The sequence below is a fragment of the Pseudoalteromonas sp. SG45-1 genome, from assembly GCF_014164135.1.
Taxonomy (GTDB): domain Bacteria; phylum Pseudomonadota; class Gammaproteobacteria; order Enterobacterales; family Alteromonadaceae; genus Pseudoalteromonas; species Pseudoalteromonas distincta.
The window spans coordinates 1-57,671 of record NZ_JACJEP010000021.1; the positions used below are offsets into that span (position 1 = coordinate 1).

The window sequence follows — 57,671 nt, forward strand, 5'->3', positions numbered from 1 at the left end:
CTTATCTTGTTTATTGCCCTACATGTTCCTGTGAGATGTCTGTTAATGCCAATGTTTGCCCGCGTTGTGGTGAGACCCAGTTCCACTTACTAAAAGATGTTCCTAGTGGGCAATATGAAGAGTCATCGAAATGTGGCAGCTGTACTGGTGGTTATCACACGGTTAATAAGTCTGGTGGAAGTATGAAAGGTGCGGGGTATCTTCCTTCTGCATTTACAAAAAAAGCGTGTAGTGTTTGTCACGGTTCCGGGAAAAATCCGCTTGCAGGAAGAATTGTTACTATGTATAAAAAAAAGAGTGTAGATATTCGAAAGAGGGTAATACAAAGTTAACACGATTATAATTAAATTTATCACTCCAAAATTAGGCAAAGTAGTTATATATACCACTACATATTGACTAGATGTGAAAGCTTAAATTATTACAATGATGGTATAGCCTGTAATGCCATTGGAAAAACCCAAAGCCTCCAAAATTCACTCCTCCTCGCCTTCCGCTTTCGTGCAAAAAACGCGTCAAATTGACAATCCCAGTGACACGCCATTGATCGCCAGCCAGCTCAGTAGAAGGATCTGTGAGCAATTTTTAAAAAGATCGCGTTGTCAAAAAGTGACAACATTTAGCAGTAAAGTGACAATAAAAAGATCAAACAGCTGGTGATTTACCTAATATTGAAATATCATTAATTTATTATCATTTAAGTGATAAATAAATTATGAAATATTTACACAAAGGCACACAAAGTCAAGAGCGGTTAGATGCACTTTTATCGTTTGGTAAAAGCACTAGTAAAGATATAAAAGCAGCACTCAGTGATTACTTAGTTCGCGGTATTAGCAAGACGAATGCAGCAACGCTTAATGGTGTACCTGGGCCAAATTTTACAAGAGCACTTAAGCGCCTTGAAGTTGTTGCTGTTAAATTTGAAAACGCATTAGAAATTGAATGGTACTCAAAAAGGCAGGATATGAAATTAGAATTAATAAAAGAAAGAGTCAACGCTTTATTGGTTGAGTTAAATTCGTTACTAACCAGTCTTGAATACTCAGACGATGATTTAGAAAAGCATACCAGCAGAATAATTAGCAGACTTGAATTAGAGATTGACCATATTGGTACTAGTAGGCGAGCTACTGAAAACGAGCATAGCTATATGGCGCGAATTTATGATGATGTGCTAACGCCATTAATGGACGAAAATTATATAGTTACCGATAGAATAGAAAATTGTATTCTTGATTTAGAAGAATGGAAGAGCAAATTACCTAATAGATAAGATTGTAAAGTAATTTTTTGATACAGGTAGAAAATGTTTACTTTTGGAGAGTATGGTGGGAAAACTGAAAGACTTGGCCCAGTTCGTATTAAAACAAAATTTTGTTATTCGTAATTTGATTATTATCTTTCTAGGCTCATTGGGAGGAGCAACTTATTTAGGAAAAGTTAGCGAAGTTGCGACATACTACTATGCTTGGAACTCTGGATTTAGATTACCGGCGGAAGGTGTACCTTACCTAGCATTAACAGTTTTTGCTTTGAGCTTTTTCGTATTTATCTCTGCATTTTTAGTTTTTATAGCTATTTACACTTTTGGGAAAGTATTTCTTAGCTATATTAAAAACGATAGTGTATTAAGTATGGTCAACTCAATTTTGAAGCTTAACTTAAAAAGTAGAGGTTTAATTGAAATTATAGCTTTAGGCATAGCAGCCTCCACTTTACTTTCCATTTTCGTATTTATCATTTCTTATCTAGATAAAGGCACTGAAGTAAATCATTGGGTACTGTTACCTTGTACCTTTATTTTATCCTTTATTGCTTTTTCAAGTTTGTTGGATAAAGGGCTGCTAAAAGTTTTAGCTACGATAATTGCTTTGATCTGTGCTTTAGGTGTACCTATAGCTATGTTTAACCAAACTAATTATGTATATATTCTTAAAGCACTTCAATATGGCGGAGGTATTAGCGTCGATGTTACTACTAGTAAAGCGCAATATTTTGGTTCAAAACTCCTTCTTAGAACTTCACAATCATTAATTTTGAAAGGCTCAGAAGACAATCGAATTATTGAAATTCCTTTTAGCAAAGTAGAAGCCATTTCATATAATTGAAAATATATAACGCTAGCTCATAACTAGCGCTTTCTCTTTTTCTCTCGACTCCCCCAAAACGCTCTAAACAATCTCATTAATCCAAGCGTTGAAACGGCAATCCCCACTATCACAAATTCAAAGTACCAGGGCGCGCCGTTATAGCCCATGGCTTGCCAGCCTTTGTGCATATACGGTTGCATAGACGGTATAAAATGGCACACGAACAAACCCAAAAAGAATAGAATGATCACTTCATCCATTAAGGTTTTGTCGCGGTTCTTAAGTACCAATAGGTCGTAATCAGCGTCGTTTTGCTCGGCCTGCATACAGCGTTTTGCTTTGGCATTAAACTGGGCAATTTTAAAGTTGTTTTCTGCCCGTGCTACATCAGCGGCCATTTCTGCCGCTATGCGTTTACGCTCAACATAGCCGCCGGTTAAATCGGCTATTGGGTCTGTGATAAATGATAATACTGATTTAATCCATCCCATTATTTAATCCCCCGTATAAATTTAAGAAAGCTTTTAGGGTCTTTGCTAAACGATTTAATTAGCTTGTCGAACCCTTCAAGTAAATGCGGGGCCGCGTAGGCGGTTACCCCAATCACGCCCGTTTTTAGATTTTCGTCAAACCCGCGCCATTCACAAAACATGGCTGATAGGTAGGCTGCAAATATGGCAATGAGCACACTCATAAAATAATGAAAAAACGTAAACTGCCGTTTGCTTAAATACATTTGAATAGCGGCTGCTAAAAAGCTCAACATAAATAAACGCCCCCATTGTTTAATAAACTCTGTTACATCTATCCAGCTCATGCGGCTTCCTTAGGTGTTGGGTTTAAGTCTGAATACTCAGGCTCTTTAAATTCAATATGCTGTGCGGCAGGTAAGTAGTTATTAATGCCTAATACGTCTTGCTGCAGGGGCACAACTTCGTTGTTGTAATAGGCACGGGTAATTTTGTCTAAGTCGCCAAAGCCGGGGCTGTCGCCAGATGATTGACCGCTCAGTGCTTCTTGCGCACGGTGCATGCTGAGCATGTCGTTAAGCGTAATTTTTTTAATGCGCTCAAATTCATCTTTTGTTGATATGTCGCCCACCGGTGTAATGTTTATCGCTTTTTCAGCATCGGCTTTATTACTACGAAAATTAAAAAATAAACTTCTAAAGTTACCCACACCTTTGCTGTCACGTATGGCATTTTTAAGGGCGGTTTCATCATCAGCGCTTAAATTAGGGTCAGCCATTGAGAATATAAAACCCATGTGCGCACCGTTCTTGTAATAGCGGCGACGAAATAGCGTGGCATCTTCATTTAATAATGCTGATTGAATACCGCCGTAATATTGCGGTATGCCATAAATGCCTTGCCCGGGGTCGTATTCTTTTACGTGTATTATTTCGCCTTCATTAAAGTAAATAGGTTCATAACTTTGATTACTTAATTGTGCGTACACACCGCGTTTATCGGTATAGCGCATAGTGAGTGCAGGCAAATGGCGCAGTTTAATAACTTGCCCAAACGAATTTTTAATAATTTGCAAATAGGCGTTACCGCTCCACAGCAAATCAAACGCAAATTTGCTAAGGGCTTGATGGCTTAAAAGTGGGTTAGGCTTATACCACTTTAAAATCATGTTGCGCTTAAAGTAGAGTATTGGCCCATGCTGGGCATTTACGCGCAGTAGTTTAACCAAGCCTTGCAAATTAATGGGCGGGGCGTAAATGCCGTTACTGTCACTAAACACCCCAACGTAATCTGTTAGCCGGTTGTCTAAACAGGGCTCAGGATCGCCAAAGCTAAACGTATCGGTTACCGCTGTGCGTTGGTTGTAGTTTGGCGCTTGGCCGTTACTTACTTGTAATCGTGGTTTACTCATTAAGCTGCAATTCCTACAGATGTTTGACGGCTATGGGCGTTACCGTCGAGTGGTTCAAATAACATAGCGTGCATAATTGCCCACGCAATATCGGCATGGCCTGTTGTGGCTGTGCGGTTTGTGGCATAGGTGATTTGGTCGCCCACCACTTTACGGCGAATATTAATGAACGAGCTGGCAATATTTACCGCGTCCTGGTCAAACTCAAAGCGGCGGTTTTGAATAACGTTAATGGCTTTAATGACCATGCGGTTTTTAATAATGGGGTTGTAATGAATCGGCTCAGCATTGGGGTAAAACTTAGTAATAAGCTCCCACACGCCATAACCAATACCGGTGGTATCTACGCCAATATGCACAACGTTGTATTTATCGGTGAGGTGTTTTATCTCGTTTGCCATGGCTTCAAAGTCGTTGCCACTTAAATCAAGTGCTTCTAGCAGTAAAAACTTTTCGCCTGGCTGCATTGGCGCACTTAAAATGGCAACACTGGCTTTATCGCCAAAGCGGGCAGGGTCAAAACCAATTACAACAGGGCGCAGGCCAAATGGGCGCTCGTAGGCTAAATCAAAGTCAGTCCATTTGGTTGAGTCGCCCACGCAGTTCATCAATTGTTTAAGGTTAAACGCACTGTGCGCATCATCAATAAACTTACACATAAACAAGTTATTAAACTCATCTACGCTGTATTCGTTTTCAAGTACGCCAATATCTATACGGTCAAAGCCACTGGTTACTACATCGTAAACCGTGAGCATTTGACGCCAAATACCGTCGTCACATAACTGGCCGTTCTTCAGGTTTTTATGGCTTACATCAATAGCAAATTCAGGATCGTTACACGCTTTTGTTTTGCGGTACCATTTACCGTTCCAATGGTCGTAGGCTTCGTGGCTGGTAACCGATGGCGTACTAAAATACGTTATTCGTAAATGTTTGTGGGTTGCCATGGCCTGCGCCAAACCGCGCAGCGACTTATATTTAGGTATCCAAAATACTTCATCAATATATAAATCGCCGGATTCTGATTGTGCAGTACGGGCATTGGTTGACTTAAATATTAGTTTAACCGTTTTACCGCCGGCTAAATTAAGCACCATAGGCGAGCCGCTAAGCTCAACATTAAAATGCTCACGCACCAACGCCACAATATTGGCTTTAAATACTTCGGCCTGATCACGGCTCGCCGATATAAATATTTTATTACGGCCATTTACCACAGCATCGTAAAACGCTTCGAATGCAAAATAAAATGTAGCGCCAATCTGGCGCGGTTTTAATATAAAACGGGTGCGATGGTCTTGGTTATCAAACCAATGTTTTTGGTGAGGATAAAGTAATGTGTCTTTAAGCTCGTTGAGCATTTCAAGGGTAATGCCAGAGCAATCGTTTTTCTTTTTCTTCTTCGATTTTTTGTCATTGCCGTTATGACTGTTGCCGCTGTTATTGTTGGCGGGGTTGTCATTACTTGCGCGCTGTTTTGGGGCTGGGGCTAATTTACTTTTATTAAGTGCGCACAACTGGCGCGTGCAAAAGTCGAGCTCTTTATAGTCAGCATCGGTTTTATCGTCTTTATCGGCCAGTACATTAATGCGTTTGCTAAAGGCCATTTCGGCGTTATAGCTTGGGCACATGTCCTCCCACTTGCCAGCCTCCGACCAACGGCGAATACTACGCGCACTGGGCATGTCGTCAAGCTCGGCTATTTCGTCCACCGTGTAGCCCTCAACAACATACAAATCTTGTGCTTTTTTGCGTATCTCTGGTCCGTAGTTCGCCATCTATTGCGCCGCTTTTATTAATCCATAGCGGCAGTGTATTCGTTATAAAACGCTTAATCTGTCAGTCAAAAACCTAGCCATACCTAAAAGTTAAATATAGGAATTTCAAAAAGTTAAACCGTTGGAAAGGAATAAAAAGAGGGTGCAAACTGCAATCACTTTAAAGCAATACGCTTAATTTGCACATATTTAAAAAGGGTTGTTTATGCCAGGTCAACTACGTACTAAACCGTTATCGATTGCCGCTGTAGGTATGACCGTTGACGGTCGCGAAATATCAGAGCAAGACGTAGCCGATATTGTAGAAACCTATAACCCGCGTAAATATGGCGCCCGCATTAATGTTGATCACGAATTTAATTGGTCAGGTTGGGCCGCTAAAAACCTACATAACGTGGACATTCCCGGCATGTTGGGAGATGTAGAAAGCGTACAAGCCTATGAAAACGAAGAGGGCGTTGTGTGCTTATACGCAGTGCTTGCGCCCAATCAAGGGTTTGTAGAGCTGAACAAAGCAGATCAAGCTGTTTATTTTAGTATCGAAATTAGCCGCGATTTTATGGGCACAGGCAAAACCTACCTAACCGGTTTAGCAGTGACCGACTACCCAGCGAGTTGCTATACCGACCGTATCCATTTCAGTAGTAAGAGTAAGCCGGATGACACGGACGTCTCTTTATTAAAAGTTGATTTAGGATCATGTGAGCCTATCGACGCCGCACCTAAAAAACCATTTTTTAAACGACTATTCGCAAAGGAAGAACCCGACATGAACGAAACACAATTAGCCACAGCATTAAAAGATGCGCTGGGCACACCGCTTAGTGAGTTTGGTAAAAAACTAGATGGGCTTGCCACAAAGCTTGATTCGTTTTCAACCACAAAAGTGGAAGGTGAAGAAACGCCGCCAGCTGATGATGAAAACACTGAATTAGCTCAAGTAAAAGAAGAGCTATTAAAAACAAAAACAGCATTGGACGAACTAAACGACAAGTTTACCAAAGCGTTGAAAACACCTGCGGGTGATACCACTGACGCCGACGAAGAACCCGAAGGCGATGAGGGTAAATACAGTAATTTGTACTAATTACACTCACCCTAACTTAACTTAGCTAAACGCAGGAAAGAATATGAAAACCAGAACTAGAGAATTATTTGTTGCCATTATGGCAGGCATGGCTGTTAATTACGGCGTTACATCAATGAGTGAACAGTTCAACGTTGAGCCTACAACTGAGCAGCATTTATATGATGCTGTTTATGAATCGGCTGAATTTTTACAGATGATCAACACCGTACCGGTTGACGACTTAGTTGGTCAATCGGTGATCATGAGTGTAGACGGTGGCGTTACAGGTCGTGCAGGCGTTGAAACTGACGACACCAAAGAGCGTAAAACTCGCGACGTATCAAAGCTCGCTAAACGTGAATACCGTTGTTACCCCGTTGAATGCGACATTCATATCACATGGGTAAAAATGGATCAGTGGTCTAAGTTCCCTGATTTTCATAATCGTTATCGTAATCACGTACGCCAGGCTATTGCGCTCGACATTATTAAAATTGGTTGGAATGGTACGCACGTAGCTGATACCACAGATATTACAGCCTATCCAATGATGAACGATGTAAACATTGGCTGGCTACAACTAATTCGCCGCGATGCACCCGAGCGCGCAATTAGTGAAGGCGCAACCGCTGGCGAAATTCGTATTGGTGCTGGCGGCGATTACGAAAACCTAGACCAAGCGGTGCACGATGCATTGCAAGGTATTCCAGAGCACAAACGTGCAAACATGGTAGCTATTATTGGCGACGAGCTTTTAGCGCAAGACAAAAACAAGCTGTACGCCAAGCAAGCACATACCCCAAGTGAAAAAACCAAGATTGAGCTGCAACAGGTGATTGATACCTATGGCGGTTTAATGACATACAAAATTCCGTTTTTCCCCGCTCGTGGCATTTTAGTCACCAGCTTTGACAACTTAAGTCACTACGTACAAACAGGATCAACGCGTACCAGTGTAGAAAACAACGCTAAGAAAAAACGCGTTGAAGACTACCTATCACGAAACGATTGCTACTACGTAGAAGACCTTGAAAAAGTAATGTATTTCGAATCAACCAGTATCAAGTTACCAAATTCAGACGGTAGCGCCTGGGTTTAAATTTTCGGTAAATTCCCATTTGGCCGGCTTGTTTAATCCAATTTTCAAGTCGGTCTTTTTAACCACATTAAAGAGTGTTTTTAAATGAGCTTAGTCAAAAAATCATTAGCCAAAGCAGCAAGCAGCGTACCAACAAGCACTGACGAAAAAGCGCCAACGGTCGCGGCAACAGCCACGAGTACCCATGCGCCAACCACTATCACTACGCAAACCGAGTACCAGCTTTATGCAGCAGCCATCGAATCTGACTTAGCTCAATTAAAAACATTTACTGATATAGCCGACAAAGCAACTTACAAGTCTGAAGCGTTAGAACGCCAAGATTATTTAGGGTATATCAATAAATATCGACTAAGCGGCCAGTGCCATCCGAACACGGTTTTAGCATGGGTGTTTATTTGGTTGGTTGATCTTAAACGCTGGGATGCGGCGCTAGAACTCCTGCCGTTTATGATTGAGCAAAAGCAACCGCTACCCACGGTATTTAATACCAAGCATTGGCCTGCGTTCGTTATCGACCAACTCTATGACGATGCAAATTACTACCTATCAGAATCAAAGCAGCAAGGCTTATTTGATATTAGCTATGTACTGCGTGGCTTAATTAATACCGTTAAAAACCAAGATTGGAACGGGCTTGAAGTGGTAGGCGGCAAGTTGTACGCCATTGCGGCAAAGGTTGATGCCGCATTACACAATTATGGTAATGCACTGTTATTTGCAGAGCACGCACAAGCCATTAACGACAAAGCTGGGGTTAAAGGTTTAGTCGATAAGTTAACAAAGCAATTAAAAGCAACGGTTAACGAGTAACAGCTCCAACGCCGGTGGGCAACTTAGCACTTCGTCAGCATTCGTTGTTTGACGCCCTGTGACTAAGTGGCGCCCACACCCAATTTAATGTGTGTTTTTACAGGTGCAATATGAATTTAAGCGGTATGCCACAAGCAGATTTACAAAGCATTAATGTTGATGTGCCAGGCAATGGCTATTACCCGACATTAAGCACGGCTTATTTTATAGAGCATTACGCCGTTGCCCAAGAATACGCCAGCAAAAGTGAGCTGCTTGTTGAAAAGCTAAAGCGCGCACAGACCGAGGTAAACCAAGAACTAGTAAGCGCTGTGCTTACTAACGGCACACCATTAAACGCACAACAAATAATTTTTTATAAAGATGCAGTGTATAGCAAAGCCAAAGCTAATTTATTGGTATCCAAGCTTGGCAGTACACACCGTGAAAACGCAACAGCACAGTCGCAATCAGCCATTGATAACTTTGAACACTGGCAACGCGAAAGCATAAACGCCATGCGCTTACTGCAAGCACTAAGCCCTAATTTATCGGTAGAGCTGTTATGAGCAAAAGCAAAATTGAAAAGCTTAAACAGCATTTAGTGAGTGTTGAGTACCAAGGGCATAAGTTGGCGCTTAATACCCAGTTTGATAGCTGGATAGAAGGCGGGCGCATAGAGCCAAGTAGTAAAACAATGAATGGTAACGGGTTATTGGTAGCGCGGTTTTATTACTCAGGTGTGATCAGCATTAATCCATGCTTTGCGCCGGCTGCGTTAATTTGTGCCTTTGCATCGTTTTGGTTGCAAAACAATGGCGGGCGTTATGACAGCACCGATATTGAATTTAGCGCCGATGTAAACGACGACAACAGCAATGAAGTAGAGCTGACTATTAACCAGCTGTGCGAAGACATAGAGCTAATACAAACAGACAATGGCCCCTTTGAATTAAACGGTAACCGTTACGACTTTGGCGAGCAAAGTCTATGGGTTGCTGAATCATTTTTACTGCAAGGCACTGTAAGCCGTGCTTAACGTTAAATTTGACGAAGGGCGAAGCAAAGACCAATTAGCGTTTTTACAACTTAAGCCTAATAAACGGCGCAATATATTACGTCGTGTTATTCGAACAACGAATAAAAGCAGTAAAGAGCGGATCACCAAGCAAACGGATTTAGCAGGTAAAACATGGCAAGGCAGAGCAAACGGTAAAAAAAAGAAAATGCTCACCAAGCTTAAAAAGTTTATGAAGGTTCGCCACAGTGCAAACGACGCCAGTGTTTATTTTTCAGGGGGCAACAGCGGAAAAATTGCCCGTGCCCACCAAGAGGGCATAAGCCTAGATGCAGGCAAGCCAAAAGGTAAAGCGGCTCAAAATAAAGAAGGGCCAGCCACGCGAAATTTAGCCAGGGCATTAATAGCCGAGGGTTACAAAATACCGCGTCGTAAAGGCAAGGGCAGTAAACGCCCAAGCATTAAATGGATAACAGAGAATTTAAGCATTAACCAAGCAGGGTTTTTACTTCGTGATTTAAAGGGCAGCTCAAGTAAGAGTACATGGCAAATTGACTTGCCGGCCCGCTCATTTTTAGGGCAAACGCAGGGCGAAGAAAAGCAGCAAATGAATTTTATTTTAAACCAGGCTATGCACGTTGCGTAGCGCAAAGCAAAAGGAACGATCATGGCACAAGGTAAAGTAACCGTTGCCGCCATACAAACAGGCAGTGGCGCTACGAAACAGATTGAACGCAGTGTGTTGTTTATCGGTCAAGCGAGTGAGAACAACGGCAAAATTTTATCTATTAATGCACAAAGTGATTTTGATGTTGAGTTTGGCGCCGCCGACTCCCCACTAAAAACACAAGTAAAAGCATGGCAACGCAACGGTGATGACTTAGTGAGTGGTTATGCCATCCCGCATGGCGCAGGCGATAACGTAATGGCCCTTATTGATAAAGCAATGGATCAGGATGTTAGCCCTGAAATTATTGTTATTTGTACGCCAGTTACAGGCAAAGCCGACATTGAAAGCTACCAAGCCAAAGCGCTTGAAATTTTATCGAGCCTTGCTCGTCGTGTTCGCTTTTTACTTGCAGCACCTGGCTTAACGGCTGAGCAAAACTGGCCTGATTTAGTGACTTCATTGCAACCGTTAACCGATGGCGTAGTAGGCGACCGTGTGGCTGTTATACCGCTTTTATTCGGTGACGAACTAGGCGCAGTAACAGGGCGTTTATGTAAAAGCGCAGTCACTATTGCTGATAGCCCAATGCGTGTGCTTACGGGTGCAATGTCATTGATGCCACACCCAGAAGATGCCGCCGGCAACCCCTTAACCAACTCAACCACGGCGGCACTTGATGCGCTGCGTTTTAGTTGTACACAGTTTTATGCTGATTTTGATGGTACGTATTTTGGCGATGTAAACATGCTGGACGCTGAAGGCGGTGATTTTCAAAAAATTGAAATTGGCCGCATTGTTGATATGGCTGCACGTGCTGTGCGCATTATTGGAATTCAAAATGTTAAGAATCGTCGCTTAAACAACAGCAGCACCGGGATTGAATTTGGTAAACGCATTATGGGTAAACCGCTGCGCGACATGGCACGCTCTATCAATATTGGTGCCGATAAGTTCCCTGGTTTAATTCGTGCACCAAAAGACGACAGTATCAACCTAACGTTTATGAATGCGACCACCTTACAAGTCGTACTTAAAGTTAAACCAATCGATTCACCCAACACCATCATTGTTGGGATCATGTTAGATAACGCAGAGTAGGAGCGCAAACATGCAAAAAGTACTAGGCGGTAAAGACTTCGATATCTTCATTGGTGATTCGATGGTTCATGTTATAGAAGCGACTTGCAAAATTACGGATGGGCGCACCGTTAAAAAAGTGCGCGGTATTCCAAAGGGCTTTATTGATGGCGATGTTGAAGGCGAAGTAACACTAAAGCTTGATCATGAAAATTGGTTAATCGTGCAAGCGCAAGCTGAAAAAGCAGGCAGTTGGAAAGGTATTGAACCGTTTGATATTGCATTTAATGCAGAAGTAGCTGCAGGTAAAAAGAACGTTGAAGCGTTTGGTTGTCTGCCGCAGCTGGACGAAATTTTAAACATTAAAGCCGATGGTGGCGAAGAAGACACCACATCAATCAAGTGTCCAATTACTAGCCCTGATTTTGTCAAAATTAACGGTGTGCCATACCTAACTGACGATGAAGTGAGAGATTTGTAATGACTAAAGCTATTCGCACACTAACTGCCACAACATTACTAAGCACCCTGCAAGCATGTGGGCATAAAGTATTTGAGGGTGAATTAAACCTAAACATTATAGGTATTCGCCATACAAACACCCGCGCCAACACGTTTAACGATGCAATTTGTGTGTTGTATCAGCAAAACAGCGAATGGCAGTTAAAGCAGTATAAAGCCACAACAGATGCCGGTATTTACTGGCGTAAAAACCCAATGAACATAGACGGCACAGCGGTGCTAGTTGCAGGGCAGCATAGAAGCTTATGGACGTTGGGTTATCACCAGGGCAAGTATCGCGCACTTGTACAGCATAAACCGGTTGTTGTTCTACGTGACAACAACAAAGACACCGAGTTAGACACGGACGTCACACCCCAAGCAGAGCTACAACAAGGTTACTTTGGTATTAATTGCCACCGTGCAAACAGCAAAACCACATCAACCCAAGTTGATAAGTGGTCAGCCGGTTGCCAGGTGTTTGCAAATCCCAATGACTTTGATGAATTTATTGCTTTGTGTGAGCAATCAGCAGCCAAGTACGGCCCTTATTTTACCTACACACTGCTAGAACAAGCAGATTTAAAAGAGAGTATTGATCATGGCGTTTGAGAAAAAAATCACATTAGAAACACCCGTTGGCGAAATCACATTTAATGTAAATGGCGCCGACTACAACAAATACATTAACTCGACTCAGCCAAATAACAAAGTGCAGCCGGCAACTAACTTTTTATTAAACACAGTGGTTGAAGCCGACGCTAAAAAGCTCAAAGAGCTGGTACAGCAACCGGGTGCCGCGTTGTTTTTAGTGGGTGCCATTGTTGAAGAATACCAACCTGAGTTTAATTTTACGGTAAAAAAATCGAAAGCCGAGCCAAGCAAATAGGCAAAAGCAGGCTCGATCAGTTACTGGCATACCACGCTAAATACTTTGGCAATGTACCAGTCACTGACGAGAGCTTGGCACAGGCGCTTTACCTTGAAACATCACAGCAAGAAAACTTTGTAACAGCCGTAAATAACGGTATTTGCACAGCATTAGGCGGCGAGTAATTAATGGCAACACTCAGCAAATTAGACAAGCTTACTTATTCAATCGGGATCATCGATAAGGTGACGGGTCCGGTTAATAAAGTGATGGCTAAAATAAATCAGCTGAGTCAGCAAACTGCCGCTGCACAAGATCAAATGATGCGTGGAGCAACCACGGCCGTGGGTGGCGGTTACGCCCTTGCTAAATCGCTCGCGCCTGCAATTGACCACGTTGCTGCTTTGGGCGAGGTGCAATCACTGGGCGTTACCGACGACGCCTTGCAACAACTGACTAAAACATCTTATAAGTTTGGTTTTCAATTTGGGGGGAACTCGGCCGAGTTCGTCCGCAGTGCTTACGATATTCAATCAGCTATTGCCGGCTTAAATGGGTTTGAGCTATCTGAATTTACCAAAACGTCAAACATACTAGCGGTAGCAACCAAAGCCGACGCAGCCACTATTACCAGCTATATGGGCACCATGTATGGCATCTTCGAAAAGACCGCCAATAAAATGGGCAAAGCGAATTGGGTAAACCAAATCGCAGGGCAAACCGCCACCGCGGTACAGCTTTACAAAACCACCGGTGCAGAAATGCAAGCCGCGTTTTCAAACCTTGGGGCGACCGCGACAAACATTGGCTTAAGCTCAGCTCAACAATTCGCGTTAGTGGGTGAACTGCAATTGGTTGCTAAATCAGGATCAGTGGCTGGCACGCAAGCGGCCTCATTATTACAAGGCATTGGTAAAGCACAAGATGCATTGGGCATAAAATTAACCGCAGATAACGGCGACATGCTAGCAATAGACGTAGTGCTAGGGCGTATTAATAACCGCTTATCCTCACTGGGTTCTGTAGCGCGTGGCGATGTACTTACTCAAATATTTGGTAAGCAAGGTGCAAAAGCCGTTGATGTATTGAGTACCAAAGTCGATAAGCTAAAAGACGGCATCACCGTTTTTGAAAACGTGCAAGATAGCTCCAAAGCAATCGAAATGGCTAATATTATTGCCAGCCCTTGGGATAGATTAGGCGGTTCGTTTAATGCGGCCGCTACGGCAATGGGCAGTCGTTTATTACCCGTTGTTGAACCCTTTATAGAATTACTCGCTGCAGGCTTTGCGGGTATTGTCTCGTTAACTGAGCGCTTTCCGATTTTATCCAGTGTGATTGCAACACTTGTAGTGGGCATTGTGGCGCTTATCTCTATTTATGGCGTGGTCATGTTCATGATGGGCCTGTACAAAATGGCGCTGATAACAAGTAGTGCGCTCACAATGGGTTTAACAGTGATAACTAAATTATGGCAAGGCGCACTTATTGCGTTGCGTGTATTGGGCTTTTTATCACTCATTGCAACGATGGGCGCGGCGGCCATTGCCATGGGTACATTTAAAGCGGTTATGCTTGCAGGCCAAGCGGCTACATGGTTATTCAATGCAGCGCTTTGGGCAAACCCAATTACGTGGATAGTGGCGGGTGTTATTGCGCTCATCGCGGCGGTTGGTGCGCTTATCTATTACTGGGATGACTTAGTGGCTGCGTTTCAAAATACCGCATGGGGGAAAGTATTAATGGCGGTGTTTGATAGTGTGAAAGCGGCCTTTAATGGGGTGATTGATAGCGTAAAATGGGTGCTCGAAAAGCTCGGCCTGATTGACGATACCGAGGCAAAAATAAAAACAGAAGCGACCTCAACACACGAAAACATTAACCGTGCTCAGCCTAGCAATTTAGTCATGCAAAATGCAGATCAAGCGTTCAGCCGCGACTACGGCCAAGCTGTGATCAACAAAGCCGCCCAAGTACCAGGCAATAAAGCCAGCACTAACTATGGTGCGGTGAATGATGTTACGTATTTGAGTCGAACGCAGTTAAACGAAGGTCAAACTAACAATGCTATTAACTCAACATTGCAAAGCAGTAATGCCATTGAGCAAACAAATAGCGCGTTGGCACAAACGAACACATTAAATAACCGCTATGTAAGTTCAACTGTGGCGAATAGATTAACCAATATCGCGCCTGTAAATACTGCTATTAATAACGATGTTTCAGCAAACGATGCTGCTTTTTTTACTAGCGCAACAACGCATAGTGTAGTTAACCCTGCATTACAAAATAGTATTGCTACAAACCAAACAAATAAGGTTTTGGCACAAACCAGCGCAGTAACCATGGCTGCAAACGATGCTGCTTATTCAACAACGGGCAGCATCAATAACAGCGCTACTAACTCATCATTACAAAGCAGCCCAGCTACACATAGCGATGTTGGCCACAATGCACAATCAACACAGTTCGTAACACAATCAGCGATAGAAAATGGCAATACACGCACAGCTAATCATTTTACTAACGCGGCCAATTCATCTGTTTATAGTCAAAAATATGAACAACTCGCCCGCTTTAATCAAGGTGCAGCGCCATTACAACGATTGCCAATGGTCAAAACAGATCAGGCAATTACTAACACAGCGAACGCGTACAGCGTTGAGCAGTTAAATACTGAGCAACAACACACGAATAGCTATAAAGCCAAAGTACAAAAATCAGCGTTTTTACAAAGCCTAACGAGCAGCACCAGCCAGAGCAGTTCAAGCGAGAGCGATAACAGCAAGCGTGTGCACATAGACAACTTAACGATTAAATCTGACGACTTAGCGCAAAGCTTTGAACAAATGATGGAGCTAGCAAGCTGATGAACTTTGATATTGCACTGCACATAGATTTAGCCGTTGAGGATAATGATTTTGTACTTAATGACTCGCTGACACCCAGTACATTAAGTAAATCGAATGTGGTGGCGCAAGATATAAAGCATCGAATTTTAGAAAGCGGTTTACTCATAAAGCTGATTGGTCTGCGCAATAAAAACGGCATAGCGCCCATTTTAACCGAGCTCGAATTACTAACCGAGCAAGACAATCGGATTAAGCCTGGCACTATAAAAGTGTACCGAAATGACGAAGGCACATTAAGTATCACCGCGCAAACGCGCCAATACGGGAGCCTACAAAGTGGACTTTAAAACCCTAATGCAAAATGCAGGTTTGCCAATGGATGAGCAAACAGCGCAAGCGCAGTGGCAAGCACAGTTAAAAGAGCAAAACATACAAGTTGCCAACAATTCACCCTTTGGCCCATTTTGGCGAACCGTTGAAGCGTTGCTAACAAAGCCCGTCGTGCAGCTGTTTAATTGGCTAGCAACGCAGCTAATGCCTGACTTATTCATTATGACAGCAAGCCGAGCTGCACTGATTGAACGCCATGGCCCTGCACGTAATGTGTTTATTCAAGCGGGCGTAAAAGCACAGGGATTATTAACGTTTACACGCGAAAGCGACGAGGGCGAAAGTTCCATTGTGGCAGGAACCGCAGTGGTAACCGATGTGCTAGGCGATAAAGTGTATAAGCTTATACTTTTACAAGATGTGTATTTTGAACAAGGGCAACGCACTGCGTATGCATTGGCTGAAGCCTATGAAACCGGTGCAGCTTATAACTTACCCGAAGAGGCTTACCGATACTTTACTGAGCAACAAGAAGGGGTCACCGTAACCAACAATGATGATTGGTTAATTAAGCCAGGCTCTGATGACGAAGACACTGAGCATTATCGACTACGCATTCGTAACGTATTTGGTACTGCATCCCGCTGGCATATCAATGCTGTATACAAACAAATTATTGCTAGCTTTGCTGTACCAATAGATAACATTGAAATACTAACCAATGCACCACGTGGACCAGGCACGGCTGATGCGTATATTTACTTAGATATTGGCCCTGTACCAACAGCACTATTGAGTGCCATTAACCAACATATTCGTACCGCAGGTCACCATGGTTTAGGGGATGACTTTATGGTTTACGCTATGGCAACCAACGGGTTTGATATCAACGCAACCTATAAGTTACATGACAACAGCCACGCTATTCAAGACGACTTAACCACGTTTATAAAAGCCGCATTTCGTCAAAATGCAGCGTATGCACCCACACGCGTAACGCATCAAACTGTGTTCAGCATTAGCCAATTAATAACACAGTGCCATGAACAATTTAGTGAACTGCAGTCAATCAAGTTTGATATTGACGACATAACTGCAGCCAACTGGTTACCGGTACTTACATCATTAACCGTTAATGAGGTTGCAAATGGCTAATGAAATCGCGACCTGGCTCAATAAAGGTTACGCCGAAAAACTTGTAAAAGCGGCCACAGGTTACTGGGAGCAATCGCGCGACTATGTTATGTGGGCAGTGAACCAAAAAGACGAGTTAAAAAATGAAGAGCCTGTATTAGGGTTCCTGGCATGGGAGCGGCTAACTACCCGACTAGATGATGAACCCATAGAGCTATACAGAAAACGCGTACAGCATGCATTAGTTAATACTATTGACGCTGGCGAAATGGCATCCGTAAGAAGTATTTTCGACCGCTTAGGGTTAGAAGTACTCAATGTGCGTGAGCGCATTGATGGGCGGGATTGGGACATTATTGCCATTGATATGTCTGACTCAACGCTTGCAGGCAACAACGATTTATTACCCGAACTTATTCAGCTGTATGGGCGAACGTGTAGGCGCTATGAATTAACCGTGCATAACAAAGCTGATGTATCACTGAGCTTAGGATTAACGCACGTACAGTGGGATAGCTGTCACATTGATCACCCACTGCATTTAGCCGCACAAAATAAAGCGCTGCAACAATACAGTTACGGTTTTACTGATTTGCAAAATGAAAGTTGCGAAGCGCCACTGTGTGCAGTTACGCACGATGTAAAACACGTATTGCCATTCGAGCAGTTATATCAATTTCTAGGGTGTGACAACCTTGTAAGTAATACACATCCCCAAGCAATCACCACCGATGTACAGCATGTTATTGCCGCACATCATCACTATGGATTTTTAAGTAAAGAGGGCGGTGTAAGTATCGCCAAGGAGCCACTATGACCCAAGCGATCACCGGCATTATGACCAACGCCGGCAAAAGTTACATCACAACCCGCGCGCTGCAAAACTCAGGGCTCGATGTTAAAGAATTAGTGTTAGCAAACATTCCTAATTTAAATGAAAGCGCAGAGCGTAACCCCAATGAAAGCATGCCTAGCACACTGCAAATTGTGTATAGGCGCAATATTGATACGTCAGGCTATGTTGATTCAAATACCGTGGCATGGGCCGTCATACTTGAGCAGGACGTTGGCGACTTCGACTACAACTGGATTGGATTAGTAACACAAGACGGTACATTGCTAGCGATTGATTACTTGCCATTACAACGCAAGCGCCAGGGCGTAAACAATGTACACAACCGCTCGTTTGTATTGAAGTTTGCAGCGGCTGCGGCATTAGCGCGGATCACCATCCCTGCACAATCGTGGATGTTTGATTACAGCCCACAAATTGATGCAATTAACACACATTTAGCCAGTATTGTGACAAGCCAAGTTAAATCCATGACACGTCATGTAAAACAAGTACTTAAGGAAAATAGCATATGAATGAATCAGATTTAGGTCGCGTTGTTGACGCATGTGAACAACTAACCGATGCCGTAGAAAAACACTCTGCGACTATAAGTGAAAGAGTAAGCACTGTGTCGCAGTCGATTTTAAATAATTTGTCAGGCGATAGAGATGTTACTTTTTACGTTGATGTTAATGGCAGTAATGCAAATTCAGGCTCGAGTACGGAGCCATTTCAAACGTTATTGCATGCTTTAAACATAATTCCTGCCGGGAAGTCTGCAACGATAAAATTATCAAGATCACAAAAGCATGTGGTTGATGGCAATGTAAATTGTTATGCAAGTAAGGTAATTATCGTACCTGATAGCAAAAATATTGATCAGTCTAAAAGCATAGATATTGACGAGACGACACCTGAAATTATCTTCCTCAGTGGAAGTGTCTTTTTTTATGGGAACTTGTTATTGGGATATTTTAAACAGTCTTTAGTTATTAATGCAAAGTTCGACAAGTATGGAGGCATCAGTTTTTGGGGTGGCGGGGCTGTGATCATTGCACGAAGTAAGGTTATTGTAGATTTAGAAAGTGCAGAGCAAGGGGTATTCGGTGGTGACTTAAATTACCTACTCCCAACTAAAATTGGTCTAAGAGAAGTCGAATTTGAGCTATTAAATGGTTATTTATCTTTGAATGGGACCTCAGTACTGGCTAATACGTTATGGGGGGTGAATTACATTAATGAACTCGTCAATGAGCCTACGGTTCAAAATACAATTACCAATATTCCTTATGCACCGGAGTAATTATTTATGTTATTAAGCGGAACGTTAAACGGTAAAAAAGTCTGTAATATTGAAGCAAGCTCAGATTTAATTACAGAAGTTCAGAAGGTTGAGCTTCAAAAATCTGTCGATAGATTATGTCTCCGTAAAAAGAGAAATGCACTTATCTCGAAATATGACTGGACACAAATGCCGGATGCGCCTTTAACCCAAGAGCAGAAAGTTGCGTGGTCAGAGTATCGCCAAGCATTACGAGATTTACCTCAAAAGTTCGAAAATATACACGATGCGGTATGGCCTGTTACACCTAATGCATAACATTGTACTTTGTTATCACCAAACAGCCGCCCCTTGCTCAATGCAAGCGGGCGCGCAGTTACTTGCATTAGCGATCGAGGACGTGTCGCGAACTGATAAACCCACACGCTTTAATGGTTTGCTGCTATCAGTGAGCGCAAATGACCCAGCATCATTAGCTAGCAAATTAAAAACAATAAACGAATACTGCCCAATACCTGAGTTTATTAGCTGTGCTCAATACGGCCAAAGTCAAAGCGCATTAGAGCAAACTCAGCTCATAGCCTATGACGGCCAAAGTATCGAATGGCAAATAAACACATTGCAAAACTTAACGCCAATACGTGAGCAACAAATAGCGGACGAAATTGCTACTGTAAACGACAGTGGCAAGCAATTAATAAACACCATTGACGATGCATTGACTCAAACCATTGAGCTAAAAACAGCACGCGACGAGCGATTAAATCAGGCGAAATTTACTGCCCAAAGTAGTGGGGTCGATATGCAATTAATTACAGCCGGTACAGCAAAGCAGCTAGCCGACTCAGTTGCTAGCAAAGGCAATGAGCATAACTATTGGGCAATGTGTTTGTTTGTTGGCGAACCAAGCGAGCTTAATCATATTGAAGAGGTGTTATGAGCATATCGTTAGATGGCTGGAATATCCCCGGGTATGAAACGCGGGTCAATGCTGGTATTAAATTAGCCGGTGGCGATATGTCAGGCATGGGGAGTTTTGCGCTCATTAGCGATCAAGGTGTTAAGCCTGGCATGTTAACTGTGAGCACTAAAATACCGCTTAATGAAGAGGGGGCTTTAGCATTGCTTATTAGCAAAGCGAAAGCACTTGATGAAAACGGTGCCCGTATTATTTACACAATTAATAATGCATTGGCAGAGGCTTATAAAATACGTAAAGCCAAATTTGATGGCGAGGTAAAGGCTGTAGAACTTGAAGAAAAGCGCGCATGGCAAATCACCTTTAAACTTATTGAAGTACAGTCCGTATCAGAGCGTGAGCAACAACAGCTAGATGGTACAGCAAACCAAAATGCACAGTCGCAAGCGGTCACTTCAAATAACGATGTACAAAGTAAATTTGCAGCGGTGGAGGGGCCATGAATACTCGCCTATCTGATACGCTAACCATTGGAGGTAAACCAGTAACGAGCGTCGTTACTAAAAGTGTACAACTTGATATAGCCAGCACTGGTCGCGCAAAGTTTGAAATAGTGACAGAGCAAGTGCCAAGCGGATTAGTCGAGCTGCATTTAGGTTACACGCTAGATAATATGATCCCGTACTTTCTCGGCGTTATCGAATCAAAACACCAGGCAAACGGCCGTTGGTATTTAACTTGTCGCGAATTACTCGGCGCATTAAGTTTCACTGCCCCCCTTGCAGTTCGCCATGCAACAATCAAAGCTGTGCTTGATGAATTGGCAAAGCTCGGTGTTGAATTTGTGACACCTGAAAACGTCGGCTATTTAAATAAAACAATACCCGCGTTTTATCATAGCGGCGCAGGTATTGAAGCGCTAAAGCAAATAGGCAAAGCATGGGGCATTAGTGATTTTATATTTCAACAACGCCCCGATGGCAAAATATTTGTAGGCAGTTGGCACGACTCCCGCTGGCCGCTTGCAGCAATAAACGATTTTCCAGAGCATACAATAACAGCCCAAAGCTCAACTACCGGTGAGTTGATCGCCATTCCAAAATTAAGACCAGGCATACAGCTAAACGGGCGTCATATTACCGAAGTAACCTTAATTAATAACAGGATGCACATACGATGGTCAAACAAGCCATTAAACGCCTAATACAGCGCTACTTTCCAGAGTTAAACGAGCGTAAACACCTGCCGCAACTTGCACGTATCGAAAAAATATACGACCTACCAAGTGACGCCGCAGCAATCAGCACCGCGTTTAGGCCTCTAAAAGCGGCCGACGTACAGCTATTAAACCCGCTCACAAATGAGCCATTAGCCGTGCCTGTATTTGAGCAAGTAACACTCGGGACAGGGCAAGCATCCGATCACGGTTTGTTGAACGAACCTATGCCAGGCATGCAGTGTTTAATACAATACATTGATGGCCTAAACAGCCATCCCGTCATCACCAGTTTATTACCATGGCAAAGTTTAGTGCCAGAGCACAAACGCACCGATGTTACGCTACAGCAAAACGGCTGCAGCAAAATACAAGGCCGCGACGGCAACTGGCACACCACAACTGATGGCGATATAACCCAAACCAGCGATATCACAAAAAGAAAATCGCGCAACTGTTTAGAAAATCATCATGAACGCAATACCAATATAGCCATGCACGACACATTAAAAATAGACGGCAACCAAATAACCGAAGTCATGGGTGCCCTGAAAACAGTAGTAGGTGAAAAAGCATTAATTGTAGCTTTAGAAGGGCTGTTACTTGGTAGTAAAAAACAGGTAGATATTGAAGCCACCGAAAACATGAACCTAACCACACTAAAAACCCTCCACGCTAAATCCACAGAACTAGCAAAGGTCGAAGGAAAAACAGTTTGGTTGGGTGACAGTTCAGTAAACGTGGCTAAAGTACTTCTTGATTTAATAAGTCTGGTTAAAGACATAAACCAAAGTTTAGAAACTCACGGCCATAAAGATCAGGGAGCAGGGCCTCCAATAACAAAGGGTGCATTTACAGGCCACAAATCAACAGCAAGTGATTTGAAAAGTATATTAAAGCCAATTGTGGAGTAGTTTAGTTACCTGCGGTGAAATCCATTCAAAGGTATTTATTCCATGGTAAGTATCCAGCTTTCGAAGCATTTGTATGTAAATCATCTATTTTAGAAATTAAACTTTCAAGAGAATCGAAATCGTTATGTATCTTAAATTTGAGATTCGAAAATATCTCTTTATTTCTATCTTCTAACTTTTTAATACTCTTTTTGCTGGGTAAATTAGTTGACTTCTCAGAGTTACATTCTCTGCATGCAGCGACTAGGTTCCAAATTTTGTGCTCGAGTACGTACTCCCAAGGAATAAAATGATCTTTATCATATTTTTCTAACTTAGTTTCACAATAAAAGCATGTGTAACGGCCTAATAATTGCGTTTCTTCTTTAAATAAGTCATTTATAAATTTACTGAATGGAGGTCTTTTTATGTTGAATTTGGACTTATCAATCAAGTTAGGTTGTACATTATATTTTTCAAGAAAACTTGCTAAACCTAGCTGTACAATTTTAGTGAATATTTTATTTTCTTTTTTTATCGTTAAAAATGCATCTTTATTTAAAATTATTATTTCTTTCTTTCTATTCCATTCATAGAAGTAACCTTTGCCAGCTTTATGATCACTTCCTTTGTTATCAAAATTAAATCTAGAGATAGGATTCCCTAAAATTGATATGATAATTTTTTTATTTGACAACAACTGTTGCACAACCTCCTTGTGATCCTTTTTAAGTTTGCGATATGAAATAGAATAAAGTGAGCTTCTTAAATTTTCATCTATATCTAAATCGAGAAATATTTTATTTAAAAGAGGTTTTTTTTCATGGCTAATCGAATGATTTAGTTTATATCTATTAAGGTGGTTCCAATAAAATTCGACGAAAATATTGATTAGATAGTCGTAACTAATCACGTTTGTTTTTTCTAAATCTGTATTTTTTGAGAATTCAAGTAATGCAATTGCTAGCACAAATTTATAGCTATTATTGTTACCTTTTAATGAACGGTCCCACTTATTTAAAACATCAAAGCTTGTATCCATTTTTTTAACCTAATTTTATGTAAAACCTTACGAAATTATAAATTAATTTAATTACTGTGCGTCAAAAGTTTGAATTGTGTATATATATGTGTATAAAAAATTTAAATTTTATTTTTTATTTCTTTATAAACAGATAGTTGAAGTTATTATATCGTAGTCGTGCCAATAGATTGTTGCTTGATTTTGCTCTTGATATGCCATGCTGAAAACCCTGAGTAGTTAACTTAAAAGCGCTTAAATACGCGCCAAGTTACTAAAATAATGAATTATTTAGATTATGGCATATGGGCGAGGGAGTTTATAGGTTTGGGTGATAAATGAGGTTACGTATATTCCTAGTCGAAAGTAATTTTTTTACAATTTTAATCTGAGGTAAGATATGAAGTAAGAATATTCAAAAAGATACTTAAGGAAGATTGCATCTTTTGAGGTTTAGAGCATTGTGAAAGTTGCGTGATCAAATATTTGTTTCAAGTAATGGTGAAGTTTAATTAAATTATGACTTATAAAACAACAATACAAATCCTTTTCTTACTTTTATTATCTAATAATGCATTAGCTAAATTGACTGTCGTCAAAGTAAATGGCTTTGACGTTGAATACGAGCTAGGTGGTAAAGGTAAACATACTATTTTACTCGAAGCGGGTGGTTCTGCTGGTTTAAGTGATTGGGACCCGATTTTTGAATCACTTACCAAGCACGCTAAAGTTATACGGTATTCTCGTATTGGTAATGGCGGCTCTGCACAAATAAAGAAAAACTATAGCTCAGAAGAATATGCAGCTGAGGCTGCGTTATTACTCAAAACACTGAAAATAGAAGAGCCTGTTGTGTATGTTGCGCACTCTTATGGTGCTTATATTGCGCGTGTATTTGCTGCGACATACCCTAATCAGATTAAAGCGTTGATTTAATTGAGCCTGCATCAGAACACGATGTAGATATTATGCGCGCGATTGATTTGCCACGCGCTGAAAAAGAAATTGCAGCAATAAAGCTCGACGATATAAAAAATGGAATGTCGAATCAGTATTTAGATTTTTGGGCAAAACGTCCACTGCCCGATTATCCACAAATTGCTGACATACCCGTGACAGTAATTGCCTCAGTTAAAAAGTATAAAAAGCCATCTGTATTATTTTTTACCGACAAAGCGCGTGAAATGTGGGGCGACTTACATTCAAAGTGGGCTAATGCATTTCCTCAAGGTGAAATAGTAATAACAAATAAGAGCTATCACTATCCGCAAAATGATGAGCCAGAAATGGTTGTAGCCCAAGTAGTTAAGTTGCTTGAACGTACTAAATAAGGTGTGGGTTTGGTTGCTGATTGTATAAATACCAATTGCCGTAAATTAGTAATTTGGCATTAGACTAAAGTCTATAGGTTAGATTTATTCACTTATTAGGTTTGTTTTAATCGTTTGTCGGTTTTGTGTTAATTCTCTAAAGTTCAGTTGTCGGCAACAAGTACGACTTAACCAACAGGACTACGACCATGAAACTTACTCTTATCAAAACTATCGCTCTTAGCTCACTACTTACATGTTCAGCTGCTGCAATGGCTGAGCAAAGTGATTACAAATTAATGGTTATTGAAACTGCAACAGCGCCACAGCCACTTGAGCAATCATTTAATAGCTGCGCACTGAATGTTAAGTCAAAAAATTACGCTGAAGCTGAAGCAATTTGTACTAAAGCAATTGCACTTTTAAAAGACGCAGATGGCCCTAAATTTAAAGTGCGCCAACTTACATCGTTTGCATTAAGCAACCGTGGTGTTGCACGTTTAAAAGCGAATAACGACACTGCTGGCCTTGCTGATTTATACGAAGCAAATGAAATGTCTAAAAGTGCAATGGTATCGCATAACTTAACTCGCGCTAAAGAAGACTTATCTTTGATAAGCGCTTTATAAAATACTTATAAAAGTATGATATAAAATAGCGAGAGTAAAAAAGCCCATGTTAGGTTAATTCCTAACATGGGCTTTTTTGTTTTATTTTACGCGTGAGTTAATACTTTAAATACGTTAACAGAGTAGGGTGTGTATTTATAATTAATATTTTGGGTATGCTTGTTTAGGCTACACGAATATAATACGAGATAACCGTATAAAAAATAATAACCCTTTTGCTTTACTTGTTTTGAGCAAGGCATCATTAAATAAATATTGAGATTTAAACCATGGCACCAGGAACCAGCCTAAGCGTACTTGAAATAAGTGCGATATTTTTATCGATTACCGCGTTACTCACCTATGTAAACCATCGCTTTATTGGCTTGCCAACAACCATTGGCGTTATGGTTATTTCGATGCTTTTGTCTATCGGCGCTATATTTTTGGGTTTTTTAGGGTTTGATGATCTTATAGATTACGAAGTGAGCTTGCTCGATCAGTTAGATTTTACTGAAGTTTTGCTCGATGGCATGCTCTCTATGCTGCTGTTTGCTGGGGCGCTGCATGTAAATGTTAGCGATTTAAGGCGCTATAAATTACCAATAGGTATTTTGGCCTGTGTTGGTACGTTGCTATCTACGGTTATTATTGCTGAGGCGCTTTATTTAGTACTACCTTTGCTTGGTTTTGATTTAGCGTTTATTTGGTGTTTACTGTTTGGTGCATTAATTTCGCCAACCGATCCGATTGCGGTAATGGGAATTTTACAATCTGCGGGTGCGCCTAAAAGTATTGAAACCGTGATTGCGGGTGAATCGTTGTTTAACGACGGTATTGGCGTGGTTATTTTTGTGCTTTTATTGGGTGTTTTATCAAGTGGTGATATTCCTACAACTTATTATGTAGCACACACGCTGGCGGTTGAAGCCGGTGGCGGTATTGTTTTTGGTTTGGTATTAGGTGGTATTTTATATTACTTACTTAAAAGTATTGATAGTTACCAAGAAGAAGTACTACTTACTTTAGCGGGCGTTATTGGTGGCTATGCACTGGCTAGCCATTGGCATTTGTCGGGCCCGCTTGCAATGGTAATGATGGGGCTAATGGTGGGCAATCATGGTCGTAGTATGGCTATGAGCGATAAAACACGCCATTACGTTGATTTGTTTTGGGAGCTAATTGACGAAATTTTAAATGCCATTTTATTTGTACTCATAGGGCTTGAAGTCGTCATGATTGCATTTTCGAGTAATTTGTTTATTGCTGGTGGCTTAACTATTTTAATAGCATTACTCGCACGTTTAATCGTTGTGGGTATAACAACCACTACATTTAATAAGCAATTAGAGTTGCCATCTGGCGCATGGAAAGTTTTAACCTGGGGTGGCTTGCGTGGTGGTATTTCGGTTGCATTGGTATTGCAATTACCTGATGGGAACGAGCGCGATATTTTATTGGCTCTCACTTATGCGGTTGTGGTGTTTTCTATTTTAATTCAGGGTTTGAGTATTGGTAAAGTAGCCAAAACTATCCGTTAAATATAATTTTTTAAAAAGCGTGTGAAATAGCTGTATTTCACACGCTTTTTATTTTTCTTATAAGAAAAGGGCAATTAAAACGTAAAACTGAGCTGCACACCGCTGTAAATATGTTCTTGTGCTTCCCAGTAGTCGCCATCTATTTGGCGTGCTCGGGTAAATACTTCTATTTTAAATGGCTTAAAGTGATAACCCGCACCTATACCTGCGTAGCCGTCTATGTCGTTGTTCGATTTTTCTATTTGGTAGGTGTTATCGCCTCTATCGTTTTTAAAGGCGAGTTCGAACAGATCTAAGCCAAGCTCGGCGTATATAAAAAAGTCATTAAAATAACCAAGCTTCATGCCGTTGTCCCACGTTATAAATTCTTCTTGCTCGCCTTGTTTATTATCGATTACTGCCGCGCCAATTGCGCTTGTAAAAACAACACCAAAGTTACTGTAATTTTGCTTAACCATCATTTCTACACCTGCAGATGTAATGCTGCTATCGCCATTAAATTCTGATTTTATAAACATACCGGTGTTAGGCATGTCATTACCGAGCAAAAGCCTTGCGTTAGCATTTTGGCTAAATGATAAAAGCGTGCTTAATAAAACAAAAAGAGGAAGTATGTGTTTCAAAAAAGTTAACCCATTAATGATGAAAAGTTACCAGAGCTGCAATTATAAATACATGACTTAGTATTGCATGTAATTAAATGTATAAATTTGTTTGATAGTTACTCAGCTATGCCAAAGTAAGGTGTTTAAAATAAAACCAACTAAAAAAAAGCATAAATAATTATATACATTTTAAAACGTAAAGTAGCGATTTTAGGCACAATTATTGGTGCGTAAGTTCTTTAAATATATAGAAAAAGTTTAAGCGTATTAGACTAAGGTCTATAGGTTAATTTTCTTCACTTATTAGGTTTGTTTTAATCGTTTGTCGGGGTTGTGTTAATTCTCTAAAGTTCAGTTGTCGGCAACAAGTACGACTTAACTTACAGGAAATTAATCATGAAATTTACACTTATCAAAACTATCGCTCTTAGCTCACTATTAACATGTTCAGCTGCTGCAATGGCTGATCAAAGTGATTACAAATTAATGGTTATTGAAACTGCAACAGCGCCACAGCCACTTGAGCAATCATTTAATAGCTGCGCACTAAATGTTAAGTCAAAAAATTACGCTGAGGCTGAAGCAATTTGTACTAAAGCAATCGCACTTTTAAAAGACGCAGATGGCCCTAAATTTAAAGTACGCCAACTTACGTCATTCGCATTAAGCAACCGTGGTGTTGCACGCTTAAAAGCGCATAACGATACAGCTGCACTTGCTGATTTATACGAAGCATCAAAATTGTCTAACAGCTCAATGGTATCGCACAACTTAACTCGCGCTAAAGAAGAATTATCGTTATAAAAAACCTTTATAACGTGTTTTATAAAGTGCTTACTAAAGCATAATATAAAATAGCGAGAGTAAAAAAGCCGATGTTGGGTTAAACCCCAATATCGGCTTTTTCGTGCTTATTAACTTTGTATTGTGTTATACCAATCCGCAATAATACATAATCATTTTGCGGGGCTAAACGTGTCGCTACCTGCGTTAAAAAATTCTCATTTAGAACAACCAAATAGCGAATTTTTTGCCTAGCTATCAACACGTTTTTTCATCCTCAAAATAGATCACTTAATTAAGCGAATTGGTATTATTAAAAAATAATAAAACTGTATTCTTTTATTTATGATTTAGTGATTTTTATAGTTTTAACTGATTGTAATTAATGAGTATTTTTATAGGCGTTAGACTAAAGTCTATAGGTTAGATTTATTCACTTATTAGGTTTGTTTTTATCGTTTGTGGTAATTGAGCTAACACTCTAAAGTTAAGTTGTCGGCAACAAGTACGACTTAACTAATTAGGAATATAATCATGAAATTTACACTTTTAAAAACCATCGCTCTTGGCTCATTATTAACTTGCTCAGCTGCTGTAATGGCTAATCAAAGTGATTATAAATTAATGGTTATTGAAGACTCTGTAACTGCAGCACCCGCATTTGAAAAATCATTTAATAGCTGTGCTTTAAATGTTGAAGCAAGAAACTACGAAGAAGCAGAAGCTATTTGTACACAAGCTATTGCATTGCTTAAGCAAAGCCATGGTCCGCGTTTAAAAGTACGTGAACTTACATCGTTTGCATTAAGTAACCGTGGTATAGCACGTATTAAGGCTCAAAAAGACACTGCTGGTATTTCTGATTTATATGAAGCGGTTCAAATTTCTAAAAACTCACTTGTAACACATAACTTAACTCGCGCTAAGAAAGAGTTATCTTTATAAGAATGCTTGTATAAAGCGCTTATAATTTAGCGAGAGTATAAAAGCCCATATTAGGTAGCACCTAATATGGGCTTTTTTGTATGTTTGAATAACCGTAGTTACCTATAAACACACTTCTTTTAATAAAACAGTTTTACTGAATAATAGTGTTTTTAAAGGTGATTTTTAGAGCCTTACGTTACTAATTTATATTGGTAAGTACTTGTTACCTAAAACATAGATCTATAAATATAGAAACATAGGTAAAAATATAGTTTTTTAGCATGATTTAACTGTGCAGTAAAACGGGATTGTTTTATTTAAACTGTTGTTTTTAAATAATAATAAAACCTAATGTCTTTGACTTTAGTCTGTTTTTATTTAAAAATCGAAGTAATATATATTTTATAGCATTGACACCACGTGGATGCTAATCACTGTTTTGTGATGAATAGCTAGATATGACTTTTGTTTTATTTTTAGTCCCACCTCAATATTACTAAAAATTAAACAGGGAATAGAGTAGTTATTAACTTGCGCAATAAAAATAAAAAGCGCAAATAAAGGGATTTAAAAATGCAATTTAAACTAAAAAAAATAGCTGCCTTGTTATTCGGGGTAGGTATTAGCGTTTCTGTATTTGCCGAAGATATAGAGCTATACGTAAACCATAATGTTGAAACCGACGAAAACCCTCGTGTACTTATTATTTTTGATACTTCAGGAAGTATGAAGACTAAGTTGCCTAATGGTGGACCTAGAAAAATCGATGCTGGTATAAGCGCGATGACCCAATTAGTAAATGATAACAGCTCGATTGATTTTGGTTTGATGCGTTTTAATGGCAATGATGGTGGCTATGTTATGGCTGGCCTAGGCTCCTCACATGACAAAATATTGGGTCAAATAAAAAAGCTGCCTGCTAGCGGGAATACACCTATTACTGAGACCTTATGGGAAGCTTACCTATATATGACTGGGCAGACGGTTTGGTATGGGCAAAATACGGACAAACGAGATACTACGATTGAGAGAGATCAAAGTGGTAGTGATATACCTCGTTATGTTTCTCCTTTTCAACAGGCTGTTGGTGCAGATGAGCGTTGTGATAACTCAATTAGCTTAATATTAATGACTGATGGTGATCCGACACAAGATATTACCCGAAATGATGATATCAAATCATTATACAAATCTACTTTTGGTTCATATCCTAGTACTACAAGTAATAGCTATTTAGCCGCTTTAGCTCAAATAATACACGGTACAAGAGATGTTGAAGTTGACTTGTACGACACCACGCCAGAGGTTGCCGATACGGGGCGAGTTTTTACTATCGGTTTTGGTAGTGGCATGAGCACAAATGGTAAAAAGTTATTAGAAAAAACCGCTTTATTGGGCGGCGGCGAGTACTTACATGCCGATACATCGACTGAACTTTCTGAAGCGCTTAATAATACAATATCGAAAATACGCGAAGTTAACGATAGTTTTTCATCTCCTACGGTAGCAAGTAATAATGTTGACCAAACACGTAGCCGAGAGTCAATTTACTTTGCGATGTTTTACCCAGAAACAGGCGCACGTTGGAGCGGGAATTTAAAAAAACTAAAAGTATCAGGTGCAAATATAGTCGATTCAACTGATAAAATAGCCCTTGATGAAAATGGGTTAATTGATGAGAAAGCGCGAACTTTTTGGCTGCCAACTAATAAGCCTGCAGATGGGAATTTAGTAGCCCAGGGTGGCGTAAATTTACTTTTATCAACTTTAGACCCTGACAGTCGTAAAATTTACATAGATAAAACGGGCAGTATTATTGATTTTACTTTTGATAAAGTACAAACCATTTTAAATTTAGCGACAGGTACAGTTACCGATCTTGCCCCTGATTTGATTCCTAATATCGGGCTAACTTTACAGGAGAGTGATATTAGCTGGGCACGAGGGGTTGATGTTGACAATGAAGATGGTGATAACTCATCAGTAGATCAGCGAATCAATATTTTTGGCGACCCTTTGCATTCAAAGCCGGTATCTATAGATTACGGCGATGGAAGTATTCACATACTTGTTGGTACTAATGCCGGCTTTTTACATATGTTTGAAGACAAAGGCGATACTGTTGAAGAAAAGTGGGCTTTTACACCTGCTGCCTTATTAAAAAACATTCCTGCTTTGCGTAGTAATCTTGCAAATACAAAAGTGTATGGCATGGATGGGCCTATAAGTGTGTTCTTTAATAATAAAGGCTCAAATAGCGAAGGGTTAAACGATGGTGTTATTAGAGCAAGTGATGGTGATGAAGTGTGGGCATTTGCAGGTATGCGCAGAGGCGGTAATAATTACTACGCGCTTGATATAAGTGACCCAAAAAAACCTAAAAAATTATGGAATAAGCCTATTGTTGGTGGCTCAGAAGAATTTAAATATTTAGCGCAAACATGGTCTAAACCTCAAATTGCGTACATTAAAGCCTTTGGTGAGGATCCATTGCTAATATTTGGCGCAGGCTACGATACAAACAAAGATAATGCGATTAGAACAACAGATGAAACCGGGCTAGGTATCTACATTGTTAATGCTAAAACTGGCGAAAAGGTATGGGCGCTGACTCCAGATGAGCATGGTTTTACCGGAGAGCACAGTATTGCAGCGGATGTAACTACGCTTGACTCAGATTACGACGGGTATATTGACCGAATTTATGCAACCGATACAGGTGGTAATATTTGGCGAGTAGATATTCCTAGTGAAGATGAAGGTGATATTACCCATTTTAAACTTGCGGAGCTTGGCAGTACATTAGCGTCGCAAGACAGACGTTTTTTTTACAAACCATTAGTTGCTAGAACGCTGTTTAGTAAAGTTACTAAAACCAATTATGGTGGTGAAATGATCACCACCCGTTTAGATACCCCGTACGACGCAATAGTTATAGGTAGCGGAAATCGTTCAAACCCACTTGCTACTAATGAGCAAGATCAGTTGTATATGATCCGTGATGAAAACACCCTAACAAAAATTTTTACTGAATTTCCAGCCCCAATAGTGCCAGATGATTTAATGAAAATGAATGAAGACCCATTTGGTAACGCACTTGATGACGTTGATAAATTTGTTAACCTTGAAGTTAAGTTAGCCGAATTTAAAGGATGGCGATATGAATTAGGGACGGGCGAAAAGTCCCTTGCTGCAGCAACGGTCGTTGGTGGGGTTGCTTACTTTACTTCCTTTACGCCTGCATCTTCATCATCAACACAAAACCAATGTTCGTTAACGGGTGGCGGTGGTTCGCTTTATGCCTTTCATTTGCATTATGGAACGAAGGTTTATGACGATGTGAAATTTGCAACAAGTAATGATGTACCAGATACACCGAAACTATTTTTTGGGGAAGGCCCGTCGTGTGCAGATAATGATGCGGATGGTAAGTGCGATTGGGATGATGCAACGGATGTAACGCAAGTTAGTCAGTTTTATTTAATAGGCCCTGGGGTTAAAGGTTCTGATAAGCCGATAAAAGCTATTGAAATACTTGGACCAAATTTAAATGTTGAAGGTGGAAAAGTTAAGCTAGTAAATGGCGCTGAACCAATTGGTTTTGGCTTTAAAACCCAACAAACCTATATTTATAAACGCGAAGAAAACGATACTCAGGCACTTTAGAAACACAATGCAATAAACATAAGCCACCTTAATTAGGTGGCTTTTTAATTTTAAGAGCGAATCAAAAATGCTGATGGTTTGCTTATATAATTGTTTTATAGTTATCGAAGCGCTCTAAACCAACCCATGTGTAATATACATTCGTTTACAAAACTCGGTCATCACTTGAGCCCTTTACTCTAGGCACTTGCAATCCATATTAGTCAATAATAACTGGTGTTAGTTATATTTAATTAACAAATGTAAGAGCTAAATTTAACATGATGTGTCACTATATAGGTACAGGGCATGTTAACTTGTTGCCATCCCCCCATAAAAATTCAATAAATTTCTGTTGTTTAAATTTATACCAACCTGCATAAATCTTTGAGTAATTTAACAAATTAAATTGCACTATAACGTCGTTAAAAATTTTTATTTAGAACGCTAGATACAAAAATTTTTGCCTCGTTCTAGCGTAATTTTCTTAACGTTAAATAGAGCCCATATATAAGCAGATTGGTGTTACTTACTTGTATTAAAATAATTGATAACAATATGATTTTTAATAATAATTAAAGTGCAAAAAAGGAAGTCTTTGTATGTTTTTTAAAAAAAGTCAGTTAGCTATTTCATTAGCGTTTACGCTAGGCCTTGTTGGATGTGGTGGCGGTGATAAAGCGGCCGTTGTAGAGCCAGTTATAGCTAAGCCAGATCCTATAAAAGTAGACCCCGTAGAAGTTAACACTATCTCTCTTACAGGAAAGGTTATTGATGGTTATGTATCTGGTGCAATAGTATGGCTGGATATTGACGGCGATGGTACTTTTGATGAGCAATCAGAACCTTCTGTAGTCTCTGAAGAATCGGGTAATTATAGTTTTAATTTTACAGAAGAGCAGGCGCTGTGTGTGCCGTATTCAACTATGTATGTTGATGTACCAGTTGGCGCAATTGACGAGGATTTAGGGGAGGTAACACAAGCGTATCAAATGTCATTTCCACCCTCAATTGAGATTTTGACTGATGAAGATATTCGAAATATATCACCTTTAACAACCGTTATTTGGGAGCAGTTGAGCCTTCAATTACAAAAAAGTGGTAACAATAATTTAAGTTGTGATGCACTTAAAGAAAATACTGAGTTGCTTGCAAACCTTCAAAGCGAAATAACAAACGTAATGCAAAACTTGGTTGCGCATTATAATTTGTCGACAGAGCAAATTTACTCAGATTTTATCGCTACTAACGACAGCGATGCTTACGACAGAGCACAAGCAATTGTTAAGGGACTAAAAGCGGCCTATAAATTCAAGCAAGAGCTAGATGCTCAGTTTCCTGATGCAGAAGAAGTAAGAGCAGTGATTTACCAAGACACAGCAAAAGATGCAGAGTATGGGTTTGAAAATGCATGGTACCGCGACAAAGTTATTTTTGCAGGCGCTGAACTTATTTATGAGCAAGTAAAGCTTCATAATACAGACGAACTCGACAAAATTGACGTTATTTTGTCTCGATTGGATTCAATAGATACGCCTTGGGGCGAAGAATCGTTAAATGGAAAATTAACAGTTAGAGACGATGTTTACATTAACGCCGATCGTACTTACCGATGCTCTAGCATTGAGAACGTTAGTTTTGAGCAAAGCAATGTGCTTTATGGCGTTACTAATACTAGCCCATCGGTTAACTTCCCAACAGCAGATGAATGCGTTAGTGCTAATTTAGATACACCGTTCGAGCGAGGTTTTAGCATTAGCTATACTGAGTCAGGATCGTTTTACCAAACTGACTTTGCCTTTAGAGAAGAAAATGCCGACTTTCAAACATTATCTGATTGGGTAAATGTTAAAGACAAAGCTACTGACTTAGAAACTCAAGATTTAGTGACCGTACTCGCTGCTATGCCCTATAAGTTTGATGACGAAACATCTATTGATGCTAGCTTTTGGCGTAAATACAAAACCACAGACAACGTACGTATTATTAAAACAATTGAAGGGAAATGGTTTAGAGATACCCGCCGAGAAGATGGAACAATGCTGCATGAATGCAGTGAAAATGGTGTTGATTGGGTGCAATGCGAATAATGTAAAAGCACTTTAATTAATATTAGCTTAGTGCCAGTCAGTTAATAACTGACTGGCATTTTTTGTTTGAAAAAGCTTACTTTTATGTGCGGTTATAATTGTATACCTGATGAACTTTATTTTTAATCTGTTTTTTACTCGGGTTTACTGTAAAATTACTGGGTTAACATTTGTTAAGTGATGCTTACAATTGTTGTTGCTCGTTAAGTATTTAAACTAATTTAAGTAGAGCTTATGATTTTTTATATTATAGGGTTAAGTTTACTTGTTATTATTTTATGCGTTGCACTTTATGTAATTTACAGCAACGTACATAAAAGTCGGGTAAGAAAATCCAAGGAATACAACGTACTGTTTGATAAAGACACGATAGTTGATGAACTAATCACTCAACTAACAGAAAAAAATCAAACACAAGAAAACCAAGATAAAACAGCTAAAGGTAAAGAAGAAATCCTTGCAACATTTGTTGAGTTACATCGCTCTGGTAGCTTTTGCGCACATTTGAGTGAACAGGAAATTATTTACTTTGTTAAAAAGAAATTAAACATGGAGAGTAATAAAAATGGATAGCGAAAAAGCAGTCCCAGCAGTAAAAAATGACTCATTTATGAGTCGATTTGGTCGTCGTAATGTAATTATAGTGTCATCAATTATTGTTGTATTGGTAGTGATAGCAACCCTTACATCGCAAGTTGTTTCGTGGAATGAAGCAGATGAGCGTTTAGTACATCAATCGGCTTTTACAGGTAACTTAACCGTAATAAATCAAGCCGGCCCTTACTTAAAAGCGTTTGGTAGTACATCTGCTTATAAAAAAGTAATTTCGATTAACTTTACGGGCGATGCCGGTGCAACAGCAAGCGCAATTGTACCGCTAATACCAATTCGATTTTTAGATACCACAACAGGTGGCGCACGAGGTGTCTCTCGTTTTAGATTACCAGGCAATGTACCAGCAGCAGAGTCGGGTGCTCTACGTGGTTTACTTAAAATACACGAAGAGTTTGGTTCACAAGAAACATTAATATCTAATTTATTAATGCGTGCAACCACCGAAAATGTAAAAGCGTCGGCGCGAATGATGTCGGTAGAGCAACATTACTCTGGTGGTAATGGTCAATTAAGCCAAGATTTTGCAGATCAATTAACCAACGGTATTTTTGTTACTGAGCAAATTATTAGTACAGGTGAGCGCGATAAATCTGACGACTTAGGTAATTTAAGTAAACAGCAACGTGTCACTATTAATATTAAAATGGATGATGAGGGTAATACACTGCGTAACGCACCCATTTTAGGCGCTTACGGTATTACAGTAGTTGATGCCAGCATTATTGATATTGACTACGAAAGCAAAGTAAATGCTCGCCTTGAAGCCCAAAAGCAGGCTGCTGCTGATGAAGCGCTAGCGCGTCAAAACCTTAAAAAAGCAGAGCAACAAGCGCGTACTGAAGTGGCTTTAGGTGAACAAGCAATTGCTAAGCAACGTGCTGAATCTGAAAAGCTAAAAATAAAAGAGCAAATTGATGCTGAACGAATTAAGGCAAATGCCATTATTTCTGCGCAGCAACGAGTGGCTGTAAAAGCGGAGCTTGCGAAAGAGCAAGAAGAGATTCTAAAGCAACAACGTTTAGAAGCATTAGGTATGGACGTTTTAGCTGAGGCTCGTTTAAGAGCTAAGTCTGCTGCACTTGATCCAAAGTATGTATTTGATGAAACACTAAAAGCAGAAGTTAAAATTCAAACCGCTTTATTTACAAGCTTAGGTAATAGCCGTTTAGTGCCTGAAATTGTAATAGGCGCAGGCCAAGGCGAGCAAAGTAATGGCTCTGAATTTATGCGTTTATTAGCCGCCGATGCTGCATTAAGTCTTAAAAAGCGTTTAGAAAAAGAGAAAAAATAAACGATTAGTTAAGTATTGCACAAACAATAAAACGTTGGCTGATTCGCATTGGCCAGCGTTTTTTATTGCGTAAATTTTGTTATTGTATGGTGCGGCTTAGCTTGTGAAAACAAGCTTTTTAAATTATGAAATAAAAGAGTGAGCAGTACTTATGGGCCCCAGTAATCAGTTTATTTTAGATTTAGGACAAGAGCATATTACCATCCAGCGACGATATGAAGCGCTGGGAGCGTTTAACGATTTTTTGATAGCTGTTTGGTTTTTAATTGGCAGTTTTTTCTTTTTAAATGACTCACTAATAGAAAGTGGCACATGGCTGTTTATAGCGGGCAGTGCTCAATTGCTTATAAAACCTATTTTGAAATTGATCAGCTTAGTACATGTTAGTCGGGTATTTCATTCAAATAAAACTCCATAAATAAAACCATAAATACGACTCATGATGAGTTCAGTTATTATGGTGTTTTATTTACCAGTATAAGTTATTTAAATATCAAGGATAGAAAAAGTGAAAGTACTTAAGTGGATTGCAATTGGAATAGCTACTTTATTAATAGTAGGCTTACTAATTCCCGAAAAAATAATGATTCCGGTACAAGGTGCCACAAGTAAAGATTGGAACCATAACACGTTTTGGTACGAGCCTTGGGGTAGGTCGGGTGTGCACAAAGGAATTGATATTTTTGGCACAAAAAATACTCCCGTAGTTGCCTCAACAAGCGGTATTGTTATATTTGCAGGTGAGTTAACTCGTGGTGGTAAGGTGGTTGCGGTGCTTGGGCCTAAATGGCGCGTGCATTATTTTGCACATTTAAATAACTACTCGGTAAGTACAGGTGATGTAGTAAGCATAAACAGTCAAATTGGCTTACTGGGCGATACCGGAAATGCCGCAGGAAAACAGCCTCATGTGCATTATTCTATTTTATCGTTAGTGCCAATGCCGTGGCTTTTTACAACGCAAAACCAAGGGTGGAAAAAGATGTTTTTTTTGAGCCCACATAAAAAACTCACTGCTAAATAATAGTTTTAGCTGTTAAATCAAGATGTTTAACAGCTAGAATTAGTTAATAAGCAAGCGTGTATTTAAGCTAAAAATTAGCCTGCAACTGGGGTTTTACCCGCGCGAATATTTTTAATGCTTTTAATAAACATATAAATACAGGTAGTGATTAAACAGCCTGCTAAATAAAACACAATACCGTTGGGTGCATCAGATAAATTTGCAGCAAGCATAGGGCCAAATACCGACCCAATACTGTAACTCAAAAGCATTACCTCAGTTGCAGATACTATTTTTGCCATTGGTAATGAGTCGCACGCAAGTGTTATAGCAATCGGGTAAAGTGCAAAGCTGCATGCGCCTAGTATTAAGTAGCTTACTATTAATCCTGCTAAAGTGTTTGCTTGTAGTATACCCACAGCACCGGCTGCGCCTACTAAACAAAACATACCCATCAATAAGCTTTTTTCAAGCCGAGTAGATAAGTAACTCACAAGCGGCTGCACGACCATGCCGCCTAAGATAATAACCGCCATAAGTGTTCCTGTGTACTGAGCTTGATCAGCTTGTGCTGCAATATACACCGGCATTAAGCCGTAAATAGGGCCCAGTAATAAGCCCGATGCTAAGCATCCGAGCATAGCTGGGTGGCTTAATGTTTTTATTTCTTTTAGTGGTAGTTTTTCAAGGTGCTGTTTTTCGGGCTGACCTTTGGTTATTAATAAAGGGGCTAAAATAGCTAAAAATAATAACGAGGCTACAAATAAATAAGGCGTTGAACCTTCGGTGCCAAGCGGCCCTATAGCAAGTTGACCAACCGCGCTGCCCCCATAAAGTGAGGTCATGTATAAACCCAAACGTTTAGCACGCGACTTTGCTGTGTTGGTCATTAATAACCAAGACTCAACAACGACAAACACACCGGCAACAGCAACACCTGCTACAAATCGTGCAATTAACCAGTTAACGGTATTTGGCAGTGCAAGTTGTGCAAGCACGCTTGCTATTAATAGGCTTAAAAATAATATAAATGCGAAGCGATGACCCATTTTTACCACAATGCGCTCTATTGTGGTGGCGCCAATAAGTAAGCCAAAGTAAAAAATGCTCGCAAGCCAAGGCGCTAGGTTTTCATCGAGTTTAAATGCGGGTAACGACAGCGGAATAAGGCTCATTAAAAAGCCGGATGCGATAGCAAAAAATGACAGCCCGATAACGGGTGCTAAAGGGTTGTTAGAGGTGCTTGTGGCGGCTGATTCGGCCATGTGTGTTTATCGACTCATCAAGGTAAATAACCACTGTTTTAAAGTTTGAGAGGTTACTTTAATAATAAAATTTGCGCGAATTTAGAGCCAAATTAAAAATAAGTAAAGTGATATTTTATTAAATAATATAAATAAACTTTAAAACGATCTTTTTGGTAAATTATCGGATCTATTATGCTTTTTATTGTAGTTTTTTCATGTGGATATTGTTTTATATTTGTGAGCATTTATGTCTGAATAGGTTTTTTGTAATGCAAGCAGACAGGCACATATCGCATGCTGCACGTAACTTTTTAAAGTTTGCGCAGCAGCACGTAGAGCAATATTTGGATACGCAGTGGGTGCGTAATGAGTTACATAACTTAGATTTAAACTAGATTTAAATTAGGTTTAAAGTTAATTAATGTCGGGTGTTGAGTCTCTTAAAATAAGCTTTGGCTGAAACACGTGCTTTACTGTTATGCCGCTTTTTTTATAAATGTCTTTAAGTACTAAGTTAGCCGCAGCTCGGCCCATTTCGGGAACTGGGTTATCTATTGTAGTCAGTGTTGGGTAGAGGTAATTGGTAAAAATTACGTTATCGAACCCAATAATGGCTAAATCTTTTGGCAGGTTAAAACCGTGTTCGCGGGCGTATTTCATAGCACCCGATGCCATTTCGTCATTGGCACATACAAGGGCGGTTATTTGCGCTTTATTTTGAATAAAATGCCTTAAGCCGTCGCTGCCGCCGGTTTCTTTAAAGTCGCCTATGTAAAATAGGTTTTCGTCAAAGGTTAGGTTGTACTCTGCTAGGGCTTGTTTGTGACCTTTTAAACGATTTGACGCGTCTTCTTTAAACTGCGGGCCTGCTATGTACGCAATGTTTTTATGGCCTTTGTTGATCATGGCTTTAGTGGCTAAGTAGCCGCCCATTACGTTGTCGAGGCTAATGCAGTTTTCTTCAATTTCTTTAACGTAGCGGCTCATTAAGTAAATAGGGGTTTTGCCTTTACTTAACTCAATTAAGTACTCATTTGATACTGCTTCTACGTGGGCAATAATAGCGTCGCAATTACGGCCTATTAAAAACTCAAAGCCTTTTTTTTCTTTTTTCTCGTCGCTGTGCCCAGGGGTAATAATAACGTGTTTACCTGCAATACGAAGGTGCTCTTCAATGGCTGACATCATTTGACCAAAAAACGGACCATCCAACTCAGAAACTAAAATACCGACGCTGTTTGTAGTGCTAGACGCCAAAGAGCGAGCAATAGAACTTGGCTGATAGCCTAGCTCTTTCATTGCTTCTAATACCTTTTTTTTAGTTTTTTTGCTTACGTAGTCGTTGTCGTTAAGTACCCTTGAAACAGTTGATAAAGACACACCTGCCATTTCTGATACTTGATAAATTGTCGCCATTGATGTCCTAGCTTATATGTATTTTTACTCGCGCTTTATAAAAATATAAAGCGCGAAGAGTCATTAAAACTTAATTTACACATTACTGCGTCTAATTGCTAAGTCTTCTGTTATTTTTTGCGTCATTGCTGAGGTAAGCGGATAAATAAGCATCAATGCGGCACCTAAAAAAGCAAATGCGGCAGGTATCCAGCTCATAAGTAACTGCATACCAGGTAGGGCTTGAGTAATTGTTAGCTCATCCATGCCGTTATAACCGTAGCCTGCAAGTACCACTAATACTAATGCACCTGCAAAACCACCACCGGTTTTTTGCACAAACGTACCCGCAGAATAAATAAGCCCTGTTGCGCGGCGTTTATTTTTCCACTCTGAATAATCGGCTGAATCGCCAAGCATACTAAAGAACAATGTTGGCATCATGGCGGCAAAAAATTCAGCAGCACAACCAAAGGTAAATACTGCTACCAGGTTATCGCTAGGTACCCAGTAAAATGCAGTAGTGAGTAACCCGCTTAGCATTAATGAAGCAATAAAAAGGTTTCGTTTACCCATAATTTCGGCCAGTTTACCTGTGGCAAGTGCGCCAAATATAGATACAACCAACAAAGCAATAAAGTATTGCCCAGCAATGAGTTCATTGGCTACGTGGTACTTAAAGTAGTACGCAATTACACCGTATTTTATGCCATTAAACATCATGGTTAAAAAACCAATGCCGAGTAATACCAGCCAAGGTTTGTTGGTCAGAAGATCAACCATGTCGCGCTGTGATCCCGTTAAGCTTTGCTTATCTTTATTGAGTAATTTTTTAATAACGAATGTCATTGCAGCCATAACAAGGGCAAAAAATACGCCGCTGTATAAATCGCGGTAATAAAAAAACAAGGTAGTAGCAAGCAAAGGTAGGATTATAAATGGCAGGCTTTTGGTTAAATCAAATAATTCTGATTTTAAATTCCCTTCATTTGAGGCGTGCGGTGTTACACGCTCTTTAGTGGTCGCAAACGTTATAATCATTAAAATAATAAGTAAGCTGGCAAATAAGTACATAGTAAGCTGATAGCCTTTAGCGTTGTCGCCACCGCCAAAAAATGCCACTAGCTCAGGTAAAAAACCCATAACCAATAAACCACCAGTAAACGCACCTGCAAACCTAAAACCAGAGAGCTTTGTGCGCTCTGTGTCGTCGGGTGTCATAACGCCCATAAGTGCCGAGTAGGGTACGTTACTTACAGTGTAAGCAAGCGTTAAACCAATGTAGGTTACGTAGGCATAAATAAGTTTGTTGGTGGTGTTAAAGTCGGGGGTAGTAAAACACAACACCATAAACAAGCCCAAAAATGGTGCCGAGTAGAGTATCCACGGGCGAAACTTACCAAAGCGCGACTGCGTTCTGTCGGCAATCATACCCATAATAATATCGGTTACGCCATCAGATAGCCTTACCACTAAAAACAACATGGCAGCGGCAGCCGCCGATATGCCAAATGTATCGGTGTAAAACACCGCTAAATAAGCAAGCGCGCCGCGCCACACTAAGTTAGCGCCGGCATCGCCCATGGCGTAACCGACTTTTTCGTATAAAGGGAGTTTGTTCACTGTGTGTGTTCTTATTGTTATAAGCCGAAAAATTATCGGCTAGTTATTAGGTTACTGTACGCTTTACCGCTGGCTTTAACAGTTCGTTTTTGTGTGTTGTAGTCTACGTGTACTATTCCAAAGCGCTTTAAATATCCTTCTGCCCATTCAAAGTTATCCATTAGGCTCCACGCAAAGTAACCATCTACTTTTACGCCTTGCTCAGTTGCGTTATGTAGGGCATTTAAATGCTCGTGGTAATATTCAATACGGTCGTTGTCTCTCACTTCACCGTCTTTAAATTCGTCAGCCATGGCTGCGCCGTTTTCGGTAATATAAATAGGCGGTAGGGTGTATTTTTCGTTTAACGATACAAGTAATTCTGTCAGCGCTTTAGGATAAATTTCCCAGCCTATATCGGTCATTGGCGCTTTATGTGGCAGCTCATGGTAAAAGTCGGTTTCGCTTGCTTGATAATGCATGCGGGTATAAAAGTTAACCCCTAGGTAATCTAGCGGTTGAGCAATTATTTCCATGTCGCCATCTAAAATATCTGGGCGGTGGGCTTTAGGTAATTGCTTAATAATATCAGGGTATTTACCTTGCATTACAGGCTGCATGTACCATTGGTTTATATAGTCATCAGCAAATGCAGTGGATTTTAAATCGTCTTCACTTTGGGTAACTGAGTAACAAGGCGTAAAGTTAAGTACAATACCGTTTAGTGTATTTGGGCTATTTTTAGCAAGTACTTGCATAGCCAAACCGTGACCCAGTAATAGGTGGTGCGCGGCTTTACGACCAAATTCGCGACCTACTATGCCAGGTGCATGTACGCCTATTTCGTAACCTAAGTAAGAGCTGCAAAAAGGCTCGTTTAAGGTGGCGTAAGAGTGCACACGTTCCCCAAAAGCTTTGGTAATTAAATCTGTGTAATGTGCAAATTCGTAAGCGGTGTTACGGTTTAGCCAGCCACCTTCGTCTTCAATATGTTGTGGTAAATCCCAGTGGTACAGCGTTACAAAAGCTTTAATGTTACGACGGTTTAATTCATCTAAAATGTCGGTATAAAACTTAACGCCTGCCTGATTTAAGTGACCGCTTTTAGTCATTACGCGCGGCCACGAAATAGAAAGTCTGTAAGCGTCTACACCTAATGATTCAATTAAGTTTATATCGTCTTTCCAGCGAGTGTAGTGCTCGCAGGCTACATCGCCATTTGAATTATCGACTATTTTGCCTTCTTTACTGCAAAAGGTATCCCAAATACATGGCAAGCGATCAGCTGCGCCGCCTTCAATTTGAAATGAGGCCGTAGCTACACCATAAGTAAAATTTTTGGCTAAAAGTGGTGAGCCACTAGGTAAAGATAATTGTTTCATTAAGAGAAAACCTCTGCTTCTTTTTGGTAAAGTTTGCTTTGTATAGAGCGTATATTAAATTTATTATTGGAAGCGCTTCCATATTTAATTTGATTAATCACTAAGTATGGTATTTAATAACTTTAAGGAAGCGCTTCCATATTTAGGTTAGTGGCTATTGTTAAACAGGTCAATAGTTAAATTTAAATAACAAATAGGCGCTCAAAAAATCACACTGACACAACACAGGGCTATAAAAATGAAAAAAAGCTTAAACACTAACAGGTTACACATGCTCCCTATTTTAATAGGAGGATTGTGCGTTTTAAGTGGGTGTAACAAACAAGAGATTAACGCAAATAATAGCCAAAGCGCCGTAGTCAAAAAGGCTGAGCATGAGCAAGGTGATTTATCACTTTGGCCAACGCTTAAAAGCAAAGTAGTTAAAACGCCTGAAATTGAAAATACGATTGCACAGTACTTAAAAACAATGACGCTTGAGCAAAAAGTAGCGCAGATGATCCAACCTGAAATTCGCGATATTAGTGTTGAAGACATGCGTAAATATGGTTTTGGCTCGTATTTAAATGGCGGTGGCTCGTTCCCAAATGCTAATAAGCATGCAACGCCTGCAGATTGGATAACGCTTGCGGAGAGCATGTATAAAGCATCGGTTGATGACTCAATTGATGGCAGTAAAATTCCAACCATGTGGGGCACCGATGCCGTACATGGACATAATAATGTGATTGGGGCGACGTTATTTCCGCATAATATTGGTTTAGGTGCTGCTAATAACCCCGCATTAATTGAGCGAATTGCAGCAGCTACTGCAATAGAGGTAATGGCAACAGGCATAGATTGGGTGTTTGCACCGACTGTTGCGGTTGTGCGCGATGACCGATGGGGCAGAACGTACGAAGGCTACTCAGAAGACCCTGCAATTGTACGTGAGTATTCAGCCGCAATTGTAAACGGATTGCAAGGCAGAGCCGATGAAGACTTTTTAAGTGATAAACGCGTAATTAGTACCGTTAAGCACTTTTTAGGCGATGGCGGCACAGTAGATGGTGACGATCAAGGCGATAACATTGATAGCGAAGAGGTGTTATATAACATTCATGCGCAAGGTTATATAGGTGGCTTAACCGCAGGTAGTCAGTCGGTTATGGCATCGTTTAATAGCTGGAATGGTAAAAAAAATCACGGCAATAAATACTTACTTACCGATGTATTAAAAACAAAAATGGGTTTTGATGGCTTTGTTGTAGGAGATTGGAACGGACACGGACAAGTTGCAGGCTGTACAAATGAAAGTTGCCCGCAGGCTGTTAATGCGGGGCTTGATATTTTTATGGTGCCAACGGGTGCTTGGAAACCACTTTATGAAAATACAATTAAACAAGTAAAAGCGGGCACAATAACAATGGCGCGAATAGATGACGCCGTGGCACGTATTTTACGCGTTAAATTACGTGCGGGTTTATTTGATAAACCAAGCCCCGCAAATCGAAAATATTCAGGTAAATTAGAACTAATAGGCGCGCCAGCACATCGCGATATTGCCCGCCAAGCGGTACAAGAGTCGCTAGTACTGCTTAAAAACAACAACCATTTATTACCGCTTAACCCATCAAGCAACATACTTATAGCGGGCGATGCGGCTGATAACATAGGCAAGCAATCGGGCGGTTGGAGTATTACGTGGCAGGGAACTAATAATCAAAATGCAGATTTTCCTGGGGCAACGTCTATTTATGCGGGGCTAAAAACACAAATAGATGCCGCTGGCGGTAACGCTATTTTAAGCCCAACGGGTGAGTTTAATACCAAACCCGATGTAGCCATTGTTGTATTTGGTGAAGAACCATACGCAGAGGGACATGGCGATAAAGACAACCTTGAGTTTGAACGTAACAATAAACGCTCTCTTAAAATATTAAAAACATTAAAGCAGCAAGGTATTGCGGTGGTGTCGGTGTTTATATCGGGCAGACCAATGTGGGTTAACAGCGAGCTAAACGCGTCAGATGCATTTGTAGCAGCATGGCTTCCTGGCACTGAAGGACAAGGCATTGCAGATGTATTATTAGCGGATGAAAGTGGGCAGGTACAATACGACTTTAAAGGTAAGTTGTCTTTCTCGTGGCCTAAATCGCCACTACAAACCGCAGTAAATAAGGGTGATGCTGATTACTCGCCATTATTACCCTATGGCTTTGGCTTAACGTATAAAGATGAAAGTACGCTTGCCAATAATCTAAATGAAGACTCAGGTGTTGATGTTAGTAACCTTGCGCCGTTATCTATATTTAATGGCAGTTTTAAAACACCGTGGCGTTTGTTTTTAAATTCAAACAGCGAGCAGCACCAAGTAGCAAGTAACAGTGTAAAGCTTGGCGGTATTACTTATCGCACTGAAGACAAAGCGATTCAAGAAGATGCGATGCAATTTAATTTTGATGGCACTGCACCCAGCTACATCGAAATTAATAGTAACTTTACCGAAGACAAAGTGGCCTACATTGAAGCAAATTCCGCCCTTAGCTTTAGCTATAAAGTAAACCAAATACCTAGCTCGCAAACATACCTTGCAATGAAGTGCGAACAAGGCTGTGGCGGCGAGCTTGATATTACCCGTGATCTTGAAAATGCTGATTTAAATACATGGCAAACCATGAGCATAGATTTAACGTGTTTTGCTAAAAAGGGTGTTGATTTTGCCAGAGTAACCAGCCCTTTTATTATTAAAACGGCAGGCGAGCTTAGCGTTTCAGTTGCAGATATTAGCTTTGAACCACAAGGCGCTGAAACAGCAAAAATAAAGTGTGAGTAGTAGAGTGCTTATAAGTTAAGTTTATTGTGTGTTGTCTCAAAGCCCTTAGTAATAAGGGCTTTTTTTAAAGAGGATATTTATGCTGGGCAATATTGCTTTAAAAACACATGATGGGGTGGTAATTGGCTTACGCGTTGCTCTATTTGTTGCTTAATACCGTGTAAAAAACGGGTGAGTTCTCCATCGCTCATCATGCTGGCTATTAAGTGATGTTGATTAGGCTCAATACCTTGACCAAGCATTACTTGCACCCACGAGTCGACTCTAAAAATGTCGCCATCATCTAAAAATACACGGCCGGTTTGTTTAAACAAATCAATTTTATGCTGAAGTGTTTTTGGCACTTCCATGGCGCTACAGTGTTGCCAAAACTCACTGTCATCGCGATTAGTTACTTTGTAGTGCAGCACAATAAAGTCGCGAATATTTTCAATTTCGCTTTTAAGCTGTTTGTTGTATTCGTCAATGGCGTGATTGGTAATGCCATTAAACGGAAATAAACGCATAAAGCGAATAATACCCGACATAATTAAGTGAATGCTGGTGGACTCAAGTGGTTCAACAAAACCGCTAGCAAGGCCAAGCGCTAGGCAGTTTTTGTTCCAGCCTTTTAAGCGGCGCCCTGTTTTAAATTTAATTATACGGGGCTCTGTAAGCGCCTCGCCCTCAATGTTATTTAATAGTAGCGCTTTGGCTTGTTCGTCATCCATATATTGGCTGCAATAAACTAATCCGTTGCCTACACGGTTTTGCAGCGGTATACGCCATTGCCAGCCGCTTTTGTGGGCAATAGAGCGGGTAAGTGGCAATACGGTCTCGCTGGTTGATTTTGTTTGCACCGCAATGGCGCTGTTACACGGTAGTAAATGCGACCAGCCTTCGTAGCCAGTATGCAATGCTTGCTCTATTAATAAACCTCTAAAGCCGGTGCAATCAATAAAAAAGTCGCCGTTAATGTGCTCGCCATTATTTAAAATCAATGATTCTATATGGCCCGTTTTAGTGTTTTTTACTACTTTTTGTATTTTACCTTCAATGCGTTTTACACCTAATGGCTCTGAAAATTCACGTAAAAACTGCGCGTAACGCGTGGCATCCATATGGTAGGCATAGTTAATAGGGTTTTGCTGATTAAACGCAAATTTACCGGCTTTAGCCGCTTGCAGCTCGTAGCAGTAATCGCCAAATGGGTTGTTTATTCCAAGTGCTTTACCTTGCAGCCAAAAGTGATGAAATTCACCCGCCCAACATTCTTTGCCCGTTGCGCCAAATGAGTGAATATAATGCGTGTTTTCATCGCCCCAGTTTTCAAAGCTAATACCTAATTTAAAGCTGGCTTGAGTGGCTTTCATAAATGCTTGCTCGTTTATACCCAGCAATTTATGAAATGTACGAATAGGCGGAATTGTTGCTTCGCCAACACCTACAGTGCCAATATCGTCAGATTCAACAAGGGTTATGTTTATATTGTTACCAACTAGTTTAGCAAGTGCCGCTGCGGCCATCCAACCTGCAGTGCCGCCTCCAGCAATTACTACGTTTTTAACAGCGTTTGTTTTAGTCATTATGTGGCTGCCCATTATTTGATAAAAGATGATTTAAAAGCGCGCGATTACTTGGCAGTCCATTTAAGCACTGCGCTATTTTTTCGCGATTTTGCTGATAATAGTAATCCCCAGCGCGTGGGTCGTTAAATGTATTTTTTGCAGATACTGTTTGTGTATCAAAGCCCATGCCATATAAAACGTATTGGTAACTGCTTGATGAAAACACTTCTTCGTTTTCAATAAAATCAAAGCGGCTAGGGGGCTGAAATTGCCAAAGTTTAAGTAAGTTTTGCAGGCGCTCGGGCGCGGTATTTAAATTACTAATATCTTGCCAATAAGGAGTGTCGTCGCGCTCGCTTAGCACATAATGAAGTTTTAAAAATTCAATAACGCGCTGCCAACGAGTGCTAAAGCGGCTGTTAAAACGACTTGCAAGCTGGCTCATGTGGGTGCGGTTTTGCGGTAGTTGCTCGCTTATCATGCTAATTGAAAGTTCAACCATAGCAAGAGCTGACGCTTCAAGCGGCTCTAAAAAGCCAGCAGACATACCCACGGCAACACAGTTTTTAATCCAAAATTTTTGCCTGTAACCAGGGCTGAATTTTAATACACGGTAGGTAAGTTGCTCAGCTTGTTGCTCACTGGTGCTTTTGGCTATGTAGCTTTTTAGTGTATTTGTTGCGCTTTCATCACTTTGATATTTACTACTAAATACATAACCTGTACCACGGCGTGTTGGCAGGGCTATATCCCAAATCCAGCCGTTACTTTGCGCTGTAGATAGCGTAGCAGAGGCGATTGGCTGATCGGTGTGTGCATTAGGTATTTGCGCCGCAACAGCGCTGTTATTAAATAAAATATGATCTTGCGCTATAAACTCACTATTAAAATGCTCACCAATTAAACGAGCACGAGAGCCTGAGCAATCTATAAATAAATCACCTGTTATATCGCCATTATTATTTGTTTTTAATGAAGCAATATAGCCATGTTCGTCGTTAATAACCTCGGTTACATCGTCAATAATATGTGTAACGTTTAGATTTTTAACACAGTGATTTTTTAAAAACTCAGCAAATTTACCCGCATCTAAATGATAGCCATAGTTGGTGACCGCTGCATATTCGGCTGTTTGTAATTGCTTTGGTGCAAGTGCTGCTTGGCATACAAAGCTTTGCATATTAACAACGTCAGCAAATTTTTGATCAGGTGCAATACGTTGCCAGCTGGCGTGTAAATTAGTGTGCTCGTAGCCTTGTGGATTCATAAAAGGGTGGTAGTAGTTTTCTCCCTCGCTGAGGTTGCGCCAATTTATAAATTTAGAACCTTGTTTAAATGACGCGTCGCACTGGGTTATAAAATCAATTTCTTTAATGCCAATGCGTTGTAAGGTGTTACGCATTGACGGCCATGTGCCTTCGCCCACACCCAATATAGGCACGTTTGCCGACTCCACTAACGTTACATTAAGGTGCGGGTGTTCGGCGGCTAATAAGCCTGCGCTTAGCCAGCCGGCAGTACCACCACCTAAAACGACTATTTTTGTTATTGGTTTGGTCATGAGTTAACACCCTAAAGTTGATAACAATTAAACTAGCATTAATACTGTTTTAAATACAAAAAAGCCGCTAGTAAAAACTAACGGCTTTACTTTGTATTACCTTTAGAAGTTGTAACGCATACCAATATTGTAACGTGCACCTAGCTGTTGTAGGTTCCACAATTGAACTGACGTACGGCCATGTTCGCGGCTGTTTTGTTCAGTAATATTAAGGCCTTCAACAAAAAACAATAGTTGTTCGCTGTAGTTGTACGCAACATTAAAGTCGATTTGATAATATTCTTCAGTAAAGCCTGGCTCGTTTACGTATCGAGCTGCGCTATTTAAAAACTTATCACGCCAGTTGTAAGCAATACGTGCTTGAAAATCATCGTTTTCGTACATTGCAATAAAGTTAGCTGTATCGCTTAAACCCACTAGTGCAAATTGTGTTGTAGTAGGGTCAGCGTTTACATCAAAGTCTATGTCGCCATTAACTGTGGTGTAGTTTGCTTGCACACCAAAACCGCTTTCACCAAAAAAGTGCTGAAAGGCAATTTCAAAACCATCAATGGTGGCATTTTTATTGTTGGTAGGTACTTGCGCTGTAAATTTTAGTAATGGGTCATCGCTGTTAGCAATTACATCGTAAGCGGCTTCAAACTCTTCGTAAGTCATAGAGTCAAAATCAACGCCATTTTCTGTTGCGGCAACCATTTGAAATAAGTTTGAATCGGTTAGAGCAAGTCCGCGAGATTCTAGCTCAGCAATGGCAGCTTGTGCGCGAGGACCCGCTGTTGCATCGCGTAATCCGTAGTAGTTTTGCGTCATTGGTGTTAAACCAATAAAGTTTTCGATGTCTTTAGTGTAATAACCTACCGACACATAACTAGTTTCTGCAAAGTACCACTCAGCCGATACATCAATATTGTCTGATTCTAGCGGCACTAAGCCAGGGTTACCCGTTGACGCTGTAGCCGGTGAAGAACCCGCTAAAAGAGTAGGGGCACCCGGCACACCAACAGTCGCTGCTGAACTTAAGTTATCGTAAGTTGGGCGAGCAATTGTAGTGCTATAAGAAAAACGCGCTTTTACGTTTTCGATTACTTCTATGTCAAAGTCAAAGCTTGGTAAAAAGTGATCGTAGCTAGATTTAAGGGTGAAATCTTCTTTATCTGAGCCAAAACGAACGTTAAAGTCGTTATTACCTTCCCACGCTACCGCATTAGGTAAATCGATATTAGCCGTTGAGGTAATGTCGGTAGACTCTTGGCGCGCACCAATTACAATGTTGTATGGCATATCGCCAATGTAGCCGTTGTAAGTAAATTGCACAAACGCTGCGGTTATATCTTCTTCAATGGTGCGGTTAGTTGCAAATGCGCCATCGGCTGCAAAGTTAAAGCCGTATTCTTCACCTGCCCAGTAACCAATTTGCGATGCGCTGCCGGTATAACCTTGGTTGTACGAACCCGATGTATCGTAGTCGTCAAACTCAGCTAAAAAGTTTGTTGGGTTTAGGTAGCCATCAGGTAATTCGCCTGGGTTTTCTATACCCCAGTTACCCATAGTATTACGTGTAAGTGATTGCAGTGAATGGCTTTCCATAGAGCGAGACTCTATACCAAAGTCAATTGCACCGTTTTCAATTTCGTATTTACCATGGATTCTAAATTCTGTAATTTCAGATTCTTGGCGAGCAAAGTTAGAATCTAAAATAGACGTACCCACATCAGAGGCATCTAATGTGTTATTACAATTTAGGTTATCTCGGCGGCAATCATCAAAATCGATACTCATTGATGGAAGTTCGCGGCTAAAATCAACTTCTTGTGCGTTAACTACGTTTGCGCCTAAGCCTGCGTTTACCCAGCTGCCGTAAGGTGCATCTGGTTTGCTAGTGGCTTTTGAATTGTGCGCATCAAACATAAAGCTCAATTCTGAATTGAAATAGTATTCAACGTTTAAACCAATAGAATCGTTTTGGTTAACTTGGTTTAGCTCTTGAAATGCTAAGCCTAAATCGCGTGTTTGCTGATCGCGACGTTCTTCTCGGTAATAAATAGGAGTTTTTACTGTGTTATCGTCAAACGTTAGCGCGCTTTTGTAGTTATCCATCCAAATTGATTGCTCAGCACGGGCTTCGAATAAATCTTGCTTAGAATATGTGTAATCAAGCGTGGCTGTTAAATCGTCAATAGGGCTGTATTGCAGCGTTAATTGCGCGTTTGTACGAGTACGTTCTCTGTCGGCAATGGTGTAGCGCAAATCTGATGGCATTGAATAAAGCTGGCCAACGGCGGGTGCATTAGTTAAAACAATATCGTCTGCAGCTTGTGGGATTGTGCCGTCAAAAGCTGATGTATTCCATTGATTTACAAACGCACCTGTTGATGAGCTATCGCGTTGTTGCATGCTTGCAGTTAACGAGGCACCAAATTTAGCTTCACTGTCGGTCCAGCTAATTAAGCCCGAAAGCTCAGGTGTTATGTCATCACCAACGCGGTTTGTTGAGTCGTGTAAAGCTTTTACGCCAATGCTTGAAACAAAGCCTGGGTTGTCGAGCGGGCGAGCGGTATTAATATTAATTGTTGCGCCAATACCACCTGATGCAATGCTTGCTTTACCAGTTTTATATACTTCAACCGATTTAACGCTATCAGACGCTAAGTTTGCAAAATCAAATGCACGAGAGCTGGGTGTACCACCGCCTGCAGGCAAAGATGCCGCCGGCATTGTACGCCCGTTTAGGGTTACCATATTGTAGTCGGGGCCAAAACCACGAACCGTTACTTTAGAGCCTTCACCATTTGAGCGATCAATCGACACACCCGTAATACGCTGTAGCGACTCGGCTAAGTTGGTATCTGGGAATTTACCAATATCTTCAGCTGATATAGCATCTACAACACCGGCGGCGTCGCGTTTTAAACGAGTCGACTCTTTAATACTGCTTTTAAAACCAGTAACTTGGATTACTTCAACGTCTGTATTTGCTTCTTGTGCATATACAGGCAAAGAGATTGATGCACCTAAAATCAGAGATAGGCTGGTCGCTATCTTTGTTTTTCTTACAATATGGTTGGACATTCGGTTTCCCTCGCGCTTTTATCATTATTATTAACAGCTTGTATGGGGCTGTTATTGTGTAGTTATAAACATTGTCAAATGTGTGGAAGCGCTTCCAGAAAGATCTGTTTGACTAGAATTTGTGGAAGCGCTTCCAGAAATGCTAGTTTATATTTTGAATAGGGTCAACTGTTGTTTTAATAAAATGAGACTAAATTGTTTTTAAAATGTATGTTTTTTGGATTTAATTTTATTTAAATTATAAATTACAATTGGTTATAAAAAACCGTTTGAAATAGTGCGGTAACAACATTTTATTATAAGAAAACCAATTATTGATTAATTTAGTTATTTACACATTTTTATAAGGTGTTTAAATCAGCTTTTAATACTAGCTAAAATTAATAAATCGGCCGTTGGTCACTCAACAAAAAATAGGTACATTTGCTAACTTAGCGAAAATGCCGATGTAGTGATTATGTACAACGCAATTGATGAAAACGCATCAAGCGGCGGTTCTATCTCAGTTTATTAATCGGTCATTAAAAACCAGTAGTTGTTTAAAAAATCGTTAATTAAATCACTAAAAAGTAACGTAGTTTTTGCAGAAGATGGTTTAAAAATAAACTTATAAAGTATTGCGCATAAGGTGTTGCGAGTCGCTAGTTTTATCGCTATTTTAAAGGCTCTCTCATAGATGGATTTTATTATGCGCATTAAATTTTTAGCGAGCTTTTATTCTTTCTTCTTGTTTGCTCTGTTTGGTTGTGACGATCAAAGTATGGCAATTCAAGGTAGTCCTCAGCTAAATAATAATGTAAGTAACTCACCCTCTAATCTCAAAGTAAACACGCCTTCAGCAGCTCAAACACACGAACCCGCTTTAGTGGTCGGTATGCTAGCAACACATTGTAAAAGTAATGAAGCAGCCTACATTAACGCAAAAATGCATAAAGTTGTGCGTAACCCAGATGAAAATACAGCCTACAAGTTAGAGCCTACCGATAAAGTGCTTTCTATTTGTGTTGCAAAAGATGACTCATCGCTTAGTTATCGATTTGGTAGAGTTAATGACATAGGGCTTGAAAAAGAAGCTACACCAGATGCACCATTTGGTAGTTACTACAGGCAAGTAGGGCGTATTGGCGAGAGTATTTTATTTTTTAGTAACGGCGAATATCACTACTATATTATTAACTCAGGCGGTATGGGCAGCGGTGTAACCGTTAATGTTTATGAAAACGATACATTAATAACTGAGCTGTTTTCGGGTAATGATCCTTACGATGATTTTGTTATAGCAACCGATTTAAATTTCCCTAAAAAATTGGTTATCGAAAAACAGCCATTTAATAAGCAAATGCAGTAAATAATGACTCCACAGCAGCAAAACGTTATAGAGCAAGGGTATTGGTTTAAAAACCGTAGCGCTTATTTAAAAAGCTTTTTATTAACGCAGGGCAAAACGCTCTCACTAAAGGCTCAGCAATCATTATTTTTGCGAGGTGATAAGCACGATGGAATTTATGCCGTACTTAGCGGCGTGGTGCGTATTAGTGGCGTAAGTAACGAAGGCAAAGAAGCTGTATTGAGCTTTATTGATTCATCACTGTGGTTTGGCGAAGTTACCTTGTTTGATGGTGGCCTGCGCACTCATGATGTATATGCACAAACTGATGTTGTGCTTTTTTACGTGCCCCAACGCGAGCTTGAACAGCTATTAAACGAACAGCCACAATATTGGCAAGAGTTTGGTTTATTGCTGGCACAAAAGTTACGCCTAATGTTTACCTCAATGGAAGATCACGCATTACTAAGCGCTGAGCAAAAAGTATGCAATCGACTTTTAATGCTCAGCGAGCATACAGAGCACTTAACACCACTTGTTTTATCTCAGCAGCAACTTGCTGATATGACCTACCTAACGCGCCAAACTATTAATCAAATACTGCAACAGCTTGTTAGCCTACAAGCCATTAGTTTGGGGTATCAACGCATAACTGTTTTAGATAAACAAAAGTTACAGGCGCGTGCTACACAAGCTTAAATAGAGACTTTTTTATTTAGTTGGAACCAAAATTGCTACAGATAATGTAACGCAACAATGGATTTGAGCTAATGACTACAATAACCTTTAAAAATCAATATAGTAACTATAACTCTCCTGCATTAAATAAAGCGGCAGGACTAAGCGAAGTTGCGGCAACTAATACCCTCCCTAACGAAAAAACAAATGATGTTAAAGGCATTACCTCAGCCCCTAAAGAACCAACGTTTTTAGAAAGTGCTCAAGAAGCGCTGGTTTATCAGCGCTTAGGTGTAAACAAAAACAAAATAGACGAGCTAAAAGCAACAATAGAAGAGCTCATTAAAGAACAGCAAAGTGAGGGCGCAGACCCTAGCGCAATTGCTGATAAAATAGAGGAACTCCAAAAAATGCTTGAGCAAGAGTATCAAAAAGGGCGCGAGCGAACGGATATGCAAGGTGAGCATGAGCCGGGTAAAATAATTTCTGCATTTGTTTAATTTACAAAATGTCAGATACCTGACATTGTTGTTGTGTCTACTTTTGCTAAAGTAAGTTTTATATATAAAAATAAAGGCAAAACAATGAAAACACTTCAACAGCAACTTGGTAAATATGGTTTGTATCATCGTTCTAAGCGCAATGTACTAACGCACTTTTTTGGTATTCCGCTCATTGTATTTGCAGCGTTGTGTTTACTAGCGCGCATTCAAATACCCCTTGGTAGCGTAGTAATTGATGGTGCACAACTTTTTGTATTAGCGTCGGTTGTTTATTATTTTATGCTGAGCTTTTCGCTTGGCTTTATTATGGCCGTAATATTCACCTTACTCCTTGTTGGTGCTCAGCCTATTGCGGCAATGGCGCTTTGGCCGTGGTTGAGTATTGGCGTAGGTGTGTTTGTATTTGGCTGGGTACTGCAGTTTATTGGGCACTATTACGAAGGTAAAAAACCGGCGTTTGTAGATGATTTAATTGGCTTAATTATTGGCCCTTTGTACGTAACTGTTGAACTATTATTTTTAATGGGCTTTTACAAAACATTAGAAGATGAAGTAAACGCAATAGCAGGCCCTACAAAAGCGTAAAATACATTACTAAGTACTTTAATAAAACCTAATAAATAACAATAAAAGGCAGATAGGGCATGCAATATAATAATAAAACCGTGTGGATCACCGGCGCATCATCAGGTATTGGCAAAGAGCTTGCTATACAATTTGCCGAGCTTGGAGCGCGCGTTATTTTATCGGCGCGCAATGTAGATAAACTAAACGATTTAAAAGCAACGCTTAAAGGCGAAGGGCACTTAGTTGTGCCGCTGGACTTAGCCCAGCCAGAACACGTACTGAGCACAATAACAGCAAAAATGAACGAGCTTCCTACAATTGATATTTTAATTAATAACGGCGGCGTATCGCAACGCAGTTTATTTTTAGAAAACGACTTTAACGTGTATCGCCAATTAATGGAGGTTAATTACTTTGGCTTAATTGCACTTACTAAAGCTATATTGCCTACTATGGTGGCAAGGCGCAGTGGCTCAATTGTGTCTATTAGTAGTGTGGCGGGTAAAGTTGGTTCAAAATTTAGAACGGGTTATTCGGGTTCCAAATATGCGGTTGTTGGTTTTATGGATTGCCTACGTGCAGAAGTAGCACAACATAACATTCATTGTTTAACAATTTGCCCAGGCTCTATTAAAACAGCAATTGCGCATAACTCATTAAACGAGCAGGGAATAGCTCAAAATAAACCAGAAGAATCGATAGAAAATGGGATGGATGTAAGCGTAGCTGCTACAAAAATGATTCGTGCCATAAGTAATAAAAAAGACGAAGTGATTATTGGCAAAGGTTTGAGTGGTTGGGCGCCTACAATTAATCGCTTTTTTCCTACTTTGTTTAATCGCATTACCGCAAAAACAAACTATAGGTAGCGTCGTTTATTTCAAAGGCGTAAAATGCCGTAAATTTGATCAATTTAGAAAAGGATTCTAAATGAAGTATTTATGGCTGAGCCTGTTTTTTATTGTATTAATTTGGTCTGGTATTAACCCAAAAGATCAATTTACATGGCTGCTTGAAGTTATCCCCGCAATTATTGGTTTAGTGCTGCTGGCAAGCACCTATAGCCACTTTAAACTTACCCCTATTTTATATACATTTATTTTAGCGCATTGCATAGTGCTGATGATTGGCGGGCATTACACCTACGCCGAAGTCCCTTTGTTCGATAATCTATTTGGTAGCGAGCGTAATAACTACGACAAAGTAGGGCACTTTTTTCAAGGGTTTGTACCTGCACTACTAGCACGCGAAATTTTACTGCGCAAAAAAGTAGTAAATGGTCGAGGCTGGTTAATCACTTTTGTTATTTCGGTATGTTTAGCATTTAGCGCGTTTTACGAATTAATAGAATGGTGGGTTGCAGTGTTAAGCGGCGAAAACGCAGAAGCGTTTTTAGGCACGCAAGGTTACGTGTGGGATACCCAATCAGATATGGGACTGGCGTTATTTGGGGCTATTTGCTCGCTATTAGTACTTTCAAAAGTACACGACAAACAGCTAAAAAAAGTTAAAGATTATTTATAGGCTATAGGAACGTTCTATAGAAATGTTTATAAAAACATTGATAAAAAAGACTACTAACGTATGACAGCAAAAATTAGTAACTACTCAATCAGCACAGATAAAAGCAAACTTAACTTTAATGTTATTTATAACTTTATTGCTAACAGCTATTGGGCCAAAGGCATTCCTAAAAGCGTGATGCAATCAGCTATTGATAACTCAATGTGCTTTGGTGTTTACAGCGCTCATAACGAACAAGTTGGCTTTGCCCGAGTAGTGACCGATAAAGCAACCTTTGCCTATTTAGCCGATGTATTTATTGCCCCGCACTTGCAAGGTAATGGGCTGAGTAAGTTACTTATTAAAACGATAGTGGAGCACCCTGAGCTGCAAGGGCTCAGGCGCTTTTTATTAGCGACTTCTGATGCCCACGGGCTTTATGCACAATACGGGTTTAAACCAATAGATAACCCCGCACTATTAATGCAAATAAATCCTGAGAATGTGTATGGTAAAAATAATCGTGAGACCTAATAAACGGGGGCGAAGAGCAAATTCCGTCTAATGTTCTTGTTAGGTGTTTAAGCTTGATAGCATCATATATGTGACAAATGCAAAAAGACAAATAGGCACTAAAATATATGCGACTACATCTGACATACACCAAGTCCCTTCAAATAGCTGATCCCTTCTAAAAAGAGAAATAGTTGTGCCGTAAACAAT

The 57,671-nt window shown here is 40.2% G+C and carries 56 protein-coding genes and 2 pseudogenes; 45 read left to right on the forward strand and 13 right to left on the reverse strand.

What is annotated here, in order from left to right:
* From H5117_RS20565 to H5117_RS15595, 3 genes are all read left to right on the forward strand, one after another.
* The coding region (locus H5117_RS20565) for a hypothetical protein (protein ID WP_220491796.1) at positions 1–332 on the forward strand (332 nt) is incomplete at its 5' end.
* Positions 333–715: 383 nt separating this feature from the next.
* Entirely contained in the window at positions 716–1,276 is a 561-nt protein-coding gene (locus H5117_RS20705; RefSeq protein WP_259404454.1) for a hypothetical protein, read from the forward strand.
* 55 nt (positions 1,277–1,331) lie between these two features.
* Positions 1,332–2,111: a hypothetical protein gene (locus H5117_RS15595; protein WP_182738598.1), complete on the forward strand. Its 780-nt coding sequence runs from the start codon at positions 1,332–1,334 to the stop codon at positions 2,109–2,111.
* Positions 2,112–2,134: 23 nt separating this feature from the next.
* Here H5117_RS15595 and H5117_RS15600 read toward each other — a convergent pair whose 3' ends face one another.
* From H5117_RS15600 to H5117_RS15615, 4 genes are read right to left on the reverse strand one after another with little or no spacing between them, the layout of a single operon-like run.
* On the reverse strand, positions 2,135–2,584 hold the full coding sequence (locus tag H5117_RS15600) for a hypothetical protein (protein ID WP_182738599.1): 450 nt from the start codon (positions 2,582–2,584) through the stop codon (positions 2,135–2,137).
* Positions 2,584–2,910: a phage holin family protein gene (locus H5117_RS15605; protein WP_182738600.1), complete on the reverse strand. Its 327-nt coding sequence runs from the start codon at positions 2,908–2,910 to the stop codon at positions 2,584–2,586. The genes H5117_RS15600 and H5117_RS15605 overlap by 1 nt, the downstream gene beginning before the upstream one ends.
* Positions 2,907–3,974, reverse strand: a complete 1,068-nt coding sequence (locus H5117_RS15610) for a phage portal protein (RefSeq protein ID WP_182738601.1) — start codon at positions 3,972–3,974, stop codon at positions 2,907–2,909. Before H5117_RS15610 ends, H5117_RS15605 begins: the two co-directional genes overlap by 4 nt.
* Entirely contained in the window at positions 3,974–5,755 is a 1,782-nt protein-coding gene (locus tag H5117_RS15615) for a terminase large subunit domain-containing protein (protein ID WP_182738602.1), read from the reverse strand. The genes H5117_RS15610 and H5117_RS15615 overlap by 1 nt, the downstream gene beginning before the upstream one ends.
* 205 nt (positions 5,756–5,960) lie before the next feature.
* On the opposite strand from H5117_RS15615, the gene H5117_RS15620 reads away from it, so the two are divergent.
* The 22 genes from H5117_RS15620 to H5117_RS15720 all read left to right on the forward strand — a co-directional run bounded on the left by H5117_RS15620 (position 5,961) and on the right by H5117_RS15720 (position 22,334).
* Complete coding sequence (locus H5117_RS15620) at positions 5,961–6,842, forward strand: GPO family capsid scaffolding protein (protein ID WP_182738603.1); 882 nt, start codon at positions 5,961–5,963, stop codon at positions 6,840–6,842.
* Positions 6,843–6,885: 43 nt separating this feature from the next.
* On the forward strand, positions 6,886–7,923 hold the full coding sequence (locus H5117_RS15625) for a phage major capsid protein, P2 family (protein WP_182738604.1): 1,038 nt from the start codon (positions 6,886–6,888) through the stop codon (positions 7,921–7,923).
* An 84-nt stretch (positions 7,924–8,007) separates the two neighbouring features.
* Positions 8,008–8,736, forward strand: a complete 729-nt coding sequence (gpM, locus tag H5117_RS15630) for a phage terminase small subunit (RefSeq protein ID WP_024609304.1) — start codon at positions 8,008–8,010, stop codon at positions 8,734–8,736.
* A gap of 110 nt (positions 8,737–8,846) precedes the next feature.
* Positions 8,847–9,284, forward strand: coding sequence for a head completion/stabilization protein (locus tag H5117_RS15635; RefSeq protein WP_182738605.1), 438 nt, complete (start codon positions 8,847–8,849; stop codon positions 9,282–9,284).
* Positions 9,281–9,754: a phage tail protein gene (locus tag H5117_RS15640; protein ID WP_182738606.1), complete on the forward strand. Its 474-nt coding sequence runs from the start codon at positions 9,281–9,283 to the stop codon at positions 9,752–9,754. Before H5117_RS15635 ends, H5117_RS15640 begins: the two co-directional genes overlap by 4 nt.
* Entirely contained in the window at positions 9,747–10,379 is a 633-nt protein-coding gene (locus tag H5117_RS15645; RefSeq protein WP_182738607.1) for a phage virion morphogenesis protein, read from the forward strand. The genes H5117_RS15640 and H5117_RS15645 overlap by 8 nt, the downstream gene beginning before the upstream one ends.
* Before the next feature lie 21 nt (positions 10,380–10,400).
* Complete coding sequence (locus H5117_RS15650) at positions 10,401–11,501, forward strand: DUF2586 domain-containing protein (protein WP_182738608.1); 1,101 nt, start codon at positions 10,401–10,403, stop codon at positions 11,499–11,501.
* A gap of 10 nt (positions 11,502–11,511) precedes the next feature.
* The gene (locus H5117_RS15655) at positions 11,512–11,961 is read left to right on the forward strand and encodes a phage protein (RefSeq protein ID WP_149614051.1); all 450 of its coding nucleotides are present in this window, start codon (positions 11,512–11,514) and stop codon (positions 11,959–11,961) included.
* Positions 11,961–12,593: a hypothetical protein gene (locus H5117_RS15660; RefSeq protein ID WP_182738609.1), complete on the forward strand. Its 633-nt coding sequence runs from the start codon at positions 11,961–11,963 to the stop codon at positions 12,591–12,593. Before H5117_RS15655 ends, H5117_RS15660 begins: the two co-directional genes overlap by 1 nt.
* Positions 12,583–12,870 (forward strand): putative phage tail assembly chaperone, encoded by a 288-nt coding sequence (locus H5117_RS15665; protein WP_007378140.1) that lies wholly within the window; start codon positions 12,583–12,585, stop codon positions 12,868–12,870. Before H5117_RS15660 ends, H5117_RS15665 begins: the two co-directional genes overlap by 11 nt.
* A 23-nt stretch (positions 12,871–12,893) precedes the next feature.
* Positions 12,894–13,037: a DUF6890 family protein gene (locus tag H5117_RS20905; protein WP_404936135.1), complete on the forward strand. Its 144-nt coding sequence runs from the start codon at positions 12,894–12,896 to the stop codon at positions 13,035–13,037.
* A gap of 3 nt (positions 13,038–13,040) precedes the next feature.
* Positions 13,041–15,722 carry a phage tail tape measure protein gene (locus H5117_RS15670; protein ID WP_182738610.1) on the forward strand — a complete coding sequence of 894 codons (2,682 nt, stop codon included), beginning with the start codon at positions 13,041–13,043 and terminating at the stop codon, positions 15,720–15,722.
* Positions 15,722–16,051: a DUF2590 family protein gene (locus H5117_RS15675; RefSeq protein ID WP_182738611.1), complete on the forward strand. Its 330-nt coding sequence runs from the start codon at positions 15,722–15,724 to the stop codon at positions 16,049–16,051. Before H5117_RS15670 ends, H5117_RS15675 begins: the two co-directional genes overlap by 1 nt.
* Positions 16,041–17,189: a baseplate J/gp47 family protein gene (locus tag H5117_RS15680; RefSeq protein WP_182738612.1), complete on the forward strand. Its 1,149-nt coding sequence runs from the start codon at positions 16,041–16,043 to the stop codon at positions 17,187–17,189. The genes H5117_RS15675 and H5117_RS15680 overlap by 11 nt, the downstream gene beginning before the upstream one ends.
* A complete protein-coding gene (locus tag H5117_RS15685; protein ID WP_182738613.1) occupies positions 17,182–17,985 on the forward strand; it encodes a hypothetical protein in 804 nt (267 codons plus the stop codon). Before H5117_RS15680 ends, H5117_RS15685 begins: the two co-directional genes overlap by 8 nt.
* Positions 17,982–18,536: a phage tail protein gene (locus tag H5117_RS15690; protein ID WP_182738614.1), complete on the forward strand. Its 555-nt coding sequence runs from the start codon at positions 17,982–17,984 to the stop codon at positions 18,534–18,536. The genes H5117_RS15685 and H5117_RS15690 overlap by 4 nt, the downstream gene beginning before the upstream one ends.
* Entirely contained in the window at positions 18,533–19,306 is a 774-nt protein-coding gene (locus H5117_RS15695) for a hypothetical protein (RefSeq protein WP_182738615.1), read from the forward strand. Before H5117_RS15690 ends, H5117_RS15695 begins: the two co-directional genes overlap by 4 nt.
* Before the next feature lie 6 nt (positions 19,307–19,312).
* Entirely contained in the window at positions 19,313–19,603 is a 291-nt protein-coding gene (locus H5117_RS15700) for a tail fiber assembly protein (protein WP_182738616.1), read from the forward strand.
* Complete coding sequence (locus tag H5117_RS15705; RefSeq protein ID WP_182738617.1) at positions 19,596–20,225, forward strand: hypothetical protein; 630 nt, start codon at positions 19,596–19,598, stop codon at positions 20,223–20,225. The genes H5117_RS15700 and H5117_RS15705 overlap by 8 nt, the downstream gene beginning before the upstream one ends.
* Complete coding sequence (locus H5117_RS15710; protein ID WP_008135615.1) at positions 20,222–20,707, forward strand: hypothetical protein; 486 nt, start codon at positions 20,222–20,224, stop codon at positions 20,705–20,707. The genes H5117_RS15705 and H5117_RS15710 overlap by 4 nt, the downstream gene beginning before the upstream one ends.
* Positions 20,704–21,408 carry a hypothetical protein gene (locus tag H5117_RS15715; protein WP_182738618.1) on the forward strand — a complete coding sequence of 235 codons (705 nt, stop codon included), beginning with the start codon at positions 20,704–20,706 and terminating at the stop codon, positions 21,406–21,408. The genes H5117_RS15710 and H5117_RS15715 overlap by 4 nt, the downstream gene beginning before the upstream one ends.
* Complete coding sequence (locus tag H5117_RS15720; RefSeq protein WP_182738619.1) at positions 21,381–22,334, forward strand: hypothetical protein; 954 nt, start codon at positions 21,381–21,383, stop codon at positions 22,332–22,334. Before H5117_RS15715 ends, H5117_RS15720 begins: the two co-directional genes overlap by 28 nt.
* A gap of 25 nt (positions 22,335–22,359) precedes the next feature.
* Here the strand turns inward: H5117_RS15720 and H5117_RS15725 are convergent, their stop codons facing one another.
* A complete protein-coding gene (locus H5117_RS15725) occupies positions 22,360–23,355 on the reverse strand; it encodes an HNH endonuclease (RefSeq protein ID WP_182738620.1) in 996 nt (331 codons plus the stop codon).
* A gap of 498 nt (positions 23,356–23,853) precedes the next feature.
* On the opposite strand from H5117_RS15725, the pseudogene H5117_RS15730 reads away from it, so the two are divergent.
* From H5117_RS15730 to H5117_RS15740, 3 genes and pseudogenes are all read left to right on the forward strand, one after another.
* Positions 23,854–24,665 (forward strand): annotated as a pseudogene (locus H5117_RS15730) (alpha/beta fold hydrolase).
* Between the two features lie 188 nt (positions 24,666–24,853).
* Positions 24,854–25,273, forward strand: coding sequence for a hypothetical protein (locus H5117_RS15735; protein WP_024600633.1), 420 nt, complete (start codon positions 24,854–24,856; stop codon positions 25,271–25,273).
* Positions 25,274–25,542: 269 nt separating this feature from the next.
* Positions 25,543–26,793 carry a sodium:proton antiporter gene (locus tag H5117_RS15740; RefSeq protein WP_182738621.1) on the forward strand — a complete coding sequence of 417 codons (1,251 nt, stop codon included), beginning with the start codon at positions 25,543–25,545 and terminating at the stop codon, positions 26,791–26,793.
* 74 nt (positions 26,794–26,867) lie between these two features.
* On the opposite strand, the gene H5117_RS15745 is transcribed toward H5117_RS15740, so the two are convergent.
* Complete coding sequence (locus tag H5117_RS15745) at positions 26,868–27,416, reverse strand: hypothetical protein (RefSeq protein ID WP_039488156.1); 549 nt, start codon at positions 27,414–27,416, stop codon at positions 26,868–26,870.
* 378 nt (positions 27,417–27,794) lie between these two features.
* On the opposite strand from H5117_RS15745, the gene H5117_RS15750 reads away from it, so the two are divergent.
* The 8 genes from H5117_RS15750 (at position 27,795) to H5117_RS15785 (ending at position 37,773) form a co-directional block, all read left to right on the forward strand.
* Positions 27,795–28,202, forward strand: a complete 408-nt coding sequence (locus tag H5117_RS15750; protein WP_002963253.1) for a hypothetical protein — start codon at positions 27,795–27,797, stop codon at positions 28,200–28,202.
* A gap of 513 nt (positions 28,203–28,715) precedes the next feature.
* Positions 28,716–29,126, forward strand: coding sequence for a hypothetical protein (locus H5117_RS15755; protein ID WP_182738622.1), 411 nt, complete (start codon positions 28,716–28,718; stop codon positions 29,124–29,126).
* A 555-nt stretch (positions 29,127–29,681) separates the two neighbouring features.
* A complete protein-coding gene (locus H5117_RS15760; RefSeq protein ID WP_182738623.1) occupies positions 29,682–32,774 on the forward strand; it encodes a pilus assembly protein in 3,093 nt (1,030 codons plus the stop codon).
* Positions 32,775–33,355: 581 nt separating this feature from the next.
* Positions 33,356–34,843 carry a hypothetical protein gene (locus H5117_RS15765; protein ID WP_182738624.1) on the forward strand — a complete coding sequence of 496 codons (1,488 nt, stop codon included), beginning with the start codon at positions 33,356–33,358 and terminating at the stop codon, positions 34,841–34,843.
* Between the two features lie 234 nt (positions 34,844–35,077).
* Positions 35,078–35,416 (forward strand): hypothetical protein, encoded by a 339-nt coding sequence (locus H5117_RS15770; RefSeq protein ID WP_024595217.1) that lies wholly within the window; start codon positions 35,078–35,080, stop codon positions 35,414–35,416.
* Positions 35,409–36,749, forward strand: coding sequence for an SPFH domain-containing protein (locus H5117_RS15775; protein ID WP_182711601.1), 1,341 nt, complete (start codon positions 35,409–35,411; stop codon positions 36,747–36,749). The genes H5117_RS15770 and H5117_RS15775 overlap by 8 nt, the downstream gene beginning before the upstream one ends.
* Positions 36,750–36,900: 151 nt before the next feature.
* Positions 36,901–37,167, forward strand: a complete 267-nt coding sequence (locus tag H5117_RS15780; protein ID WP_182738625.1) for a YrhK family protein — start codon at positions 36,901–36,903, stop codon at positions 37,165–37,167.
* Between the two features lie 90 nt (positions 37,168–37,257).
* Complete coding sequence (locus tag H5117_RS15785; protein ID WP_182721431.1) at positions 37,258–37,773, forward strand: M23 family metallopeptidase; 516 nt, start codon at positions 37,258–37,260, stop codon at positions 37,771–37,773.
* Between the two features lie 74 nt (positions 37,774–37,847).
* Here the strand turns inward: H5117_RS15785 and H5117_RS15790 are convergent, their stop codons facing one another.
* Positions 37,848–39,017 (reverse strand): MFS transporter, encoded by a 1,170-nt coding sequence (locus H5117_RS15790; protein WP_182721432.1) that lies wholly within the window; start codon positions 39,015–39,017, stop codon positions 37,848–37,850.
* Between the two features lie 242 nt (positions 39,018–39,259).
* On the opposite strand from H5117_RS15790, the pseudogene H5117_RS15795 reads away from it, so the two are divergent.
* Positions 39,260–39,394: pseudogene (locus H5117_RS15795) on the forward strand (LysR family transcriptional regulator); the annotation flags it as partial.
* 19 nt (positions 39,395–39,413) lie between these two features.
* On the opposite strand, the gene H5117_RS15800 reads toward H5117_RS15795, so the two are convergent.
* The 3 genes from H5117_RS15800 to H5117_RS15810 all read right to left on the reverse strand — a co-directional run bounded on the left by H5117_RS15800 (position 39,414) and on the right by H5117_RS15810 (position 43,378).
* Positions 39,414–40,415, reverse strand: a complete 1,002-nt coding sequence (locus tag H5117_RS15800) for a LacI family DNA-binding transcriptional regulator (RefSeq protein WP_182738626.1) — start codon at positions 40,413–40,415, stop codon at positions 39,414–39,416.
* 75 nt (positions 40,416–40,490) lie between these two features.
* Complete coding sequence (locus H5117_RS15805; RefSeq protein WP_182738627.1) at positions 40,491–42,017, reverse strand: MFS transporter; 1,527 nt, start codon at positions 42,015–42,017, stop codon at positions 40,491–40,493.
* A gap of 32 nt (positions 42,018–42,049) precedes the next feature.
* A complete protein-coding gene (locus H5117_RS15810; protein WP_182738628.1) occupies positions 42,050–43,378 on the reverse strand; it encodes a GH1 family beta-glucosidase in 1,329 nt (442 codons plus the stop codon).
* Between the two features lie 238 nt (positions 43,379–43,616).
* Here H5117_RS15810 and H5117_RS15815 point away from each other — a divergent pair, with 238 nt between their 5' ends.
* Positions 43,617–46,193, forward strand: a complete 2,577-nt coding sequence (locus H5117_RS15815) for an exo 1,3/1,4-beta-D-glucan glucohydrolase (RefSeq protein WP_182738629.1) — start codon at positions 43,617–43,619, stop codon at positions 46,191–46,193.
* Between the two features lie 77 nt (positions 46,194–46,270).
* Here H5117_RS15815 and H5117_RS15820 read toward each other — a convergent pair whose 3' ends face one another.
* From H5117_RS15820 to H5117_RS15830, 3 genes are all read right to left on the reverse strand, one after another.
* A complete protein-coding gene (locus H5117_RS15820) occupies positions 46,271–47,758 on the reverse strand; it encodes a tryptophan halogenase family protein (RefSeq protein ID WP_182738630.1) in 1,488 nt (495 codons plus the stop codon).
* Complete coding sequence (locus H5117_RS15825) at positions 47,751–49,301, reverse strand: tryptophan halogenase family protein (protein WP_182738631.1); 1,551 nt, start codon at positions 49,299–49,301, stop codon at positions 47,751–47,753. Before H5117_RS15825 ends, H5117_RS15820 begins: the two co-directional genes overlap by 8 nt.
* Positions 49,302–49,403: 102 nt before the next feature.
* Positions 49,404–52,370 (reverse strand): TonB-dependent receptor, encoded by a 2,967-nt coding sequence (locus H5117_RS15830; protein ID WP_182738632.1) that lies wholly within the window; start codon positions 52,368–52,370, stop codon positions 49,404–49,406.
* Positions 52,371–53,046: 676 nt separating this feature from the next.
* Between H5117_RS15830 and H5117_RS15835 the strand changes: the two genes are divergently transcribed.
* The 7 genes from H5117_RS15835 (at position 53,047) to H5117_RS15865 (ending at position 57,482) form a co-directional block, all read left to right on the forward strand.
* Positions 53,047–53,718: a hypothetical protein gene (locus tag H5117_RS15835; RefSeq protein ID WP_182738633.1), complete on the forward strand. Its 672-nt coding sequence runs from the start codon at positions 53,047–53,049 to the stop codon at positions 53,716–53,718.
* 3 nt (positions 53,719–53,721) lie between these two features.
* A complete protein-coding gene (locus tag H5117_RS15840; protein ID WP_182738634.1) occupies positions 53,722–54,396 on the forward strand; it encodes a Crp/Fnr family transcriptional regulator in 675 nt (224 codons plus the stop codon).
* Positions 54,397–54,467: 71 nt separating this feature from the next.
* Positions 54,468–54,875, forward strand: a complete 408-nt coding sequence (locus tag H5117_RS15845; RefSeq protein WP_182711611.1) for a hypothetical protein — start codon at positions 54,468–54,470, stop codon at positions 54,873–54,875.
* Positions 54,876–54,959: 84 nt separating this feature from the next.
* Positions 54,960–55,463, forward strand: a complete 504-nt coding sequence (locus tag H5117_RS15850) for a DUF962 domain-containing protein (protein ID WP_182738635.1) — start codon at positions 54,960–54,962, stop codon at positions 55,461–55,463.
* 59 nt (positions 55,464–55,522) lie between these two features.
* Entirely contained in the window at positions 55,523–56,314 is a 792-nt protein-coding gene (locus tag H5117_RS15855) for an SDR family oxidoreductase (protein WP_182738636.1), read from the forward strand.
* A gap of 61 nt (positions 56,315–56,375) precedes the next feature.
* Positions 56,376–56,969 (forward strand): DUF2238 domain-containing protein, encoded by a 594-nt coding sequence (locus H5117_RS15860; RefSeq protein ID WP_182738637.1) that lies wholly within the window; start codon positions 56,376–56,378, stop codon positions 56,967–56,969.
* 60 nt (positions 56,970–57,029) lie between these two features.
* A complete protein-coding gene (locus H5117_RS15865) occupies positions 57,030–57,482 on the forward strand; it encodes a GNAT family N-acetyltransferase (protein ID WP_182738638.1) in 453 nt (150 codons plus the stop codon).
* The last annotated feature ends 189 nt before the right edge of the window (positions 57,483–57,671 follow it).

Excerpts from the sequence above, each read along its gene's own strand:
- H5117_RS15705 (WP_182738617.1), top strand. The coding sequence starts at position 19,596 with ATGCATAACATTGTACTTTGTTATCACCAAACAGCCGCCCCTTGCTCA.
- H5117_RS15865 (WP_182738638.1), top strand. The coding sequence starts at position 57,030 with ATGACAGCAAAAATTAGTAACTACTCAATCAGCACAGATAAAAGCAAA.
- gpM (WP_024609304.1), top strand. The coding sequence starts at position 8,008 with ATGAGCTTAGTCAAAAAATCATTAGCCAAAGCAGCAAGCAGCGTACCA.
- H5117_RS15750 (WP_002963253.1), top strand. The coding sequence starts at position 27,795 with ATGAAATTTACACTTATCAAAACTATCGCTCTTAGCTCACTATTAACA.
- H5117_RS15670 (WP_182738610.1), top strand. The coding sequence starts at position 13,041 with ATGGCAACACTCAGCAAATTAGACAAGCTTACTTATTCAATCGGGATC.
- H5117_RS15695 (WP_182738615.1), top strand. The coding sequence starts at position 18,533 with ATGAATGAATCAGATTTAGGTCGCGTTGTTGACGCATGTGAACAACTA.
- H5117_RS15715 (WP_182738618.1), top strand. The coding sequence starts at position 20,704 with ATGAATACTCGCCTATCTGATACGCTAACCATTGGAGGTAAACCAGTA.
- H5117_RS15610 (WP_182738601.1), bottom strand. The coding sequence starts at position 3,974 with ATGAGTAAACCACGATTACAAGTAAGTAACGGCCAAGCGCCAAACTAC.
- H5117_RS15600 (WP_182738599.1), bottom strand. The coding sequence starts at position 2,584 with ATGGGATGGATTAAATCAGTATTATCATTTATCACAGACCCAATAGCC.
- H5117_RS15725 (WP_182738620.1), bottom strand. The coding sequence starts at position 23,355 with ATGGATACAAGCTTTGATGTTTTAAATAAGTGGGACCGTTCATTAAAA.
- H5117_RS15845 (WP_182711611.1), top strand. The coding sequence starts at position 54,468 with ATGACTACAATAACCTTTAAAAATCAATATAGTAACTATAACTCTCCT.
- H5117_RS15720 (WP_182738619.1), top strand. The coding sequence starts at position 21,381 with ATGGTCAAACAAGCCATTAAACGCCTAATACAGCGCTACTTTCCAGAG.
- H5117_RS15650 (WP_182738608.1), top strand. The coding sequence starts at position 10,401 with ATGGCACAAGGTAAAGTAACCGTTGCCGCCATACAAACAGGCAGTGGC.
- H5117_RS15665 (WP_007378140.1), top strand. The coding sequence starts at position 12,583 with ATGGCGTTTGAGAAAAAAATCACATTAGAAACACCCGTTGGCGAAATC.
- H5117_RS15605 (WP_182738600.1), bottom strand. The coding sequence starts at position 2,910 with ATGAGCTGGATAGATGTAACAGAGTTTATTAAACAATGGGGGCGTTTA.
- H5117_RS15850 (WP_182738635.1), top strand. The coding sequence starts at position 54,960 with ATGAAAACACTTCAACAGCAACTTGGTAAATATGGTTTGTATCATCGT.
- H5117_RS15840 (WP_182738634.1), top strand. The coding sequence starts at position 53,722 with ATGACTCCACAGCAGCAAAACGTTATAGAGCAAGGGTATTGGTTTAAA.
- H5117_RS15675 (WP_182738611.1), top strand. The coding sequence starts at position 15,722 with ATGAACTTTGATATTGCACTGCACATAGATTTAGCCGTTGAGGATAAT.
- H5117_RS15810 (WP_182738628.1), bottom strand. The coding sequence starts at position 43,378 with ATGAAACAATTATCTTTACCTAGTGGCTCACCACTTTTAGCCAAAAAT.
- H5117_RS15635 (WP_182738605.1), top strand. The coding sequence starts at position 8,847 with ATGAATTTAAGCGGTATGCCACAAGCAGATTTACAAAGCATTAATGTT.
- H5117_RS15820 (WP_182738630.1), bottom strand. The coding sequence starts at position 47,758 with ATGACTAAAACAAACGCTGTTAAAAACGTAGTAATTGCTGGAGGCGGC.
- H5117_RS15770 (WP_024595217.1), top strand. The coding sequence starts at position 35,078 with ATGATTTTTTATATTATAGGGTTAAGTTTACTTGTTATTATTTTATGC.
- H5117_RS15620 (WP_182738603.1), top strand. The coding sequence starts at position 5,961 with ATGCCAGGTCAACTACGTACTAAACCGTTATCGATTGCCGCTGTAGGT.
- H5117_RS15685 (WP_182738613.1), top strand. The coding sequence starts at position 17,182 with ATGGCTAATGAAATCGCGACCTGGCTCAATAAAGGTTACGCCGAAAAA.
- H5117_RS15740 (WP_182738621.1), top strand. The coding sequence starts at position 25,543 with ATGGCACCAGGAACCAGCCTAAGCGTACTTGAAATAAGTGCGATATTT.
- H5117_RS15775 (WP_182711601.1), top strand. The coding sequence starts at position 35,409 with ATGGATAGCGAAAAAGCAGTCCCAGCAGTAAAAAATGACTCATTTATG.
- H5117_RS15830 (WP_182738632.1), bottom strand. The coding sequence starts at position 52,370 with ATGTCCAACCATATTGTAAGAAAAACAAAGATAGCGACCAGCCTATCT.
- H5117_RS15655 (WP_149614051.1), top strand. The coding sequence starts at position 11,512 with ATGCAAAAAGTACTAGGCGGTAAAGACTTCGATATCTTCATTGGTGAT.
- H5117_RS15800 (WP_182738626.1), bottom strand. The coding sequence starts at position 40,415 with ATGGCGACAATTTATCAAGTATCAGAAATGGCAGGTGTGTCTTTATCA.
- H5117_RS15825 (WP_182738631.1), bottom strand. The coding sequence starts at position 49,301 with ATGACCAAACCAATAACAAAAATAGTCGTTTTAGGTGGTGGTACTGCC.
- H5117_RS15700 (WP_182738616.1), top strand. The coding sequence starts at position 19,313 with ATGTTATTAAGCGGAACGTTAAACGGTAAAAAAGTCTGTAATATTGAA.
- H5117_RS15690 (WP_182738614.1), top strand. The coding sequence starts at position 17,982 with ATGACCCAAGCGATCACCGGCATTATGACCAACGCCGGCAAAAGTTAC.
- H5117_RS15615 (WP_182738602.1), bottom strand. The coding sequence starts at position 5,755 with ATGGCGAACTACGGACCAGAGATACGCAAAAAAGCACAAGATTTGTAT.
- H5117_RS15710 (WP_008135615.1), top strand. The coding sequence starts at position 20,222 with ATGAGCATATCGTTAGATGGCTGGAATATCCCCGGGTATGAAACGCGG.
- H5117_RS15755 (WP_182738622.1), top strand. The coding sequence starts at position 28,716 with ATGAAATTTACACTTTTAAAAACCATCGCTCTTGGCTCATTATTAACT.
- H5117_RS15640 (WP_182738606.1), top strand. The coding sequence starts at position 9,281 with ATGAGCAAAAGCAAAATTGAAAAGCTTAAACAGCATTTAGTGAGTGTT.
- H5117_RS15815 (WP_182738629.1), top strand. The coding sequence starts at position 43,617 with ATGAAAAAAAGCTTAAACACTAACAGGTTACACATGCTCCCTATTTTA.
- H5117_RS15790 (WP_182721432.1), bottom strand. The coding sequence starts at position 39,017 with ATGGCCGAATCAGCCGCCACAAGCACCTCTAACAACCCTTTAGCACCC.
- H5117_RS15860 (WP_182738637.1), top strand. The coding sequence starts at position 56,376 with ATGAAGTATTTATGGCTGAGCCTGTTTTTTATTGTATTAATTTGGTCT.
- H5117_RS15835 (WP_182738633.1), top strand. The coding sequence starts at position 53,047 with ATGGATTTTATTATGCGCATTAAATTTTTAGCGAGCTTTTATTCTTTC.
- H5117_RS15625 (WP_182738604.1), top strand. The coding sequence starts at position 6,886 with ATGAAAACCAGAACTAGAGAATTATTTGTTGCCATTATGGCAGGCATG.
- H5117_RS15735 (WP_024600633.1), top strand. The coding sequence starts at position 24,854 with ATGAAACTTACTCTTATCAAAACTATCGCTCTTAGCTCACTACTTACA.
- H5117_RS15765 (WP_182738624.1), top strand. The coding sequence starts at position 33,356 with ATGTTTTTTAAAAAAAGTCAGTTAGCTATTTCATTAGCGTTTACGCTA.
- H5117_RS15855 (WP_182738636.1), top strand. The coding sequence starts at position 55,523 with ATGCAATATAATAATAAAACCGTGTGGATCACCGGCGCATCATCAGGT.
- H5117_RS15780 (WP_182738625.1), top strand. The coding sequence starts at position 36,901 with ATGGGCCCCAGTAATCAGTTTATTTTAGATTTAGGACAAGAGCATATT.
- H5117_RS20705 (WP_259404454.1), top strand. The coding sequence starts at position 716 with ATGAAATATTTACACAAAGGCACACAAAGTCAAGAGCGGTTAGATGCA.
- H5117_RS15660 (WP_182738609.1), top strand. The coding sequence starts at position 11,961 with ATGACTAAAGCTATTCGCACACTAACTGCCACAACATTACTAAGCACC.
- H5117_RS15760 (WP_182738623.1), top strand. The coding sequence starts at position 29,682 with ATGCAATTTAAACTAAAAAAAATAGCTGCCTTGTTATTCGGGGTAGGT.